Origin of the sequence: Ruegeria meonggei, assembly GCF_900172215.1 — a bacterium.
Classification (GTDB): Bacteria; Pseudomonadota; Alphaproteobacteria; order Rhodobacterales; family Rhodobacteraceae; genus Ruegeria; species Ruegeria meonggei.
The window spans coordinates 56,741-112,310 of the sequence record NZ_FWFP01000015.1; the positions used below are offsets into that span (position 1 = coordinate 56,741).

57 protein-coding genes and 1 pseudogene (2 of these 58 cut by a window edge) are annotated in these 55,570 nt (G+C 58.5%); 34 read left to right on the top strand and 24 right to left on the bottom strand.

Annotation, left to right across the window (positions count from 1 at the left end; genetic code table 11):
- Window positions 1–896 carry the 5' portion of a pyridoxal phosphate-dependent aminotransferase gene (locus RUM8411_RS20320; RefSeq protein WP_085824628.1) on the bottom strand. The gene continues 220 nt to the left of window position 1, outside the view, so the window shows 896 of its 1,116 coding nt (coding positions 1–896); the start codon lies at window positions 894–896; its stop codon lies beyond the left edge, outside the window.
- Window positions 897–988: 92 nt separating this feature from the next.
- On the opposite strand from RUM8411_RS20320, the gene RUM8411_RS20325 reads away from it, so the two are divergent.
- Window positions 989–2,059, top strand: coding sequence for an SMP-30/gluconolactonase/LRE family protein (locus tag RUM8411_RS20325; protein ID WP_085824559.1), 1,071 nt, complete (start codon window positions 989–991; stop codon window positions 2,057–2,059).
- Between the two features lie 64 nt (window positions 2,060–2,123).
- Window positions 2,124–2,906, top strand: a complete 783-nt coding sequence (locus tag RUM8411_RS20330; RefSeq protein ID WP_085824560.1) for a crotonase/enoyl-CoA hydratase family protein — start codon at window positions 2,124–2,126, stop codon at window positions 2,904–2,906.
- 104 nt (window positions 2,907–3,010) lie between these two features.
- Here RUM8411_RS20330 and RUM8411_RS20335 read toward each other — a convergent pair whose 3' ends face one another.
- Both RUM8411_RS20335 and RUM8411_RS20340 read right to left on the bottom strand, forming a co-directional pair.
- Complete coding sequence (locus RUM8411_RS20335) at window positions 3,011–4,195, bottom strand: benzoate/H(+) symporter BenE family transporter (protein WP_234995307.1); 1,185 nt, start codon at window positions 4,193–4,195, stop codon at window positions 3,011–3,013.
- Window positions 4,196–4,316: 121 nt separating this feature from the next.
- Entirely contained in the window at window positions 4,317–7,424 is a 3,108-nt protein-coding gene (locus RUM8411_RS20340) for a valine--tRNA ligase (protein WP_085824562.1), read from the bottom strand.
- Between the two features lie 148 nt (window positions 7,425–7,572).
- Between RUM8411_RS20340 and RUM8411_RS20345 the strand changes: the two genes are divergently transcribed.
- Window positions 7,573–9,864, top strand: a complete 2,292-nt coding sequence (locus tag RUM8411_RS20345) for a xanthine dehydrogenase family protein molybdopterin-binding subunit (RefSeq protein WP_085824563.1) — start codon at window positions 7,573–7,575, stop codon at window positions 9,862–9,864.
- Window positions 9,842–10,918, top strand: coding sequence for a T6SS phospholipase effector Tle1-like catalytic domain-containing protein (locus RUM8411_RS20350; RefSeq protein WP_085824564.1), 1,077 nt, complete (start codon window positions 9,842–9,844; stop codon window positions 10,916–10,918). The genes RUM8411_RS20345 and RUM8411_RS20350 overlap by 23 nt, the downstream gene beginning before the upstream one ends.
- An 11-nt stretch (window positions 10,919–10,929) precedes the next feature.
- Here the strand turns inward: RUM8411_RS20350 and RUM8411_RS20355 are convergent, their stop codons facing one another.
- Complete coding sequence (locus RUM8411_RS20355) at window positions 10,930–11,574, bottom strand: NUDIX hydrolase (RefSeq protein WP_085824565.1); 645 nt, start codon at window positions 11,572–11,574, stop codon at window positions 10,930–10,932.
- A gap of 5 nt (window positions 11,575–11,579) precedes the next feature.
- Window positions 11,580–12,155, bottom strand: a complete 576-nt coding sequence (locus tag RUM8411_RS20360) for a GcrA family cell cycle regulator (RefSeq protein WP_085824566.1) — start codon at window positions 12,153–12,155, stop codon at window positions 11,580–11,582.
- Window positions 12,156–12,280: 125 nt separating this feature from the next.
- Between RUM8411_RS20360 and RUM8411_RS20365 the strand changes: the two genes are divergently transcribed.
- Entirely contained in the window at window positions 12,281–13,084 is an 804-nt protein-coding gene (locus RUM8411_RS20365; protein ID WP_085824567.1) for an ABC transporter permease, read from the top strand.
- Here the strand turns inward: RUM8411_RS20365 and RUM8411_RS20370 are convergent.
- Window positions 13,066–13,956 carry a DMT family transporter gene (locus RUM8411_RS20370; RefSeq protein ID WP_085824629.1) on the bottom strand — a complete coding sequence of 297 codons (891 nt, stop codon included), beginning with the start codon at window positions 13,954–13,956 and terminating at the stop codon, window positions 13,066–13,068. The genes RUM8411_RS20365 and RUM8411_RS20370 overlap by 19 nt on opposite strands.
- A gap of 295 nt (window positions 13,957–14,251) precedes the next feature.
- On the opposite strand from RUM8411_RS20370, the gene RUM8411_RS20375 reads away from it, so the two are divergent.
- Both RUM8411_RS20375 and argF read left to right on the top strand, forming a co-directional pair.
- Window positions 14,252–15,439, top strand: a complete 1,188-nt coding sequence (locus RUM8411_RS20375; protein WP_085824568.1) for an aspartate aminotransferase family protein — start codon at window positions 14,252–14,254, stop codon at window positions 15,437–15,439.
- Between the two features lie 51 nt (window positions 15,440–15,490).
- On the top strand, window positions 15,491–16,417 hold the full coding sequence (argF, locus tag RUM8411_RS20380) for an ornithine carbamoyltransferase (RefSeq protein WP_085824569.1): 927 nt from the start codon (window positions 15,491–15,493) through the stop codon (window positions 16,415–16,417).
- Here the strand turns inward: argF and RUM8411_RS20385 are convergent.
- Both RUM8411_RS20385 and RUM8411_RS20390 read right to left on the bottom strand, forming a co-directional pair.
- On the bottom strand, window positions 16,414–17,010 hold the full coding sequence (locus tag RUM8411_RS20385) for a ferric reductase-like transmembrane domain-containing protein (RefSeq protein ID WP_370738047.1): 597 nt from the start codon (window positions 17,008–17,010) through the stop codon (window positions 16,414–16,416). The genes argF and RUM8411_RS20385 overlap by 4 nt on opposite strands.
- Window positions 17,011–17,018: 8 nt before the next feature.
- Entirely contained in the window at window positions 17,019–17,507 is a 489-nt protein-coding gene (locus tag RUM8411_RS20390) for a peptidase associated/transthyretin-like domain-containing protein (protein WP_085824571.1), read from the bottom strand.
- 218 nt (window positions 17,508–17,725) lie between these two features.
- Between RUM8411_RS20390 and RUM8411_RS20395 the strand changes: the two genes are divergently transcribed.
- The 3 genes from RUM8411_RS20395 to RUM8411_RS20405 all read left to right on the top strand — a co-directional run bounded on the left by RUM8411_RS20395 (window position 17,726) and on the right by RUM8411_RS20405 (window position 20,751).
- Window positions 17,726–18,580 (top strand): phytanoyl-CoA dioxygenase family protein, encoded by an 855-nt coding sequence (locus RUM8411_RS20395; protein WP_085824572.1) that lies wholly within the window; start codon window positions 17,726–17,728, stop codon window positions 18,578–18,580.
- 119 nt (window positions 18,581–18,699) lie between these two features.
- Window positions 18,700–19,662 (top strand): pirin family protein, encoded by a 963-nt coding sequence (locus RUM8411_RS20400; RefSeq protein WP_085824573.1) that lies wholly within the window; start codon window positions 18,700–18,702, stop codon window positions 19,660–19,662.
- Window positions 19,663–19,728: 66 nt separating this feature from the next.
- Complete coding sequence (locus RUM8411_RS20405; protein WP_085824574.1) at window positions 19,729–20,751, top strand: 2-dehydropantoate 2-reductase; 1,023 nt, start codon at window positions 19,729–19,731, stop codon at window positions 20,749–20,751.
- Here RUM8411_RS20405 and RUM8411_RS20410 read toward each other — a convergent pair.
- The 3 genes from RUM8411_RS20410 to hrpB form a co-directional block, all read right to left on the bottom strand.
- Window positions 20,708–22,186, bottom strand: a complete 1,479-nt coding sequence (locus RUM8411_RS20410) for an inorganic phosphate transporter (protein ID WP_085824575.1) — start codon at window positions 22,184–22,186, stop codon at window positions 20,708–20,710. The genes RUM8411_RS20405 and RUM8411_RS20410 overlap by 44 nt on opposite strands.
- 92 nt (window positions 22,187–22,278) lie before the next feature.
- Window positions 22,279–22,737 (bottom strand): NUDIX hydrolase, encoded by a 459-nt coding sequence (locus tag RUM8411_RS20415; RefSeq protein WP_085824576.1) that lies wholly within the window; start codon window positions 22,735–22,737, stop codon window positions 22,279–22,281.
- A gap of 163 nt (window positions 22,738–22,900) precedes the next feature.
- Entirely contained in the window at window positions 22,901–25,336 is a 2,436-nt protein-coding gene (gene hrpB, locus RUM8411_RS20420; RefSeq protein ID WP_085824577.1) for an ATP-dependent helicase HrpB, read from the bottom strand.
- Between the two features lie 131 nt (window positions 25,337–25,467).
- Here hrpB and meaB point away from each other — a divergent pair, with 131 nt between their 5' ends.
- The 5 genes from meaB (at window position 25,468) to RUM8411_RS20450 (ending at window position 29,426) form a co-directional block, all read left to right on the top strand.
- Complete coding sequence (meaB, locus tag RUM8411_RS20425) at window positions 25,468–26,445, top strand: methylmalonyl Co-A mutase-associated GTPase MeaB (protein ID WP_085824578.1); 978 nt, start codon at window positions 25,468–25,470, stop codon at window positions 26,443–26,445.
- Between the two features lie 110 nt (window positions 26,446–26,555).
- Window positions 26,556–27,737: a Hint domain-containing protein gene (locus RUM8411_RS20430; protein WP_085824579.1), complete on the top strand. Its 1,182-nt coding sequence runs from the start codon at window positions 26,556–26,558 to the stop codon at window positions 27,735–27,737.
- A 129-nt stretch (window positions 27,738–27,866) separates the two neighbouring features.
- Window positions 27,867–28,154: a 50S ribosomal protein L28 gene (gene rpmB, locus RUM8411_RS20435; RefSeq protein WP_085824580.1), complete on the top strand. Its 288-nt coding sequence runs from the start codon at window positions 27,867–27,869 to the stop codon at window positions 28,152–28,154.
- Window positions 28,155–28,557: 403 nt separating this feature from the next.
- Window positions 28,558–28,908, top strand: coding sequence for a hypothetical protein (locus RUM8411_RS20445; protein WP_085824582.1), 351 nt, complete (start codon window positions 28,558–28,560; stop codon window positions 28,906–28,908).
- A gap of 44 nt (window positions 28,909–28,952) precedes the next feature.
- Window positions 28,953–29,426 (top strand): copper chaperone PCu(A)C, encoded by a 474-nt coding sequence (locus tag RUM8411_RS20450; protein WP_085824583.1) that lies wholly within the window; start codon window positions 28,953–28,955, stop codon window positions 29,424–29,426.
- Between the two features lie 87 nt (window positions 29,427–29,513).
- Here the strand turns inward: RUM8411_RS20450 and RUM8411_RS20455 are convergent, their stop codons facing one another.
- Window positions 29,514–30,122, bottom strand: coding sequence for an HdeD family acid-resistance protein (locus RUM8411_RS20455; protein ID WP_085824584.1), 609 nt, complete (start codon window positions 30,120–30,122; stop codon window positions 29,514–29,516).
- 60 nt (window positions 30,123–30,182) lie between these two features.
- Window positions 30,183–30,878: an NAD-dependent deacylase gene (locus RUM8411_RS20460; RefSeq protein WP_085824585.1), complete on the bottom strand. Its 696-nt coding sequence runs from the start codon at window positions 30,876–30,878 to the stop codon at window positions 30,183–30,185.
- A gap of 28 nt (window positions 30,879–30,906) precedes the next feature.
- Between RUM8411_RS20460 and RUM8411_RS20465 the strand changes: the two genes are divergently transcribed.
- Entirely contained in the window at window positions 30,907–31,350 is a 444-nt protein-coding gene (locus tag RUM8411_RS20465; RefSeq protein ID WP_085824586.1) for a low molecular weight protein-tyrosine-phosphatase, read from the top strand.
- Here the strand turns inward: RUM8411_RS20465 and RUM8411_RS20470 are convergent.
- The 3 genes from RUM8411_RS20470 to RUM8411_RS20480 all read right to left on the bottom strand — a co-directional run bounded on the left by RUM8411_RS20470 (window position 31,347) and on the right by RUM8411_RS20480 (window position 33,904).
- Window positions 31,347–32,288 (bottom strand): LysR family transcriptional regulator, encoded by a 942-nt coding sequence (locus tag RUM8411_RS20470; protein ID WP_085824587.1) that lies wholly within the window; start codon window positions 32,286–32,288, stop codon window positions 31,347–31,349. The genes RUM8411_RS20465 and RUM8411_RS20470 overlap by 4 nt on opposite strands.
- A gap of 65 nt (window positions 32,289–32,353) precedes the next feature.
- The gene (locus tag RUM8411_RS20475; protein ID WP_085824588.1) at window positions 32,354–32,665 is read right to left on the bottom strand and encodes a hypothetical protein; all 312 of its coding nucleotides are present in this window, start codon (window positions 32,663–32,665) and stop codon (window positions 32,354–32,356) included.
- 141 nt (window positions 32,666–32,806) lie between these two features.
- Complete coding sequence (locus tag RUM8411_RS20480; protein WP_159453931.1) at window positions 32,807–33,904, bottom strand: tetratricopeptide repeat protein; 1,098 nt, start codon at window positions 33,902–33,904, stop codon at window positions 32,807–32,809.
- Window positions 33,905–34,183: 279 nt separating this feature from the next.
- On the opposite strand from RUM8411_RS20480, the gene lepA reads away from it, so the two are divergent.
- The 6 genes and pseudogenes from lepA (at window position 34,184) to RUM8411_RS20510 (ending at window position 38,594) form a co-directional block, all read left to right on the top strand.
- On the top strand, window positions 34,184–35,983 hold the full coding sequence (gene lepA, locus RUM8411_RS20485; protein WP_085824590.1) for a translation elongation factor 4: 1,800 nt from the start codon (window positions 34,184–34,186) through the stop codon (window positions 35,981–35,983).
- Window positions 35,984–36,216: 233 nt separating this feature from the next.
- Window positions 36,217–36,666: pseudogene (locus tag RUM8411_RS23300) on the top strand (DUF7946 domain-containing protein); the annotation flags it as partial.
- Between the two features lie 6 nt (window positions 36,667–36,672).
- Window positions 36,673–37,020, top strand: coding sequence for a DUF7947 five-stranded beta-barrel domain-containing protein (locus tag RUM8411_RS23305; RefSeq protein WP_442475984.1), 348 nt, complete (start codon window positions 36,673–36,675; stop codon window positions 37,018–37,020).
- A 371-nt stretch (window positions 37,021–37,391) separates the two neighbouring features.
- Window positions 37,392–37,571: a CTP synthetase gene (locus tag RUM8411_RS20500; RefSeq protein WP_085824593.1), complete on the top strand. Its 180-nt coding sequence runs from the start codon at window positions 37,392–37,394 to the stop codon at window positions 37,569–37,571.
- A gap of 143 nt (window positions 37,572–37,714) precedes the next feature.
- The gene (locus RUM8411_RS20505) at window positions 37,715–38,029 is read left to right on the top strand and encodes a hypothetical protein (protein WP_234995308.1); all 315 of its coding nucleotides are present in this window, start codon (window positions 37,715–37,717) and stop codon (window positions 38,027–38,029) included.
- A gap of 112 nt (window positions 38,030–38,141) precedes the next feature.
- Window positions 38,142–38,594 (top strand): hypothetical protein, encoded by a 453-nt coding sequence (locus RUM8411_RS20510; RefSeq protein ID WP_200818617.1) that lies wholly within the window; start codon window positions 38,142–38,144, stop codon window positions 38,592–38,594.
- 1,078 nt (window positions 38,595–39,672) lie between these two features.
- On the opposite strand, the gene RUM8411_RS20515 is transcribed toward RUM8411_RS20510, so the two are convergent.
- Window positions 39,673–39,810 (bottom strand): entericidin A/B family lipoprotein, encoded by a 138-nt coding sequence (locus tag RUM8411_RS20515; protein WP_085824632.1) that lies wholly within the window; start codon window positions 39,808–39,810, stop codon window positions 39,673–39,675.
- Between the two features lie 260 nt (window positions 39,811–40,070).
- Window positions 40,071–40,412: an ArsR/SmtB family transcription factor gene (locus RUM8411_RS20520; RefSeq protein ID WP_085824594.1), complete on the bottom strand. Its 342-nt coding sequence runs from the start codon at window positions 40,410–40,412 to the stop codon at window positions 40,071–40,073.
- Between the two features lie 339 nt (window positions 40,413–40,751).
- Between RUM8411_RS20520 and RUM8411_RS20525 the strand changes: the two genes are divergently transcribed.
- The 6 genes from RUM8411_RS20525 to RUM8411_RS20550 all read left to right on the top strand — a co-directional run bounded on the left by RUM8411_RS20525 (window position 40,752) and on the right by RUM8411_RS20550 (window position 44,513).
- Complete coding sequence (locus RUM8411_RS20525) at window positions 40,752–41,384, top strand: ATP-dependent Clp protease proteolytic subunit (RefSeq protein ID WP_085824595.1); 633 nt, start codon at window positions 40,752–40,754, stop codon at window positions 41,382–41,384.
- A 132-nt stretch (window positions 41,385–41,516) separates the two neighbouring features.
- Window positions 41,517–42,782, top strand: a complete 1,266-nt coding sequence (clpX, locus tag RUM8411_RS20530) for an ATP-dependent Clp protease ATP-binding subunit ClpX (RefSeq protein WP_085824596.1) — start codon at window positions 41,517–41,519, stop codon at window positions 42,780–42,782.
- Between the two features lie 63 nt (window positions 42,783–42,845).
- The gene (locus RUM8411_RS20535) at window positions 42,846–43,220 is read left to right on the top strand and encodes a Rid family hydrolase (protein WP_085824597.1); all 375 of its coding nucleotides are present in this window, start codon (window positions 42,846–42,848) and stop codon (window positions 43,218–43,220) included.
- A 79-nt stretch (window positions 43,221–43,299) separates the two neighbouring features.
- Complete coding sequence (locus RUM8411_RS20540) at window positions 43,300–43,683, top strand: NADH:ubiquinone oxidoreductase subunit NDUFA12 (protein ID WP_085824598.1); 384 nt, start codon at window positions 43,300–43,302, stop codon at window positions 43,681–43,683.
- A gap of 12 nt (window positions 43,684–43,695) precedes the next feature.
- Window positions 43,696–44,148: an outer membrane lipid asymmetry maintenance protein MlaD gene (mlaD, locus tag RUM8411_RS20545; RefSeq protein ID WP_085824599.1), complete on the top strand. Its 453-nt coding sequence runs from the start codon at window positions 43,696–43,698 to the stop codon at window positions 44,146–44,148.
- Window positions 44,145–44,513, top strand: a complete 369-nt coding sequence (locus tag RUM8411_RS20550; protein ID WP_085824600.1) for a DUF2155 domain-containing protein — start codon at window positions 44,145–44,147, stop codon at window positions 44,511–44,513. Before mlaD ends, RUM8411_RS20550 begins: the two co-directional genes overlap by 4 nt.
- Here the strand turns inward: RUM8411_RS20550 and aat are convergent.
- The 4 genes from aat to RUM8411_RS20570 all read right to left on the bottom strand — a co-directional run bounded on the left by aat (window position 44,468) and on the right by RUM8411_RS20570 (window position 47,701).
- On the bottom strand, window positions 44,468–45,100 hold the full coding sequence (gene aat, locus RUM8411_RS20555) for a leucyl/phenylalanyl-tRNA--protein transferase (protein ID WP_085824601.1): 633 nt from the start codon (window positions 45,098–45,100) through the stop codon (window positions 44,468–44,470). The two genes, RUM8411_RS20550 and aat, sit on opposite strands and share 46 nt — an antisense overlap.
- A 48-nt stretch (window positions 45,101–45,148) precedes the next feature.
- Window positions 45,149–46,498: an acetyl-CoA carboxylase biotin carboxylase subunit gene (gene accC / locus RUM8411_RS20560; RefSeq protein WP_085824602.1), complete on the bottom strand. Its 1,350-nt coding sequence runs from the start codon at window positions 46,496–46,498 to the stop codon at window positions 45,149–45,151.
- A 9-nt stretch (window positions 46,499–46,507) separates the two neighbouring features.
- On the bottom strand, window positions 46,508–47,014 hold the full coding sequence (accB, locus tag RUM8411_RS20565; RefSeq protein WP_085824603.1) for an acetyl-CoA carboxylase biotin carboxyl carrier protein: 507 nt from the start codon (window positions 47,012–47,014) through the stop codon (window positions 46,508–46,510).
- 150 nt (window positions 47,015–47,164) lie between these two features.
- The gene (locus RUM8411_RS20570) at window positions 47,165–47,701 is read right to left on the bottom strand and encodes a helix-turn-helix domain-containing protein (RefSeq protein ID WP_085824604.1); all 537 of its coding nucleotides are present in this window, start codon (window positions 47,699–47,701) and stop codon (window positions 47,165–47,167) included.
- A gap of 204 nt (window positions 47,702–47,905) precedes the next feature.
- Between RUM8411_RS20570 and RUM8411_RS20575 the strand changes: the two genes are divergently transcribed.
- The 5 genes from RUM8411_RS20575 (at window position 47,906) to RUM8411_RS20595 (ending at window position 53,816) form a co-directional block, all read left to right on the top strand.
- Window positions 47,906–49,201, top strand: a complete 1,296-nt coding sequence (locus RUM8411_RS20575) for a helix-turn-helix domain-containing protein (protein WP_085824605.1) — start codon at window positions 47,906–47,908, stop codon at window positions 49,199–49,201.
- Between the two features lie 78 nt (window positions 49,202–49,279).
- Window positions 49,280–49,660: a response regulator transcription factor gene (locus RUM8411_RS20580; RefSeq protein WP_085824606.1), complete on the top strand. Its 381-nt coding sequence runs from the start codon at window positions 49,280–49,282 to the stop codon at window positions 49,658–49,660.
- Window positions 49,657–49,971 carry a hypothetical protein gene (locus tag RUM8411_RS20585; protein ID WP_085824607.1) on the top strand — a complete coding sequence of 105 codons (315 nt, stop codon included), beginning with the start codon at window positions 49,657–49,659 and terminating at the stop codon, window positions 49,969–49,971. The genes RUM8411_RS20580 and RUM8411_RS20585 overlap by 4 nt, the downstream gene beginning before the upstream one ends.
- The gene (locus tag RUM8411_RS20590; RefSeq protein WP_085824608.1) at window positions 49,959–52,637 is read left to right on the top strand and encodes an ATP-binding protein; all 2,679 of its coding nucleotides are present in this window, start codon (window positions 49,959–49,961) and stop codon (window positions 52,635–52,637) included. Before RUM8411_RS20585 ends, RUM8411_RS20590 begins: the two co-directional genes overlap by 13 nt.
- 78 nt (window positions 52,638–52,715) lie before the next feature.
- The gene (locus RUM8411_RS20595; RefSeq protein ID WP_085824609.1) at window positions 52,716–53,816 is read left to right on the top strand and encodes a FliM/FliN family flagellar motor C-terminal domain-containing protein; all 1,101 of its coding nucleotides are present in this window, start codon (window positions 52,716–52,718) and stop codon (window positions 53,814–53,816) included.
- Window position 53,817: 1 nt separating this feature from the next.
- Here RUM8411_RS20595 and RUM8411_RS20600 read toward each other — a convergent pair whose 3' ends face one another.
- Window positions 53,818–54,249: a protein tyrosine phosphatase family protein gene (locus RUM8411_RS20600; protein WP_085824610.1), complete on the bottom strand. Its 432-nt coding sequence runs from the start codon at window positions 54,247–54,249 to the stop codon at window positions 53,818–53,820.
- Between the two features lie 119 nt (window positions 54,250–54,368).
- Window positions 54,369–55,232, bottom strand: coding sequence for an MBL fold metallo-hydrolase (locus RUM8411_RS20605; protein WP_085824611.1), 864 nt, complete (start codon window positions 55,230–55,232; stop codon window positions 54,369–54,371).
- Window positions 55,233–55,477: 245 nt separating this feature from the next.
- Between RUM8411_RS20605 and RUM8411_RS20610 the strand changes: the two genes are divergently transcribed.
- On the top strand, window positions 55,478–55,570 hold the beginning of the coding sequence (locus RUM8411_RS20610) for a hypothetical protein (RefSeq protein ID WP_085824612.1). The gene runs 123 nt beyond the window's last position; 93 of the gene's 216 nt are visible here — the first part of the coding sequence; it begins with the start codon at window positions 55,478–55,480; its stop codon lies beyond the right edge, outside the window.

The window sequence follows — 55,570 nt, forward strand, 5'->3', positions numbered from 1 at the left end:
GGCAAAGGCTCCAACCCATTGTCTCGGGCGATCTGACCAATCCGTTCTCTTGCCTCAGTAATTTGCGCCTGGATCTGGGCTAACCAATCGGCATCCCTCTGTGCCGCCAGTGCCCCGGCCTGTGCGGCCCGGTTCATCCCAAAGTGATTACGCACTTTGTTGAAGGCCAAGATCAACCCCGGCGCAGCGATTGCATAGCCAACCCGCGCGCCCGCCATGCCATAAACCTTGGAAAAGGTCCTCATCCGGATGATGCGCGGGTCGTCAGCGGCCACCAGTGCAGCGGTCCCTTCGGGTGCGCATTCTACATAGGCTTCATCCAGAACCAGTAAACACCCAGCGGGCAGGGCCTCCATTGCCGCCATGATGTCCGCACCTGAATGCCAGCTGCCCATCGGGTTGTCGGGGTTCGCCAGATAGACCAGCTTTGCACCCACCTCGGCGGCTTTGGCAAACAAGGCCGCAGGATCTTCATGGTCATTTCGATACGGGACCTTATGTAACGCGCCCCAAAATCCTGCGACGTGGTAATTGAAGGTCGGATAGGCTCCGTCCGAGGTCACAACGGCATCTCCGGGCCCGATCAACAGCCGCACAAGATACCCCAACAGACCGTCGATCCCTTCGCCGACCACGATGTTTTCAACCCCCACACCGTGGTGATGGGCCAGCGTACGGCGCAAGTCATGGTTTTCGGGGTCGCCATACATCCAGATTTCTCCGGCAGCCGCGCGCATCGCCTGAATCGCGTGGGGCGAGGGGCCGAAGACACTCTCATTCGCGCCCAGCCGCGCCACAAACGGCGCACCGCGTAGGCGTTCCTGCGTTTCAGGGCCAACAAACGGCACGGTTGCGGGCAGGGACAGGGCAAGCGGGGTATAGCGTGGGTCAGTCATGCGGGCAGATAAACGTAAGGTCACAACGCAGGCAACCTTGCTTTGCACAAGATTGCCGAGCAGGCTGCGCGAAAACACGCAAAGGAGCGCCAATGCGCATCGTACTTGGACTGATAATCATCGGGCTCGCTTATCTTGTATTCTGGCCGGTCGAGGTCGAGCCGGTTGCCTGGACGCCGCCGGACGCTCCTAGTTTCACGGGTGACTTTGCCGAGAACGACGCTTTGGCCGCTATTGACCTGGTTGCTCTACCAGCAGGTGAGGAAGGCCCCGAAGATATCGCCGTGTCCCCGGACGGGTCTGTTTATACGACCTCTTTGTCAGGCGCTCTTTATCGCATCGACGGGGACAGCCCGGTTAAAATCGATGAATTGGGCGGTCGTCCGCTGGGCCTCAGGACGGGTCCGGACGGGGCGCTGTATATTGCTGACAGCTTTCGGGGTTTAATGCGATGGACCGGGCCAGGGACACTGGAAACGCTGGTGTCCGAGATCGATGGAGAGCCGTTGGTTTATGCCAATCAGCTGGACGTCGGGCAGGATGGTACGGTTTATTTCTCCAATTCCTCTGACCGGTTCGACCCGGAAACGATGGGCGGCACCAAACCGACCTCGATCCTGACCATCTGGGAGCAATCGGACACCGGATATGTTGCCCGTCGCACTCCGGATGGCATGACCCAGAAAGTGGCCGAAGGGTTCGTTTTCACCAATGGCGTCGCGCTGTCGCCGGATGAGGATTACCTGTTGATTGCCGAAACCGGCCGCGCTCGGGTGCACAAACTCTGGCTGACAGGTCCAAACGCCGGACAGCGCGAAATCCTTTTGGAAAACCTGCCCGGCTATCCCGACAATATCGAGGCGCAGGGGGATGGCACCTACTGGATGGCGTTTGCCAGCCCGCGGGTTCCGACCGAAGCCCTGATGCCGTATCCATTTTTGCGTAAAGTCATCTGGCGGCTGGGTCCGATGGTACGACCCGCCCCGATCCACCGCGGCATGATGGTTCAGTTCGATGGGGACGGCACTATTCTGCGCACGCTGCAGGATCCGGACGGACGCCTCGCTGTTACCACCGGAGGTAAGGTCATTGGAGACCAGTTTTACGTGATGACACTGGATTCGCCCTGGTTTGGGCGCATGAAAACAGCGGATTTGCCCTAACGTTGAGGTGGAACTTGGCCACCCTTCCGGGCATGGTTCACGAAATTTGGATGAGGAGGTTCGCATGTCACGCGTATCCGTCGAATATAAAGACCACATTGCCCATGTCACACTGACGCGCGGCGACAAGATGAACGCGCTGGACGACGCGATGGTCAAGGCGATCCTGTCCGCCGGGCAAGAGGTCGCGGCCTCGGATGCGCGCGCCGTGGTTTTGTCGGGCGAGGGGAAAAGCTTCTGCGCCGGGCTTGATATGGCCAGCTTTGCCAAAATGGCGCAAATGGACGCCACGGAATGGCTGATGGGTCGCAGCCATGAAGATGCCAATGAAATGCAAGAACTTGCGCTGGTCTGGCGGCGTGTTCCGGTGCCGGTGATCTGCGCCATTCAGGGCGTGGCATTTGGCGGTGGTCTGCAAATTGCACTGGGTGCGGATATCCGCATCGCCCATCCTGAAAGCAAGCTGGCCGTGATGGAAATGAAGTGGGGTATTATCCCCGATATGGGCGGGATGGTTTTGTTGCCCAGGCTGGTGCGCTCTGACGTTGTGCGGCTGTTGACCTATACGGCGCAACCGATTGGCGCCCAGCAAGCGGCTGATTGGGGTCTGGTGACGAAACTGTCCGACGACCCGCTAACCGAAGCACTGGCCATCGCTGAAAACATTGCGGCACAAAGCCCCTCTGCCATCCGCACCGCCAAACGGCTGATCGAAGTGGCCGAGACCCAGCCCCGCGCCGAAGTTCTGCTAGCCGAATCCGCCGAACAGCTTGAACTGATCGGCAAGCCGGATCAGATCGAAGTCGTCACCGCACAGATGCAGGGCCGCAAACCTGAATTCAAATGACCAACGCAAAACTGCACGCGTTGATCGCGGACCATGGCCCTCGTGGCTTTTGGGCCCGTGATCCGGCAGGCGCTAATGTTTGCTGTTCTGCCTTGTCGCAGGCTTCAGTTCTTACGATTGGTCACCAGATAGGCGATCCCCCCGGCCAGCAGCCCCCAGACCGCCGCGCCCAACCCAAAGACCGTGATGCCGGATGCAGTGATGGCAAAGGTCAGGATCGCAGCTTCTCGCTCAGTCTGGTTTTCCAACGCAGCCGATGTGGCGTTTGCCAGCACGCCGATCAGAGCAACCCCGGCCAGCGTTCCCATCAGCAACGGGTCCGCATGGGCGGCAAACCCGGTGATGGCCACGGCAAAAACTCCGAACAGGCAATAGAATAGGCCGCCCATGATGGCGGACCAATAGCGCTGATCCGGGTCTGGGTGACTGTCCTCGTTTGAACACATCGCGGCGGTAATTGCGGCCAGACAGGTGGCTGGCGCGCCAAGCGGCGCAGACAGGATACTGGCGCCACCAACCCAGGAGAACAGCCGTCCTGCATCGGGCGAAAACCCAAAGCTCCGCATCACCGCGATGCCCGGGATGTTCTGGGTGGCCATGGTCACGATGAACAACGGGATGCCGATGCCGATCACCGAGGCCAGCGAGAACTCGGGGGTGATCCAGACCGGTGCGGCCATCAGCCTGTCGGGCAGAACCGTGTTGTCACCGGCATTCAATATCACAACAATCGCTGCGGCCAGAACCGCTGCAGGCACCGCGATCAGTCGATTGATCCGCCCGGCAATGAACCATGTCAGGATCACCGGAAGCGCCTGCCAAGGTAGGTCCACGGCGGCCTTGAACGGCACGATGCACAGCGGCAAGAGCACCCCGCCCAGCATCGCCTGCGCTAGTGACGTCGGGATCGCCGCCGCCAACCGTCCCAAGGGGCGCCAGGCCCCGGCCAGAACCGTCAGCGCGCCTGCGCACAAAAACGCACCAACCGCCTCGGAAAACCCACCGGCAGGTGCCGCAGAGACTGCCAACAGCGCCACACCCGGCGTGGACCATGCCACACTGATCGGCAGCCTGTACCACAGGCTCAGCGCGATCGCCGCCAGCCCCATGGCAATCGCCGCGCTCATCAACCCCGAGGCCGCCTGTGCAGGCGACGCGCCCATTGCGTGCAACCCCTGCAAGACAATCGGGAAAGAGCTGAAAAAGCCCACAACCGCGACCACCAGTCCGGTTGATACGGTTTGCATCGGGGGAAAGCTTTGCGCCATTGCGTCCTCGGGGATTGCCACCCGCAAGTGCTAGCAACCGCAAGGCCCTGCCGACAATAGAAAATTCCAGCGCGCAACGAAAAACCTCGCCGGTGTCAGCGCGGCGGGGTTCGGGATCTGAGTATCTGTTAACAGTTGACGATCAGGCGATCTCGGCCAGCCGGGCCAGAGCCTCGTCCAGTTTGGCGTCTTCCTCTTCACGGGCCGCAAGATTGGCTTTGGCCTCTGCGACAACCTCTTCCGGGGCTGAGGTCACGAATTTGGGGTTGTTCAGGCGCCCGCGCAATCCACCCAATTCCTTGGCCAGCTTGCCCTTGGCTTTCTCCAGCCGGTCCTTTTCCGCGCCGATGTCGATGATGTCTGCCAGCGGCAACCCGAATGAGGCACCAGGGGCCGCGATGGAAATCGTGCCCTTGGGCAGCTCATCCGCCGAAGTCAGGCTGTCGATCCGCGCCAGACGTTTGATCAGCGCCTCGTTGCGGTCCCAGGCGGCTTGTCCATGCGCGTCGATCTCGGTCACCAGCATCGGCACATAGAGGCCCGCAGGCACCCGCATCTGGGCGCGGGCCGAGCGGGTGTTTTCGATCACCGAGATCACCCAGTTCATCTCACGATCCGCATCCGCATCCACCAATTCGATGCCGTATGTCGGCCAGTCGGCGTGAATGATCATTTTGGCGCGGGTACCGGTCAGGCCCCACAGCTCTTCGGTGATGAAGGGCATGATCGGGTGCAGCAGAACCATGCATTGATCCAGAACCCAGCGCATGGTGGCGCGGGTCTCGGTCTGTGCCTCGGCATCGTCGCCCTGCAACAGGGGTTTCGACAGCTCCACGTACCAGTCGCAGACCTTGCCCCAGACAAAGGCATAAAGCCCGTTGGCCGCATCGTTGAAGCGATAGCTGTCCAGCGCCGCGTCGACCTCCGCCCGCACCCGGGCGGTTTCACCGATGATCCACCGGTTGACGGCGGCCTTGGGTTTCAGGTCAGCGACGTCCAATTGAGGGCCGGCATCGATGAAGACCTCGTTCATCTCGGCAAAACGGACGGCGTTCCAAAGCTTGGTGCCGAAGTTCCGGTAGCCGGTGATGCGCTCGCGGGACAGTTTCAGCACGCCGCCAATCGCCGCCATCGAGGCGTTGGTAAAGCGCAGCGCGTCGGCGCCAAACTCGTCCACGATCTCCAGCGGGTCGATGACATTGCCGGTAGTCTTGGACATCTTCTTGCCCTTCTCGTCGCGGACGAGGCTGTGCAGGTAGACGGTGTGGAACGGGATTTCGTTCACCACGGCCAGTTGCATCATCATCATCCGGGCGACCCAGAAGAACAGGATATCCGCGCCAGTGATCAGAACATCGGTCGGGAAGTAGCGTTCCAGCTCATCGGTCTGCTCGGGCCAGCCCAGTGTGCCGATTGGCCAGAGGCCGGAGGAGAACCATGTGTCGAGGACGTCCGGGTCTCTTTTGAGCAAAACGAAGTCACGACCCCCTTCAACTGCCGTTGCAAACGCTTCATCTTGCCAAGCGTTGCTGTTGACGTTCGGGTCGACCTCAGACGGATCAAGTGAAGTCGTTTGATCTTCGAAAAACTCCCGCGCACTGGAAACACCGTAGTATTCCCGAGCGACGCTTGCTGCCTCTTCGAAAGTCGCTCCACAGAAAGGAACCAGTTCACCAGACGCATAGTCAACGCCTAGAGAGTTCGAAGCATCTTTCTTTGGCCCATACCAAACCGGAATCTGATGCCCCCACCACAACTGGCGCGAGATGCACCAGGGCTCGATGTTTTCCAGCCAGTGGTAATAGGTCTTCTCGCCTGACTCGGGGATGATCTTGACCGTGCCGTCCTTTACTGCGTCCAGCGCGGGGCCGACGATCTTTTCGGCGTCCACGAACCACTGGTCGGTGAACATCGGCTCGATCACAACTTTCGAGCGGTCGCCGAAGGGTTGCATGATCGGCTTGCTCTCGACCAGCGGGACCAGAGCCGCCGGATCGTCATCTTCAGCCAGCTTGGTGCCCAGGACCGGGTTGTCGGTGCGGGTCATCACAGCCAGACCGTCGGCGGTGATCTCTTCGACCACTTTCGCGCGCGCCTCGAACCGGTCGAGGCCGCGCAGGTGATCGGGGATCAGGTTGATCGCGTCGATCTCACTCTCGGTGAAGGCACGCCCACGCGCGTATTCCTGCGCCTTGCCGGCCTCTTCGGCATAGGGCGCACCATCGGCCCGCATTGCGCCGCGCGTATCCATCAAGCGGTACATCGGAATGCCGCCGCGCTTGGCCACCATGTTATCGTTGAAATCATGCGCGCCGGTGATCTTCACCGCGCCGGATCCGAAATCTGGATCGGGGTAATCATCGGTGATGATCGGAATCTGACGGCGATGTTCCTTTGGCCCAACCGGGATTTCGCAGAGTTTCCCAATGATTGGAGCGTAACGTTCATCTGATGGGTGAACCGCAACCGCGCCGTCGCCCAGCATTGTTTCGGGCCGTGTCGTGGCGATTGAGATATAGTCGCGCTGTTCCTCAAGCACGATATTCCCGTCCTCATCCTTTTCGACATACGTATAGGTCTCACCACCCGCCAGCGGGTACTTGAAGTGCCACATATGGCCCGCGACTTCGATATTCTCGACCTCAAGATCCGAGATTGCGGTCTCAAAATGCGGGTCCCAGTTGACCAGACGCTTGCCGCGATAGATCAGGCCCTTTTCGTACATTTCTACGAAGACCTTGATGACGGCATCGTGGAAATTTGCAGAATTCTCATGCCCTGTGCGCGGGTCACCCGGTGCACCGGCCATGGTAAACGCGTTGCGCGACCAATCGCAGCTGGAGCCCAGGCGCTTGAGCTGTTCAATGATCGTGCCGCCGTATTCGCCTTTCCATTCCCAGACCTTTTCCAGGAACTTTTCACGCCCCAGTTCACGCCGCCCTTCGTTGCCCTGCGCCGCCAGCATTTTTTCAACCTGCATCTGCGTGGCGATGCCCGCGTGGTCCTGACCGGGTTGCCAAAGCGTGTCGAACCCGCGCATCCGGTGCCAGCGGGTCAGGATATCCTGCAGCGTGTTGTTGAACGCATGTCCCACATGCAGCGCCCCCGTCACGTTGGGCGGTGGGATCATGATGGTAAAGCTTTCATCGCGCGATCTGTTCGCGCCCGCCTTGAAGGCTCCGGCCTGTTCCCAGGCCTCGTAAATGCGGGCCTCGGCCTCAGCCGCGTTGAATGTCTTTTCCATCGCCATGGGTGCGTCCTGCGTCATCAATTCTGGGTCAGCGCCTGCAATAGCGAATGGATGAGGGAAGGGGAAGGGCCAAGGGGCCGCAGACGGGCTCTGGACAATGAACGGACGCAGCCTAATGTCGCCCCTAAGGCACAGATAGGGGCAAAGAATGGAAAAGTTTGGAAAAAGCCAGCCGGTCAAGCGGACCGAGGATCAGCGCTTTTTGACCGGGCATGGGCGGTACATGGATGATGATATTCCCGACAACGCGCTTTTTGCTGCCTTTTTCCGCAGTTCTGTCGCGCACGGGTGGATTACCGCGCTGGATCTGGACGCCGCGCGCGAGGCCGACGGCGTGCGCTTGGTCATAGCGTTGGACGATCTGGCCAACGCTGGGATCGACACGGTGTTGAATGCTGCCACGGTGTCGAACCGGGATGGCTCGCAAGCAGCCGCGCCGGACCGGCATATGCTGGCGAAGGACCGGGTGCGCTTTGTGGGTGAGCCGGTGGCCGTGGTGATAGCTGAAAGCCTGACTCAGGCCCGCGACGCGGTCGAACTGATCTGGATGGAGATCGACGACTTGCCCGCCAAGATGAGTGTTGATGCGGGCGGAGAGGTGCTGCACCCCGAGGCCCCGGACAATCGCGCCTTTGACTGGGGGTTGGGCGATGAGGCCGCGACCGAAGCGGCGTTTCAATGTGCCGCACATACCGTCTCGTTGAATGTGCACGACAATCGGGTGATCATCGCCTCGATCGAGCCGCGTGGCTGTCAGGCCAGTTGGAACGACGGGCGGCTGCACTTTGCCTATGGCGGGCAGGGGGTTTGGGCGATGCGCGCGCAACTGGCCCAAAAGCTGAAGTTGGAGCCTGAAACCATTCGCGTCACCACACCGGATGTGGGGGGTGGGTTTGGCATGAAGGTGATGCCGTACCCTGAGTATTTTTGTGCGGCCGTTGCTGCGATGAAACTGGGCCAGCCGGTGCACTGGATGTCTGACCGGTCGGAGGCGATGTTGTCGGATCATCATGGCCGCGATTTGACCTCGCTGGCTGAACTGGCTTTTGACGCCAATCACAAGATCACCGCCTATCGCGTCCATAGCAAGGTGAACCTTGGGGCCTATAACAGCCATTTTGGGCAGGCGATTCAAACAGACCTGTTCAGCAAGGTGTTGATGGGCGTCTATGATGTGCAGACCACCTATATGCGGGTCGAGGGGTTCTATACCAACACCACACAGGTTGACGCCTATCGCGGCGCAGGTCGGCCCGAGGCGATCTATGTTCTGGAACGCGTCATTGACCGCGCCGCACGCGAACTGGGTATCGATCCGTGGGAGCTGCGGCGCAACAACTTCATCCAGCCCCAAAACTTCCCCTATCAAACCGCCACTGATGAAACCTATGACGTGGGCGATTTCGATATGGTCCTGTCCCGTGCAGGCGAGCAGACCAAAGGATTTACCGCCCGCAAAGCCGCAGATGCGGAACGTGGTCTGATCCGGGGGCAGGGGCTGTGTTACTATATCGAAAGTATTTTGGGTGACCCTTCCGAGAACGCAAAGGTTACGTTCAGCGAGGATGGCACAGTGACGCTCTATGTCGGCACCCAATCGAACGGACAAGGCCATGAGACGGTGTATGCCCAGTTCCTGTCGGATCAGACCGGGGTTCCGATGGACCGGATCAATATCGTTCAGGGCGACAGCGATCAACTGCCCCATGGCGGCGGAACCGGCGGATCTCGGTCGGTCACGGTGCAAAGCACGGCAACTTTGGCAACGATTGATGTCATGATCGCCGCATTCACGCCCTATCTGGCCGATAAGATGGGGGTCGAGGAAAACGATGTGACATTTGACCATGAAACCTTTCGCGCGTCCGGATCGAACCTGACACCGACCCTGACCGAGGCCGCCGATATGGCGCGCGCTGATGGGCGCAGGGATTTGTTGCAGCATGAGGCACGTGCCAACCTGGATGCCCGTAGCTATCCTAACGGCGCACATGTTGCCGAAGTCGTTATCGATTATTACACCGGCGAGACATGGGTAGACCGCTATACCGTCGTTGATGATTTCGGCAACCTTATCAACCCTATGCTGGCCGAAGGGCAGGTACATGGCGGCGTAGTGCAGGGCATTGGTCAGGCTCTGTCCGAGCGGGTTGTGCATGATGCGCAGGGGCAACTGCTCACGGCTTCGTTGATGGACTACGCCTTGCCCCGTGCAGCTGAGATACCCATGATTAAGTTTACCTCGGTTCCGGTCCCGTCAACCTCCAACCCGATGGGGATGAAAGGATGTGGCGAGGCAGGCACCGTGGGCGCGCTGGCTGCTGTGGCAAATGCGGTTCAGGATGCGCTCTGGGATCACGGGGTGCGGCAGGCAGATATGCCTTTCACACCCCATAAAGTATGGGAATTGTTGAACGATGGGCCTGTCGCGGCTAAGTAGAAAGGTACTGGGATGGCTCGGGCGGCCTTTGCGGTCCGAGCATTCCGCCGAGTCGCGCCACCGCGAACCCATCAGCCATGTCATTATCCTGGACGGGACCATGTCGACGCTGGAACCGGGCCTGGAAACCCATGCAGGTAAAACTCTGCAACTGTGCAATGAAATGGGCAGTAAGGTCTCGGTCTTTTACGAATCCGGAGTGCAGTGGGAAAGCTGGAAGTCGTCGCTGGATGTGATGATGGGGCGCGGCATCAATCGGCAAATCCGTCGGGCCTATGGGTATTTGGCGTCCCGCTACAAGCCAGGCGACCGGATTTACTTTATCGGCTATTCACGCGGCGCTTACGGCGTGCGCAGCCTGGCGGGTGTGATCGACATGATCGGTTTGCTCAAGGCCGAGCATGCCACAGTCCGCAACATCAAACAGGCCTATCGCCATTATGAGTGCAACGCCAATGGTGCCGCCGCCGCCGCCTTTCGAAGCCAGTTTTGCCATGAGGGCGTCGCGATTGAGATGGTCGGCGTCTGGGACACGGTCAAGGCGCTGGGCCTGCGATTGCCACTGCTGTGGCGCTGGGCCGAAGAGCGGCACGCCTTCCACAACCACCAGCTTGGCCCGGCTACCCGCCACGGCTATCATGCCATGGCGCTGGATGAGACCCGCGAAGTGTATGACCCGGTGCTGTGGACCTGTAGGCCTGACTTCAATGGCCATGTCGAGCAGGTTTGGTTCCGTGGAACCCACGGAGATGTTGGCGGTCAGTTGAATGGGTTCGAGGAGGCGCGACCGCTCAGCAATATCTCTTTGATCTGGATGTTGGATAAGGCCGAAATGCACGGTCTGCCGTTGCCCGAGGGCTGGCGCGATCGGTTTCCCACAAGCACCTCGGCGCGCTCGGTTGGGACGTGGCGGGGGTGGGGCAAGATCTTTCTGCTGCGCAAGCATCGCAAGATCGGACGCGACCGGTCCGAGCGCCTGCATGTATCTGTGTCGCCGGATGACCTGCCGGGCTGGGTACCCCTGCCAGGATTGCCGTCACATCCAGCGCAGTAGAATTTCAGATATTAGTCAAAAACCGTGTAATCCTGATCCGCGTAGTGTGCCTTGAACGCCTCAAGGATGTCCTGCAAGATGATGCGACTGGGTGATAGCTCCGGCAGATCGTCCGAAGGGAAAAAACCGGCGCCGCTCGTTTCTAACCCTATTGTGGGGTCCGCGTTGTCGATCTGTCTGCACAGGAAGAACAGTTTGTAAAAATCTTTGGGGTCCTGCGGGTAAGGGTGGCGCGCTTTGTGGCGCACTGCAAACAGCCGTTCGGCGCGGACGTTCAGGCCGGCTTCTTCCAACACCTCGCGTTCGATGTTTTCTGCGGGTGAGCTGCCGATATCAGCAAATCCGCCCGGCATTGCCCATAGCCCGTCGCTGCGTTCACGCACCAGCAGAATGCGACCATCCCGGAAAACAGCCCCGCGAATGTCAAGGCTGGGTGTGGCGTAACCACCCTGATGGTCATGAAACAGCCCTTGGATCTGCGATACAGGTACACCGCCCAGATCGGCCAACATGGCGCGCGCTATCTCAGCGATTTCGTCATAGCGTTCGCGATCAAACGGATCTTTGGTAAAATGCTGGCCCGTCTCGGACAGGGCCAGCAGACGTTTTATCCGAGCCAGCCAGATATCCTCCTGTGCGGTCGAATCCTGGCGCATCGCTCTTACCGGCGACGGTCGCGGCGCGAGCTCATCGGTTGGAACGCGACACCTACATGCGCCTCGCAATAGGGCTTGCCTGCTTCGACCGGCAGGCCGCAGAACCAGAAATCCTCGGTCGCGGGGTCGCCAACGGGCCATTTACAGGTTTTCTCGGTCAGCTCCATCAAAGACAGCTTCTTGGCCTTCTTTTCGATCTCGTTGACCTTGGCCAGCGCCTCGGGGCTGATTTCATTGGCCGAAGGCTGCGGTGGCAGCGGTTGGCCGGCCGGGATGATCTGGCGGCGTGCGGGAATAGCAGGCTTGGCCTCGGCCGTAGGGGCAGGGGTTGGGCGTGCCGGTTCGGTCTTGGGCGCTGGCTTTGGCTTGGCCTCGGCCTTGGGCGCGGGGGCCGGTTTTTCCTTGGGTTCTGATTTTGCCGGGGATGCGCCGGTTGCCCGGTTCGACAGGCCCAGACGGTGCACTTTGCCGATCACCGCGTTGCGGGTCACGCCGCCCAGCTCTTTGGCGATCTGGCTGGCCGACTGGCCTTCGCCCCACATTTTCTTCAGCAGTTCTACGCGCTCGTCAGTCCAGGACATGATTTGCCTTTCAAAAGCGGAAAGCGGCCCCGGATTCGGGCCGCCTTGGGAATTCGTTTCAGCGCCCTATTCTAATCACTGCGGGCCGAGTTACAAGCGGTCTTCGAATCAGGTAAGAGGCAGGGATGCAGAATCTTATGGATCAGGGTGCGCGCCGTTTCGGTGCGGTCAATTGGATGGGTCTTTATACGCTGGCCCAACGCGAAACCCTTCGGTTTATGGCGGTCTGGACACAAACCCTGCTGGCCCCTCTGGCCACGGCGGGATTGTTCCTGTTGATCTTCAATATCGCCATAGGTCCAAGTCGGTCTGATGTGATGGGCGTTTCGTTTCTGACCTTTCTGGCGCCGGGCATAATGATGATGACGGTGATCCAGAACGCGTTTGCTAATACCTCGTCCTCGATCATCATCGCAAAGGTTCAGGGCAATATCGTCGACACACTTATGCCGCCGTTGTCGGCGCTGGAAATTCTGCTGGGATATCTGGCCGGAGGCGTTACGCGTGGTGTCCTGATCGCTTTCGTCGTGGCAACGGCGCTGGCGATCGTGCTGGGGATCGTGCCGCAAAACCCGCTGATCGCGCTGATCTTTGTCATCCTGGGGGGGGCATTCATGGGCGCGTTGGGGTTGTTTGCAGGGATTTATGCAAACAAGTTTGACCAGATGGCGGCGATCACCAATTTCATCGTGACGCCGCTGGCCTTTCTGTCAGGAACTTTCTATTCGGTCGAGGCGCTGCCGCCTGCGCTGAATTACCTGAGCCATGTGAACCCTGTATTCTACCTGATCGACGGATTGCGCTATGGCATGATCGGAGTGTCGGATAGCTCGCCCTGGTTGGGAATGGTGGTTTGCAGCGGAGCAACCTTGCTGGTTGGCACCGGGGCTTGGCAGATGCTGCGGACCGGCTATCGCCTCAAGGCCTGACGGTGCAGTGCCTCGCGCCAGACAAGGATCAATCCGCCCATCAGAATGATCGCTGATCCGATCTGGCTGATGACGTCCGGTGTCACGTCGAAAACGGCAAAGTCGTAAATGGCAGCAAAGATCAGCGTGGCATAACTGATCGGGGCAACGAACGACGCATCAGCCCGCGCCATACCATTGACGAAACAGGTTTGAGCGCAGGCCATCAACATTCCGATCCCGGCCAGTGCCGCCCATTGCTGGGGTGTTGGCATCTGAAACACAAAGCTGACCGCGACCGAGGCGATGGTCAGACCCATCGCGTTGTTGATCAGCAGAATCTGGATCGGAATTTCCCGACCCGAGAGTTTCTTTATGAAAATCAGCTCCATCCCGATCATGGCGGCTGCGGTCAAGGCCAGCAACGCTGCGGGCTGAAAGCTTTCGGGTGTTGGTCGCAGCAGAATCAAGGCCCCAATCAACGCCACACCTGCAGCCAACCAGCGCCACGGGCCAACGCCCTCTTTCAGCAGCGGTATCGCCAGAACCATAGCAAAAACCGGATTCAGGAATGAAATCGCCGTGGCATCCGCAATAGGGATAAAAGCCACCGAGGCGAACATCAGCGTAATTCCGACCCAGCCAAAGCTTGTTCGCCCGATATGTAGCCCCCAATGCGGGCGGCGCAGCTTTGGGCGCAAAATGCCCACCGCACTGGCGATCACCAGAAACGCAAACAGAAACCGCCCGTGGCTGATCTGCATCGGATGCAGCGCTGGGCCCAGGGTATCGGTTCCCAACGCTTTGGCCAGCAGCGTGGTGCCGGCGATAAAGGCGCTGGCGGCGACAATAAGTAGGGCCGCAAGGGGAGGGTTCTGGCGTGCAGGTGTCATGAGCCAGCGGTGCGCCTGCGCGCGGCAAATGGCAAGCGGTAAATGCATCGTTTCAGGGTGAATTTTTCCGGATTGTGATTTTCAGGGTTTTCAGGGCGTTCGCGCCCCGCTATACGGCCTCGCATGATCAAACCTGCACATATCCTGCGTCTCCGACGCCGACGCTTTATCGCGTAACCCGCCGTTTGATCCAATTGCGCTGTCCAAATCTGCGCAATCCCCCCGTAAATCAGTTGACGAACATGGCCCTAGTGTATCACTCACGGGGCTCAACCTATCTGAAAAGGATGATCCGATGATCCCGTCCGTTCTGCCGACCTACAATCGCGCGCCCCTTACCTTTGTAAAAGGTGAAGGCGCATGGCTGACCGAGGCGGATGGCCGACGTTTTCTGGATCTGGGCGCAGGCATCGCGGTAAACGCGCTGGGCCATGCGCATCCTGCACTGGTGGCGGCGCTGACAGAGCAGGCGCATGCGCTGTGGCATGTCTCGAACCTGTACCACATCCCGCAACAGCAGGCGCTGGCTGATAAGCTGGTCGAGCACACCTTTGCTGATACGGTTTTCTTTACGAACTCGGGCACGGAAACCTGCGAGCTGGCCGTGAAAATGGCACGCAAGTATTTCTATGACAAAGATCAACCCGAGCGGGTCGAGATCATCACCTTTGACGGATCCTTTCACGGGCGCTCCTCGGCGGGCATCGCGGCTGCCGGGTCCGAGAAGATGACCAAAGGCTTTGGCCCTTTGCTGCCCGGTTTCGTGCATTTGACCTTCGGAGATCTCGACGGGGTCACCAATGCCATCACCGACAAGACCGCCGCCATTCTAATCGAACCGGTTCAGGGCGAGGGCGGTATCCGCCCGGTTCCGGATGCCGAACTTAAGGCCCTGCGCCAGATCTGCGACGAGCATGGTTTGCTGTTGATCCTGGACGAAGTGCAATGCGGTGTTGGCCGGACCGGAAAGCTGTTTGCCCATGAATGGGCAGGCATTACGCCGGATATCATGATGGTCGCCAAAGGCATCGGCGGGGGCTTCCCGCTGGGTGCCGTGCTTGCCACCGAAAACGCAGCCTCGGGCATGACGGCAGGCACGCACGGGTCCACCTATGGGGGCAATCCGCTGGGTTGTGCCGTAGGCTGTGCGGTGATCGACCAGGTGGCGACGCCGGCTTTTCTGGAAAGCGTCAACCGTAAGGCAGGCCTGTTGCGCCAAAAGCTTGAAGGGTTGATCGCCGAGCATCCCGAGGTCTTTGAACAGGTGCGCGGGTCCGGCCTGATGTTGGGTTTGAAATGCAAGGCGCCCAACATCGACGTGGTCAACGCAGGGTATGATAACGAAGTCATCACCGTACCCGCCGCCGACAATGTCATCCGCCTGTTACCGCCCCTGACCCTGACCGAGGACGATATTGCGCAAGCTGTTATCCGTCTCGACAAGGCTGCGGCCCAGGTCGAAAGCACTCTGGCCACGGCCTGATCTATTCCCCGGGGTGCTGCAGATGCCCCGAATAGCCAAAAGTGAAACAAAATGAACCACTTCCTTGACATCCACAAAACCGACGCGGCCGAGCTGCGGACCATGATCGACCAAGCCAGCGCGATGAAACAGGCCCGGATGGGCCGCCCCAAGGCAGCGCTTGACGAAGATCAGGCACTGGCGGGGCGCATGGTCGCGCTGATCTTTGAAAAACCTTCGACCCGGACGCGGGTGTCCTTTGACGTGGGCGTGCGCCAAATGGGCGGGCAGACCATGGTGTTGTCGGGCAAGGACATGCAGCTGGGCCATGGTGAGACTATTGCCGACACCGCGCGCGTTCTGTCGCGCTATGTCGACATGATCATGATCCGGACTTTTGATGAAACCATCCTGACCGAGATGGCCGAGTACTCGGACGTACCTGTCATCAACGGTCTGACCGATCGCACTCACCCCTGTCAGATCATGGCCGACGTCCTGACCTTTGAAGAGCATCGCGGGCCTATTGCAGGCAAAAAGGTGGTCTGGACCGGTGACGGCAACAATGTCTGCGCCTCATTCCTGCACGCCGCGGGCCAGTTCGGGTTTGATCTGACCTTCACGGGTCCCGCTCAGTTCGACCCCGAAGAAGAGTTCATGGGGTTTGCCCGGAAAAAGGGATCAAAAATCGTGGTTGAGCGTGATCCGTATAAGGCTGTCGAGGGGGCGGATCTTGTGGTTGCGGATACCTGGGTCTCGATGCACGATTCCCAGTCAGCAAAGGAACGGCGACACAATCTGCTGCGTCCCTATCAGGTCAACCCCGAGCTGATGTCACACGCCAAACCGGACGCGCTGTTCATGCACTGCCTGCCCGCACACCGCGAGGAGGAAGCGACATCGGACGTGATGGACGGGCCAAACTCGGTCATTTTTGACGAGGCCGAGAACCGCCTGCATGCACAAAAAGCAGTGATGCGCTGGTGTCTGGGCGCCTAAGCGCGACGCCGAACATCCCATACCCGCAATTTGGCGAGCGTCCCGGCGCTCGCCAATAAGACCAACATGCACAGCGCGGTTTTGGTCATGATTTCCATCGTGCCTTCGATCAGCATCGCATGAACCACGCTGCCCAGGATCGTCACAAGCGCCAGTGTGACATGCCCCAATCGCCACACACGAAACCTCAGCGCAAGGCGGTGCCGCAGCAGGCCCAGAAAGGCAGCTGCAAACACAGCCCACATCGCAACCACGCCCCAGGCTGAAAAGGGTGTGGGGGACATGAATAACAATGCGTCGACAACATCCGGCGGGCTGGTGATCCACAGGCCTACCACGTGGACAAGTACGACCCCGATCAAGGCCATCCCACACCAACGGTGCCAGAGACGGCTTGCCATCGGTGACAACCCCGGCAGCCAACGCCCTGCCAATAGCGGTTGCATCAACAACAGGCACATGCCGACCACGCCCGCAAAGCCTGCTGCGATGTATACCGGCTGGCGCCAGGCCAATAGCGGGCTTGCTGCCGCTGCGATGATCGGCACCAGCAGGGCGGCGATCAGTGCCGCCCAAATGAAAATCGATCGGATCACGGGTGTCAGGCGGGTTGCAGTACGAAATGCGCCGTCAGCGTTTTGTCGCTGGAGCGTGACATGATCGGGCGCAGGAACACAGTTTCAAACGCGCCGCTGTCATAGGCCAGATGGCCGTGCGGTTGACCAAAGGCGGGCACGATTTGTGGCATCTCCAACCGGAACTCTCCGTTGGCATCAGTCAGCGTGGCGCCGTGGCTTTGGGGATCGCGTTCGTGGCCTTCGGTCGTGTGGGCCCATATCTGGATGCGCTGACCGGGCAGGGGGGCACCGTCACCTGCGCGCCGCACAGTTCCGGCCATCCAGAACCCGCCACCACCAATGCGGTCGACCATGGCCGCGCCGGGGCGATAATTGTTGGACCCACCGCGCATCGAAGGCGTCGGCGCAAGCCCGGCCGCGCGCGCTGGTACCATCAGGCCAGAGGCTCCGGCGGCCATAAATGCCCCACCAGTTGCCATCAGGGAACGACGGGTGAAGGGTGCTTTTGTCATGCAACGACCTCCTGCAAAGCGCAATCCACACAGGCCGCAGTGCGGCGGCCTCGACGCAAAGATAGCACGGTTTTGATTGATTCCGAGGAGGTGCGGGCACAGAAATACGCCCCCTCACAGAGCTGTGAGCAACAGGCTAAGCGTTGGGGCGTGCGAATTTCTTTGACGCTGCGCCAGGTGGGGTGCCATCCTCTGGTGACCCATCTGAGAGGTGATACATGGATCAGGCGGATAGCGTCTCAGCGGATGAAATCGCTGCGTTCAAACGGGACGGAGCGGTTGTTCTTCGGTCCAAGTTTTCTTCCGATTGGCTGACCAAGTTGCGCGACGGTATCGATACCGATCTTGCCGACCCGACGGACAATTTCACCCGTCACACAAAAGATCCAAGCGCCCCCGCCTATTTTGAGGATTTCTGGGCATGGAGCAAAATCCCTCAATTCACTGATTTCGTCCACAACTCACCGTGCGCGCCTCTGGCCGCGGGGCTGCTAGGTGCGCCATCGATCAATCTGGTCATGGATAACTGGTTCCTGCGCGAGGCCGGATCGACCTCTCGTCCACCGTTTCATCAGGACCTGTCTTACTTTGATTTCGAAGGAACGATGTGCGTGCTCTGGCTGCCACTGGAACCAGTCAGCAAGGACAACGGCATCGCTTTCGTCAAGGGCTCTCACCTATGGGACAAGCTGTTCATGCGTGTGCGCTTTGCCGACGGGCATCCAAGTTTCGAACCGACCGAGGTTGCAGGCCAAACCTATCATCCGCCACCTGACATCAACGCCGACCCCGATGCCTATGAGTTGTTGCAATGGGATATGGAGCTGGGGGACTGCATCTTTTTCGATATGCGGACCCTGCATGGCGGATTGTCGTCCACCACGCCGACCGAAACCGTGCGCCGCTTTACACTTAGGATGACCGCGCCGGATGGGGTTATCCGGTATCGCGGGGATTGGGCCAAGGATGAGCGGGCGCAATTTGAAGCCGAAGGCTATTGTGAAGGCGACCGATTGGACGGCGCTTTTTTCCCTCGGCTGTGGCCGCGCAAGGATGTTGCAGGGCAACGTTAATGAGGCAGCATATCGCAAAGCTCGCACATATTGTGTGTGGCGATGCGAATGGAATTGCGTGGGCTTGGCCTATATCCTGCAGAAGTGAACGTTAGTCGTCAGATTGCAGGAGAGCGGAAATGAGCTGGAACCCCACTCACAACCCTGAATGCGTTTCCGAAAGCTCGGCGCTAGAGACATTGATCATCCCTCGCGCTCGGGATCTGGGCGGGTTTGAGGTGCGCCGGGCGCTGCCCTCGGTCAAGCGTCAGCTTGTTGGGCCGTTCATCTTTTTCGATCAGATGGGCCCGGCCGAGTTTATCACCGATGGCGGCATTGACGTCCGACCCCACCCCCATATCGGCCTTGGCACCGTGACCTATCTGTACCAGGGAGAGTTCGAGCACCGCGACAGTCTGGGCACCCATCAGATGATTTATCCCGGCGAGGTGAACTGGATGGTCGCCGGGCGCGGCGTGACCCATTCCGAACGGACCAGCGCAGATACGCGCGGCACCAAACACAGCCTGTTCGGCATTCAGACCTGGATCGCACTGCCTGAAGCGCATGAAGACATGGCGCCGGATTTCGAACACCACAAGCAGGGCGCGCTGCCGCATATTCAGGATGCAGGCGTCAGTGCCCGCCTGATCCTCGGTTCGGCCTATGGCGAGACCAGCCCGGTGACGCTGTTGTCAGAGACCTTTTATCTGGATGTTCAGCTTGACCCCGGCGCATCTTTCCCACTGCCTGATGATCATGAAGATCGTGGCGTTTACGTCACGCAAGGCCAGGTTGAGATTGCGGGGGATATATTCCAAGAGGGGCGCATGATGGTGTTTCGCCCCAGAGACCAACTTTCGGTGACAGCGGGACCATTGGGCGCGCGACTGATGCTGCTGGGCGGCGCGACGCTGAACGAAGATCGCTATATCTGGTGGAACTTTGTATCGTCTTCGAAAGAAAAGATTGAAGCTGCCACGCGGGAGTGGAAAGCCGCAGATTGGGCCAACGGAGCCTTCCATTTACCTCCGGGGGACGATCGGGAATTCATCCCAATCTCGGAAGAGTTAGAGCGCACCCGCCCCAGACGAGCCCGCTGACCAAGCGTCACAGGACCTTGCCTGTGCCCCCGATCCCGGCAATCCTTTGGTCGCAAGGGAGATGCCATGAAGATCGTGATCGCAGGTGCAGGCAGTATCGGGTGTTATTGCGGCGCTTTGCTGGCGGATGCAGGGCATGATGTAACCCTGCTGGGTCGTGCGCGCGTCTTGGATTCGGTCCGCGCGCAGGGGCTGACGGTCACTGATTTTTCAGGCCTTCACCGCCACTTTTCGGCGGACGCTTTGACACTGGCCGAGGACCCTGCTTGCCTGAGCCAAGCCGAACTGGTCATCGTAACCGTCAAGTCGGGCGCAACGCGGGATATGGCAGACGCCATCGCCCAATTTGCGCCACCTTCCATTCCGGTGCTGTCGTGGCAGAACGGTATGGAGAACGCCCGAATTCTGCGTGCCGCATTGTCGGATCACGACGTTCGGGCGGGAATGGTGCCGTTTAACGTAGTGCCCTCGGAACCGGCCGCTTTTCACCGCGCCACGTCCGGAGAGGTTGTCATTCAGGGCGGGCCAGGTGCGCTGGGCCAGCGCCTCAGCAGCTCTGACCTGCCTGTTGTTGAAAGCGATGACATGGACGCCGTTCAATGGGGCAAGTTGGTGATCAACCTCAACAACGCGTTGAATGCGCTGTCGGGCCTGACACTGAAAGATCAGTTGCTGAACCGCGATTGGCGGCGCCTGATGGCCGATCAGATGGATGAGGCTCTGACCGTTTTGAAGGCGGCCGGACATTCTGTTGCCTCAACCACGCCGCTGCCTGCCTGGATGACGCCGCATATCCTGCGCCTGCCGACGCCTTTGTTTACCAGGATAGCGGCACGGATGCTGACCATTGATCCAAGCGCCCGTACGTCGATGGCCTATGATCTGATGGCGGGCCGTCCGACCGAGATCGACAGCCTGCAGGGCGAGATCATTCGACTGGGTGCACAGTCTGGCGTGCCGACGCCGATATGTGCCAGGGTTCGTGCACTGGTAGAAAAGGCCCCCAAAACTGCCCTATCGCCAGCCAAGATCAGGCTGCGACGGCCTACTGAAAAGCCGTCAAAATCCAGAAAATCACCGCTGACATAGTGGCAGCAGCAGGGACCGTTATGATCCAGGCCGCTACGATTGTCATGAAATGCGACCGGCGCACCAATTTGCGCCGCTGACGCTCTTCACGGGGCAGGCGGCGTTCAGCGGGGCGTTGACGGTTTGACTGTTTCCAACGGCGGTCCGAGTGCCACTCACGGTAAAACCCTACGCCAAAGACAGCGCCCACTGCTATGTGGGTCGAACTGACCGGAAGGCCCAGCCAGCTTGCGACAATCACTGTAATCGCCGCAGAAAGCGCCACGCAGAACGCGCGCATCGGGTTCAGTTTGGTGATCTGGCTGCCCACCATTCGGATCAACTTTGGCCCGAAAAGGAACAGCCCAAAGGAAATCCCAAAGGCTCCGATCACCATGACCCAGGTCGGGATCGACACTTTTGAGGCGAAGTCACCAAACTCGGCCGCATGCACAATTGCCGCCAGCGGACCAACCGCATTGGCCACGTCATTGGCGCCATGGGCAAAGCTGAGGAATGTCGCGGAAATGACCAGAGGCAGGCCGAATAGTGTTTTCAGTGATTTGGTGCGGTTCTCAAGCCCTTCGGACTTGCGACGAACCCAGGGCACCGTCGCGGACCAGACTAGCAGACCCGATGCCAGGCCGATCAACAGAGCTATCTCTAGATCAATCTTTACGATCCGCTTCAGTCCCTTAACAGAAAGATACGTCGCAAACGCGCCTGCCATTACGGCAACGAGGATCGGAACCCAGTGCCGTGCGGCGGCAATTTTGTCGTCCTGATACTGGATTTTGTGTTTGATCAGCGCCAAAAACCCGGCGGCGATCACGCCGCCCAAGAAGGGCGAGATGACCCAGCTGGCGGCAATTGCGCTCATCGTGCCCCAGCTGACGGCGCTCAACCCTGCCGCGGCGATGCCTGCGCCCATTACGCCCCCAACGACTGAATGCGTCGTGGATACCGGTGCACCGACCCATGTGGCCAGGTTGACCCACATCGCTGAGGAAATCAGCGCCGCCATCATCGCCCAGATAAATACGTTGCTGTTCTGGACCGAAGCGGGGTCGATGATCCCTTTGGATATGGTCGACACCACATCGCCACCCGCCAGCAATGCCCCTGCGCTTTCGGCGATGGCGGCAATGACGATGGCCCCGCCCATGGTCAGCGCGTTGGCCCCAACGGCCGGGCCCATGTTGTTGGCTACGTCATTGGCACCGATATTGACTGCCATATAGGCACCAAAGGCTGCTGCTGCGGCAACGATCAGCCCACCATCCGCCCGCCCAAAGAAGATCGCGGCAGACAACCCGGCCAGCACGATAAACGCCAGCGCTATTCCGGGTGCAAGCAGGGGGCGTGCCACGTGGACATTTGCGTTTTCAAGCCGCGAAATGCGGTGCAGATCGCTGTCGAGCGCTTGCCAGCGGTTTTTGGTGTTCAAGTCAGACATCAGATTACACAGGGTTCATGGATTTGACGCCCGCCGCTATCCGGTTTGCACCTAACGGGCAACCGCTCTGTCATCAAAATTTCGTAAATCTGCTACATTTGGAGCAGTAAGTCACGTAACTCGGGTTCCCGAACCTGTTTTGCCGCGTCTTTCGGCAAAAACCAATGCCGCTCGCGTTGCCCAACCTCGGGGTAGGTGTCGGCAAGTTCTTTCACGTCGATACGGAATACGCTGGTGCGCACCGGCATGGCGGACCCGTCATCGAGTATTTTGTCATAGGTGAAATATCCGACAGGCTTGCGGTTCAGATGATCTGCGTGAACGCCAGCCTCTTCCCACGCTTCTAGCCGCGCGGTTTCCGCGCCATCGGTGTTGTCCATAGGCCAGCCTTTGGGGATGATCCAACGCCCGGTGTCGCGGCTGGTAATCAGCAAAACCTCTTCGCCGCGTTCTGAATTGCGCACGCACAGAGCTGCAAACTGCACCCGTTGGGGGCGCAGGAAAAGCGGTCGGGCGACCTCTTCCCATACGTTTCGTAGCCATTTTCTCATGTCTTGTTCACTTGTGCGCGCGTTACTTCAAAGAAGACGTGACATAACAACGTAACGCAACTTGTTCAATGATCCTGTCTGTATTTGCATGTTGTGCGCTCTCCGTCGTTTTAGTTGGAGCGGACTATTTGGCCAAAATACTGAACAAAGGGTCAATGGAGGGTTAATTCCGCCGTTTGGCCCGCAGAGTCGGATCGGCCTGTGTCGGATCTTCGGGCCAAGGATGCTTGGGATATTGCGCACGCATGTCTTTGCGAACGTCGGCATAAGACCCGGCCCAGAACCCGGGCAAATCGCGTGTAATCTGGATGGGGCGCTGGGCAGGGGACAGCAGTGTAATTTTCAGTGCCTCGCCACCAATGACCGGATGGCGACTAACGCCGAACATCTCTTGCAAACGGACCGAGATTTCGGGCACCGCGCCGCTATAGTCAATCGGCACTTTGCGCCCCAGCGGGGTCACGAATGCACCGGGTGCACGGCGGTCCAACTCTTGTGTCTGGGACCAGTTCAGGCGTGCCCGAAGCGCGGGCAGCAGGTCAAAGCGTTTCCAGTCATCTGCGTTGCGCACGCCTGAGAGCATGGGCAGCAGCCAATCCTCCAGCGTCTTAGTCAAACCGTCCACCGAGAAATTCGGCAGGTCGGCGCCTTCTGCCCGGACCAGCTCGACCCGGGCCGCCAGACGTGCGGAGGCCCCGTCCAGCCGCAGGCCCAGATCGCGCACCCCGTCCAACATGGCCTGCGCAACGGCATCTTCGGGCACGTCCTTCCAGATGCGGTCTTCCAGAGTGATCGCTCCGAACCTCTCTTGACGCCGGGCCACAACGCGCCGGTCCCGTTTCGACCAGCTGCAGGTCTCGGTCCAGTTGATCTGATCTGCAAACAGATCGCGGATTTCGTGTTCAGAGATTTGCGCGGCCATCCTGACGCGCGCCTCACGCGGGTTTCCGTCTGTGTCCGTGACCACCAGAAAAGGCGCAGCGGCCAGCGTGTCGCTGCTGTCCAGAACAACCCCTTTGCCACCCGACAGAACATAACGCGGCACATCGCCCTTGCGGCGTTGACCGACGCGGTCGGGGTAGGCGAAGGCGGCCATGGCAGCAGGGCTCAGGTCATTGGTCTTGCCTTGTTTTCGCAAGCGCTTTGTTTCAGCTTTGATCCGGTCCAAGGCACTGGTATTCACCTGCCACACCCGGTTTTGCTGAAATCTGCGCAGATCGCGCAATGCTTCAAGCCGCAGCAGCACGTCCGCCGGAGCTCCCCTCAGCGGGTCACGCTCGGCCATCAGCGCCGCCAGGGGTGCCGCGTCTGGTCCGGCCTGCACCAGCATATGACCCAGACGCGGATGCAACGGCAGTGCAACCAGCGCGCGGCCATGGTCGGTCATTCTGCGATTGCTGTCCAACGCGCCGAGCATCGTCAGCAAAGACCGTGCTTCGGCCATCGTGCCCTCGGGCGGGGGGGTTAGAAACGCCAGATCACCGGGCTCGGCCCCCCAAAGTGCCAGTTCCAGCGCCAGCCCGGTCAGGTCCGCAGCCTCGATTTCCGCAGGCGGATAGGCAGCCAATGCGCCTTCTTCGCCCTTGGCCCACAATCGATAGCATATACCTTCGGCCACGCGGCCGGCGCGACCCGCGCGCTGGGTTGCCTCGGCGCGGGTGACCCGTTCGGTGACCAGCCGCGACATGCCCGAACCCGGATCGAACCGCGCCCGCCTGGCCTGCCCCATATCTACGACAACGCGAATATCGGGGATGGTCAGCGAGGTTTCGGCAATCGATGTGGCCAGAACCACTTTGCGCCCGGTATCAGCCGGCGCAATTGCGGCGCGCTGGGCGGCGAAGGGCATCGCGCCGAATAATGGGCGCACCGCACATCGGTCAGGCAGTCGTTTGGACAAAGCAGCCTCGGCGCGCCGGATCTCACCCTCACCAGGCAGGAACACCAGCATGCCACCTTGGGTATCTCGTTCAGCTTGAACCACCAGATCGATCAGCGCGTCCAGACGCCGGGCCTGCGCACCCAAAGGTCGGTCCAACCAGCGGGTTTCAACCGCAAAGCTGCGCCCTTCCGAGGTGATCAGAGGCGCGCCCATCAGGCGGCTGACCGGATCAGCATCCAGCGTTGCAGACATGGCCAGCAGGATCAGATCATCCCGGAGCGCGCCGGTGACCTCAAGACAAAGCGCCAATCCCAGATCGGCGTTCAAAGAGCGTTCGTGGAATTCGTCGAAAATCACCGCGCCAACGCCGGGCAGGTCGGGTTCTGATTGCAGCATCCGGGTCAGGATGCCCTCGGTTACAACCTCGATCCGGGTTGACTTGGACACCTTCGCCTCACCCCGCACCCGGTAACCCACGGTTTCGCCAACGTGTTGTCCCAGCGTCTGGGCCATGCGTTCGGCTGCCGCGCGCGCGGCCAGACGTCGGGGTTCCAGCACTATGATCTTGCCGTCGCACAGGCCTGCTTCGAGCATCGCCAGAGGCACCCGCGTGGTCTTACCCGCACCCGGTGGAGCCTGCAAAACGGCCCGACCCGATCCCCGAAGGGCTGCAAGCAGATCGGGAATGGCGTCGTCGATGGGTAAGTGCGTAGTCATTCAGGCTTTATCCGCCAAGACCTGACCGAGGTCCAGTTCCGACGCGCTTTGGCTTACCCTTGCGCGCTTGGGTCTGGACAAACGCCGTACCGCGCCTTCATCTAGGGCGAAATTCAGATGAGGGGCCGCGCATGAACACCGCTGAGCTGGGCGACAGGATTTTGAACGGGGACCGGCGTGCGCTGGCCCGGGCGATTACGCTGGTTGAAAGCGGTCGTTCTGATCATCGGTCGCAAGCGAGCGATCTTCTGGCCCATGTCGGCAAATCCGGGCGGCAATCGCTGCGTGTCGGCCTGTCGGGCACGCCGGGGGTGGGTAAATCCACCTTTATTGAGAGCTTTGGCATGATGCTGACTGCGCAGGGGCTGCGGGTTGCGGTTCTGGCGGTTGATCCCAGTTCAGCCAGGTCGGGCGGTTCCATTCTAGGGGACAAGACGCGGATGGAGCGGCTGAGTCGCGACAGAAACGCGTTTATCCGCCCATCCCCCAGCCAGACGCATTTGGGTGGTGTCGCCCGCCGTACCCGTGAAGCGATTGCGCTATGTGAGGCCGCCGGGTTCGACGTGGTGCTGATCGAAACCGTCGGCGTCGGGCAATCCGAAACCGTAGTGTCCGAGATGTCGGACCTGTTTCTGTTACTGCTGGCCCCGGCCGGTGGTGATGAATTGCAGGGTGTCAAACGCGGCATCATGGAAATGGCCGACATGATTCTGGTGAACAAGGCGGATGGCGATCTGAAAGCCACCGCCACGCGTACCTGCGCCGATTATGCCGGTGCGCTGCGCCTGTTGCGCAAACGCCCTCAGGATCCGGAAGGGTTTCCAAAGGCGATGACAGTCTCGGCCGTTGAAGAACACGGTTTGGAAGAGGCCTGGGGGCAAATGCAATCACTGAGCCAATCGCGCCGGGACAGTGGTTATTGGAACGCAAACCGGTCGGCACAAGCGCAATACTGGTTCGAGCAAGAGGTCCGCGCTGCGCTACTGGCCCGCCTCGCAACATCCCAGGCCCGGTCCGAGATGGAACGCTTGGGCGAAGAAGTGCGCAAGGGAAATCTGAGCCCCTCTGCCGCGGCGGACACTATGTTGGACACTCTGGTCGCCGGATAGGCAAATACACTGCGGTGTGGCGGCCCGTCATTCGGTCATCGGAAATCATGGACTGTCCGACCTTGCTTTTGATGGTATGCTGAAAAGGCAGACACGCAGGGGTTGTTCGAATGCCCAATATCAATGGGACAAATAACAACGACAACATTGATGTCACAAACAATAGCGGCACCCTTAATGGGGCGCCGCAGGGCTCACCCATCGATAACATCCGGGGCCGGGGCGGCGATGACGATATAAATGTCACCGACAGCACCGTCATTGGCAATGTGGTCGGTAATGCTGGAACGGACACTATCACCATCTCCGGCAGCACCGTCGGCGGGCGGGTAGCGAGCGGGTCAGATGCTGATGTTTTGGATATCAGCGGCTCGACCATCGGGGCCATTCGACTGGGCGGCGGCAACGACACCCTGAATTTCAGCAGCACGTCGGTCGGTCAGGATATCCGCGGCGGTGGCGGCACGGATACGCTGAACCTGCCATCCGGTACGGTCGTGAACGACAGTATTTTTGGTACCTTCACGGTTTCGGACGGGGTTGGATATTCCGTCTCCAACGGGACGTTCACCTTACCGTCTGGTATCACGGTGACCTATTCGGCATTCGAAAACGGCTCGGGCGTTCCCTGTTTTACCCGAGATACCAGCATCCTGTCGAAAATCGGAGCACGCCCTATTCAGAGCTTGCGGGCAGGTGACCTGATCGCAACCATGAGCCATGGGATGCAACCCGTACGCTGGATCGGTCGACGCCGGTTTGATCGCACTGCGCTGGAGGGCAATGCCCGGCTGTTGCCAGTGCGAATATTGGCCGGCGCGTTGGGGAGTGGAATGCCGCAGCGCGACCTTCTTGTGTCGCGGCAGCACAGGATGCTGGTGCAGTCCAGGATCGCCGAGAGGATGTTTGGTACAACTCAGGTGCTGATCCCGGCCATCAAGCTGACCGTCCTGCCCGGGATTTACGTCGACGATTCCGTGTCAGAGGTCGAGTATTTTCACCTGCTTTTTGATCGCCATCAGGTGATTTTTGCCGAGAAAGCCCCGACAGAAAGCCTGTTCACCGGCATCGAGGCGTTAAAGTCGGTGGGGCCAGAGGCGCGGCGCGAGATCTTTGAGATTTTCCCGGAACTGGCCGAGAATACGCCCGCGCATGAACCCGCAAGATTGATTCCGGCGGGGCGTCAACAGGCCCGCCTGCTTGAACGGCACCGCAGGAATAACAAGCCCTTGTTGCAGGTCCAGACCGGCAGCGTTTCAGCGCAGCATCTTTCGCACAAAGATTTCCGTTGATCCGTCTTGACCCTTCCGGTGATTCCCACTAAACGCATCCAACCAGTTTTCGGGCGCGACTTCGGGTTGTGCCCCTTGTGATTTGGCCGAGGGCGATATGCCTGGCCTCCAGAAACAAAGGAAGAAACCATGTCGCGCCGTTGCGAACTGACCGGAAAAGGCCCGATGACTGGCAACAATGTCAGCCACGCCAAAAACAGAACTCGTCGTCGGTTCCTGCCGAATCTGAACGACGTCACCCTGCAATCGGAAACCCTGGGTCGTGGCGTCAAGCTGCGCATCTCGGCGGCTGCCCTGCGCTCGGTTGATCATCGCGGTGGTCTGGACGCGTTCCTGGCAAAAGCCAAGGACGACGAACTTTCCGCTGCCGCACTGAAAGTAAAAAAAGAAATCGCCAAGGCTCAAGCCGCGGCCTAAGTCCTTACTTTCAGATTTGAATTCGACCCTGTACCCTTTGGTGCAGGGTCTTTTCATTTGTGGACTGTTCCCAGAGCGGAAATAAATTTGCGACAAAGGTGAAATTGTTCACATACGCTGCGCTTCGACTGCCATATGTTTGTTCATATTCATCTGGCGGAGTTCAGTCTCATGTCTTTCAAATCATCTGGTTTTCTCTCCCTGTTGGCTGCTTTTTTTGGCAAAACTTTTGGGGCATGCGTTCGAATGCAACGCCAGGTTAACAGGTTGCATACCAGCCTGACCAAAGGGTCCGTCAAACGTCCTGAACTGGACAGTTGACACATATCTCCTGACCCCGGGCTTCGGGCGTTTTCGATTGCGCTTGAAGCCCGCTTTATGTCCGGCCTATACCGACGCCAGGATGAAACCCGTTCTAAACAGAATTCTACCATTGGTGCTGTCTCTGCTGGTTGTTTTGACCGGACAGGGGGTGGCCGCGTCGCGCGGAATGGACCGAGCGGTGGGTCATATGGTGCTGTGCACAGGTACCGGGCCAGTGGTTGTTTACGTGGATGCCGAAGGGCAGCCGACACAGGCCCCCCATTTCTGCCCCGACTATGCGCTGACATTGCTGGGCGCGATTGCGTTGGCAGACCCGGTATTGCCCACAGCGCCAGAACACACGCATCCGGCCCCTTTACGTGGGGCAGGCAGTCTTATTGCATTGCCGCTTCCGTTCAGGCCGGCGCGGGCACCTCCGGTGATGATCTGATCCGTTTTTATACTTTTCAGACACTTGAATACAGGAGAGGTGCTATGTCCCTCACATCCAAACTGCTTGCTTCCCTTACAGCTGCAACTCTGGCCACTGCTGCTTTTGCACAGGATACAATAACCATCGAAGACGCTTATGCCCGGTCGTCCGGCAAAACTGCCAAGGCGGGGGCTGCATTCATGATGATTCAGAACTCTGGTGATGCTGACGATCGCCTGATCAGTGTCGAATCCGATGCAGCGGCCCGGGTCGAGCTTCATACCCATGTGATCGACGCCAACGGCGTGGCCAAGATGATGGAAGTTGAGGAAGGCTTTGTCATTCCTGCCGGGGACATGCACATGCTGAAACGTGGTGGAGACCATGTGATGTTCATGGGGCTGACCGGCCCGTTTGAGCAGGGCGCGACTGTTCCTGTCACGCTGGTGTTCGAGAATGCTGGTGAAGTAGTGGTGGAAGTTCCGGTTGATCTGGAGCGGAAAGACGCAGGTGGTCACGGGTCACATTCGAACTGATCTACGTCTGTTTTCGGGCCCCTTCGCGGCCGTCATCCATCCGTCAGGCCGGGCTTCGCCCGGCCTGCTTGCGTTGCGGCATGGAAATCAGCGGTTTACAACCTTCATTGCAACCCGGTCATGCGCGCGTTTAAAGCGGGCAGTCAGCCAGAACATGACCACAGCAAATGCAAGGGCCGAGAATGCGATGGCCCAGCCCAGCGCTACCATCCCGGTGCCGGGCCAGAAGATTAGTGCCAGGCCGATGATCAGGGCCAGAATTCCTGAGTTCCGCACCGTCGGCGCATCCGGACTTCGGTCGGGCATTTGACGCCATGCCATTATCGATCCGATGCCTACAATCAGAGCCCAGGCACCCAACAAGAAGAAGGTCAGCTTTGCCACACCCTCGGGCCAGACCAGCAGAACCAGCCCGATCAAAAGAGCCCCGATACCAACACCACCAATCAAGCCCCGGCGCCCAAAGCCCAGCAATGTCAGGCCACCGTCCAAGATGAGCAGCAACCCGACCAAACGCAACAGCAAGGATATGCTGCTGGTCGGCCAAAACAGAGCCGCGATCCCCAGTAAACCGGCCAGAATCCCGCGCAGCAGGAAAGTCCACCACAGGTTGGTCAGCTGATCACCCAGCGCGTCACGATCGCGCAGCACGGCGTCATCAAGGATTTCTTCGTGTGGGGGTTGGGGGTCTGTCATTGGGGTCTCCGCGATTGTCATGCCTTCAGTATAAACGACAAAAAAGGCGTGTGTCTGTGGTTAGTAACGGCCCAGCAACCCATCCACCCAGCGCGGGACGGTTTCGGTGGCTGGGCCAAGAATGACCTCGTCAAAGCTCGACACGCCGGTCGAGGGGTCGAGATTCAGTTCAACCGTTCGCGCGCCTGACATGCTGGCGTCGTGCACGAAGGCGGCGGCGGGGTAGACCTGACCCGATGTACCAATCGCAGCAAAGATCGCGGCACCGCTCAGATGATCATAAATGGCGTCCATGTGATATGGCATCTCGCCAAACCATACTACGTCGGGCCGCGCTGTAGGGGCCGCGCATGCTGGGCAGGGTTCGTCCACGGACATTTCCGGCGGGGCGGTCCAGCGATGGGCGCAGGCACCGCATAAAGCGCCGGAAAGTGTGCCGTGCATATGAATGACGTTTTCGGCTCCGCCAGCCTCGTGCAGGCTGTCCACGTTTTGGGTGACGATCACAACCTCTCTGGGCCAGTGGCGCTGCAACCGGGCCAGCGCCTTGTGCGCTGCATTTGGCTGTGCCTTAGCGGCCTGAGCGCGGCGAGCGTTGTAGAAGCCGTGCACCAGGGCGGGATCGCGGGCAAAGCCTTCGGGTGTGGCGACATCTTCGATCCTGTGCTGTGCCCACAAACCACCTTCGTCGCGGAACGTGCCCAGCCCGCTTTCGGCAGAAATCCCAGCCCCTGTCAGAATGACGATCTTTTCCATATCCTCTCCGCACGTTACACCTTGACCCATGAGCCACCGTATCTTGTTTGTCTGCCTGGGCAATATCTGCCGTTCTCCCGCCGCTGAGGGCGTCTTTCGCGCCCGCACACCGCAACACACCACCGACAGCGCCGGGACATCCGGCTGGCATATCGGTGATCCGCCCTATGGACCGATGCAAAATGCGGCTAGGGCCCGCGGGATCGTGATAGGTGATCTGCAGGCGCGGCAGTTTGTGGCCGACGATTTTGACAGGTTCGATCTGATCATCGGTATGGATGCCAACAATATCGCCGATATCGAGAGTATGCGGCCCGCGGGCAACGACACCCCGGTTCGCCTGCTAACGGACTTTGCATTCAGTTCCGATGCCGACCACGTGCCTGACCCGTACTATTCGCGCGACTTCGACGGCGCGCTGGATTTGATCGAAGCTGCGGTCGAGGGTCTGGACGCGCATCTGCGCACTTAACTCATCACCTTTAACTGGCCGTTCAACCAGGGCAGTTGCATCAATGCCGGATCGATGATCTGACTGCGCATCAGGCGGCGCATCATTTGTGCCACCTCTTGCGGAACCTGATCGGACCAATCGGTGCGGGTAAACAGGGAAATCGTCCGCGCGAATTCGCCAAACGGGGCAGGGTGCACCTCGAGGCTGTCGTGGAACCGTGTTGCGCGCATGTATCCCAGCGGCGTCGTGATCGCCCAACCCAGCCCACGTGCCACCATCGCCATCAGCGCCAGATGCGAACCGATCTCGAATCGCTCCTCGAAATCCAGTTGCTGACGGGCCAGATGGTTTTCGATCTGGCGGCTGATCAGCTGTTCGCGTGCATAGCGCAAAAAGGGCAGGTCCTGGGTGGCCTTACCGAAGCCCTTGGGTGTGACCAGAATGAACGGGTCCTGAACCAGAGGGTGCTCGACCACGCCCTCCAGTACTTCACCAGAATGGGCCGAGACCACCATATGCAGGCGTTGCGCCTCGAGCTCGGCGAACAGGTCCAGGCTGGACAGCGTGATCAATTTGAATTTCGACCGGGTCAGGCTGTCGGCCAGCAGCGTGGCAAGCCGAGGGGTCAGGTCATTGTCGAAATCGTCGATCAGCCCGATTGAGAGCGTAGCAAGATGGCCCAGATCCATCACGCTCAGCTCGCTCTGGGCGATTTGCAATTCGGCAAGAACGGCCTCGGTCCGGGCCAGAAAGCTGCGCCCGGCTTGTGTCAACCGCATTGGACGGCGCCCGTGATCCACCAGATCGGTGCCCAAGGCTTTTTCCAGGTTTCGCAATTGTTGCGACACCGAGGGCTGGCTGAGCCCGGTGATATCCGCAGCCTGTGCCACCGATCCTGTCCGCGCCAAGGCTTCGAACACCTCGAGCCCGCGCAGGGTCAGCCCTTTCATCACCATCAGACATACCTTTCGCTGCGCCTTTTTTGCGGTGCGGCGAGTGTCAGGTCAAGGATTGAAAGGGGTTAGCTGCAAACAGCTTGCGCCATCTGACCGAAGTTCTGATAGCGATCCCACAACGCATCATCACGCGCGGTTTGCGACATCTTCAGCTCTTGCGCCTGATGCGGGTCGCTGAACCATTTGGCGACGGTTTTCTGATCGCTGTTGGTCAGCGCCTGATTGGCCACCTGCTGGATACAGTTGCAGCGTGCCCGCGTCGCAGCCGACCTGTCCGATGCCAGACATGCCCGCTTGATCGCCGCCGCCTCGACCGTTGCCGGAGCGACCGCTGAAATCGACGTGGCGCAAAGTGCAATTAAAAGGAACTGTTTCATGCTCTTGCCTCGTGTTTGCCTGCCCGGACGGGTCTGATGCCCCTCTCGGTCTGCGGCGGAGTATGAATCAAAGTGGTTAACGGATCAATCATGTGGTTCGAAAAAGTGATTGAGTGCTTACGAACCGCTGCGATAAGCTGGTTATTCTGCCTTCGCTTGCATGTAATGAGCCAAATCGACCATGTTCTTCCGAATGATGCCTCCATGAAAGGTCTTCGCTTCTTCAGAGAGACCAGCGTTTTCAATCGGATTGAATAGATCGCCTTTCTCCACACAAGAAACCAACTCTTCGAACAAAAGATAGTTCTCTTCTGGCGTTTTTCCGGCTTCACCCATTTGCAGGCCAATTGCGTATGTTATGTAAGCGGCTTCTATGAGTATCATCCGAGCCTTGTTCGATTGTTTTTCAAGATTCGCGTCGTTTTTCGTAGTGTCAGGATGAAGCGACTCCCAGAAATTTAGGAATTGCTCAGCTAGTTGGTTAGCAGTTGCGTTACAGTCCCTTCCTTCGGAGACCACTGCCGAAGCTGGCAAGAGCCTAGGACATTCAGGACCAAGTTCGATGCAAGAGCGGAAGAATAGCTCTCGGCTTTTCTGATCACTTGGCTTGCTCAAAACCGCAATTTTCAAAACGTCAGCAGCGGCTTTGGGTTGATCAAGCGCAAGTCTCAACCTGCCCAGTTGCTGCGGCATCCAGAAATTTCGTTGGTTTTCAGAGGTTGGGTACTGCGCCATCAATTGGGTGTAGTAAGCATCGGCTTCGTCATACTGTTCAAGTTTGGTGAGGATGCGAAACTTCTTTCGTGCGCTGTACTTCTTTGTCGGTTCAATAGCTAAAGACATTTCGATAGCTTCCAGAGCGGCAATATCTTCATCTAGTCCGTCAAGTGCGAAGCTCTTGCCCTGCCAAGCCTGAAAGTTGTTCGGGTTCAGCTCGATAGCCCGGTCAAAGTCGACTATGGCCTCAGTCCATTTACCCATGCGATCCAACGCATATCCGCGACGCACATGCAGGGCGGCGAGCGTTTCCGAAGATGAAACTCCGGCATCAATCAACGGCGTGCAGATATCGATGATTACGTTCGGGTCTTGCTTGCGGTTCATGCACGCTTCAATGGCTCGATCGTTTTTGGCAACCAGTGCCCGCTCACGTTTGTCATGCACCACCCAGACAACCGCCGAGACCATAAAAATTAGAGCAATCGTGCGTACAAGAATCCGGGAATTGCCTAAATTCAATATTTCAACTTCCTGTTTCCACTGTCTAGTCGCCAAGCAACGAGCGCTTGCGACGGCTAAAACTGCTATCACTTTTGGGCAGAGTGCATGTCATGGATTTCTCGTCAAGGCTGATCGAGGACGATTGATGCGATCAGATCCGCGAACATTTCACTTGCAGGGGGGCTTACACGTTTCACAATGGAATGGTGCCGATTGGTGTTTGGGTCGCAACGAGAGCTAGCGCCGTGTACTTTCATCCATTGACCAAACCTCAAAATCTATACATATCCCAAAGCCATGACAGACCTCGCTCACATCCGCAATTTCTCCATCGTCGCGCATATCGACCATGGCAAATCCACCCTTGCTGACCGGCTCATCCAGGAGACCGGGACAGTCAAGGATCGCGACATGAAGGAACAGCTGCTCGACAGCATGGATATCGAGCGCGAGCGTGGCATCACCATCAAGGCCAACACGGTCCGCATCGACTATACCGCTGACAATGGCGAGCAGTACGTGCTGAACCTGATCGACACCCCGGGCCACGTGGACTTTGCCTATGAGGTCAGCCGCTCCATGCGCGCGGTCGAGGGCTCGCTGCTGGTCGTGGATAGCACCCAAGGGGTCGAGGCGCAGACGTTGGCCAACGTGTACCAAGCCATCGAAGCCGATCATGACATCGTGCCAGTGCTCAACAAGATCGACCTGCCCGCGTCCGATTGTGACCGCGTGGCCGAACAGATCGAGGATGTGATCGGCATCGACGCGTCTGAGGCGATTCAGGTCAGCGCCAAGACCGGGCAGGGCATCCACGAGACGCTGGAATCCATCATCACCCATCTGCCCGCGCCGCAGGGCAATCTCGACGCGCCGCTCAAGGCGATGCTGGTGGATTCGTGGTACGACGCCTATCTCGGCGTCATCGTTCTGGTCCGCATCATGGACGGCACGCTGAAAAAGGGCATGCGGGTCAAGTTCATGTCGAACAACACCCTGCACCATGTCGACCGCGTCGGCGTCTTCCGCCCCGAGATGGAGATGGTCGACAGCCTCGGCCCCGGTGAGATCGGCTTTCTCACCGCCTCGATCAAACAGGTTCGCGACACCCGCGTCGGCGACACCATCACCAATGACCGCAACGGCACCGAAGTGGCGCTGGACGGCTTCAAACCCGCGCAGCCGGTGGTGTTCTGTGGCCTCTTCCCCGTCGACAGTTCCGAATTCGAAGACCTGCGCGATGCGATCGACAAACTGGCGCTCAACGATGCCAGCTTCAGCTTTGAAATGGAGACCTCGGCCGCGCTTGGCTTTGGCTTCCGCTGCGGTTTTCTGGGCCTGCTGCACCTTGAGGTCATCCGCGACCGGATCGAGCGCGAATATGACATCGAGCTGATCACGACTGCTCCCTCGGTGATCTATCACGTCTATATGAAAGACGGCGAGATGATCGAGCTGCACAACCCCGCCGACATGCCTGATCCGTCGAAGGTCGACCATATCGAGGAACCGCGCATCAAGGCGACCATTCTGGTGCCGGATGAATACCTGGGCGACGTGCTGAAACTGTGCCAGGACCGCCGCGGCATCCAGCAGGACCTGACCTATGCGGGCTCGCGCGCGATGGTCGTCTATGACCTGCCACTGAATGAGATCGTCTTTGACTTCTACGACCGCCTGAAATCGGTGACCAAGGGCTATGCCTCGTTTGATTACCAGATGACCGGCTATACCGAGGACGCGCTGGTCAAGATGTCGGTGCTGGTGAATGATGAGCCGGTGGATGCGTTGTCCACCATGGTTCACCGTGACCGGGCCGAGATGCGGGGCCGGGCGATGTGCGAAAAGCTCAAGGACCTGATCCCGCGCCACATGTTCAAAATCCCGATCCAGGCCGCCATCGGAGGCAAGGTCATCGCCCGCGAGACCCTCTCGGCGCTGCGCAAGGACGTGACCGCCAAATGCTACGGAGGCGACGCCACCCGGAAACGCAAACTGCTGGACAAGCAGAAGGCGGGGAAAAAGAAGATGCGTCAGTTCGGGAAAGTGGATATTCCGCAGGAGGCGTTTATTTCGGCACTTAAAATGGATTCTTAATCCATTTTAAGTGCAAGTGCGCGAAAGCGTTTGGCAAAGCCAACTGCGTGCCCACACGGTAGAAAATCTACTTGCGGTGGTTATTGTGACGCATTGACAGCCACTGGTTGTTTCAAAAATGGTGCTCAAAACAAAGGAGTATCAATTTGAAGTCTGACTTGGAATTAGAGTTTATTTTCAAAGGTAACGACGCAGATGAAGCTAGGTTGTCATTTTAAGATGCGGCTCAAGCGCTTGTTGGATTTGAACGCACCGTAGCATTGACGAACCACTTGCTGATAAATGGTGAAGTATTAACGCAGTCGCCGTCAGCCAAGGGCTTCCACCAGTTCATCCTCCCTCCAGAAGAAGGTAGTTGGAAAGCTGGAATCGGGATTTTCTTTGGTACAGCTCTCACCATTGGTGTCGCTAGCAAAGACAGCGCTTTGGGATACTTGGCTGTCTCGGCACTCGATTATGTTTTGCAACAATCATTGGGTTTTGAAGTCGACTTTGACGAAACGTTTGGCCCGCAAATTGAACGTGCGAGGGAGCAACAGCAGATACCCCAGAAGATTGATGCTGAGAGATTTGACTCCCTGATCGAAAAAGTTGAGCCGGGTCTTAGACAATGCCATCGACCTATCGTCTTCTCTGAGACAGCAACCAATGCTCAAGTTACTTGGCGACTGCCAAGGCAAGCGGGAATATTGGATGGTTTCTTTGATAGCGAAACTTACGAATATGTTTCCCAAACACTTAGACAGGAAGATCTTGAGGATTTTCAGGGAAATATCTCCAGCTATAACGTCAATACCTTTAAAGGCCGAGTTTATATTAAATCAATGCAAAGAACTCTTCCGTTTGAAATTGCGCCAGAGGCTCGTTCGCCTAGTGCCTTACGAGCTATCGTAGGAAGCCTATATGAAAACAGCTCAAACGAACACTTGTTCTCAGCAGATGTCGTTTTACGAGGATTTAGGAACGAGAGTGTTAACGGGCGATTGAAGAGCATCTATGCTGTTCTGATAAATCCTGAGGATGCGCTGTTGGCTTGATCGCTTGGAGGCGATTGTGAACCAACCCACCCGCCCGGCGGAGCCGCCGGGCCGCGCCGACCCGCCCCTGTCAAACCAAAGGTTTGCCTCCGGCAAAACGGGCGGCGCGTTTGCGCCACCCCTCGGGTTGGCGCTGCCCTCCGTTCTGCTGATCATCCGTTACGCTGCCCGTGACGCCGCAAGACTCCGCCCGTTCGGCCCTGAGGGCTCCGCCCGTTCGAAAGCGAAACCAGCCCCCGGATGGTTTCCGGAGAGCTTTCTCACTCCACCGGACCGTTTCCAAGACGCGTCTCACTCTGACCCAGATCAAAGACCGCATGCGCTCTCACTCCTAGGATCCGCGAAAGTTGAACCCCTGAAATGAGGCCCCCATGCTTCCCCTGATGTTGATCGTCCATATCTTCCTTGGCTCCACCCTTGCCGGGTCCGCTGTCATTGCGGTTCTGTCCATGGGCTACACCACGCTGACCCCCATCCTGATCGCTGCGGGCGCAGGGTTTGTGGCGGCCTTCCCGGCCTCGTATCTGGTGGCCCGTAAAATGGCGGGCTGACCCCTAGGCGAGGTCAATGGGTTGGGTCACGCTGTGCGGCGTTCTAGACTGCCCAGCTCGAACCCCACTGTGACCAACCTCACAGCCTCCGCTTGGCCCACCTGCTATTGTTGACGTTGCGGAAACACTGGCAGGAGGCCCAAATGTCCATGATCCCCATCATCGCGCTTGGATCGGCGGGGCTGTATTCCGTTGCCATGATCTCGATGAAGTTCTGGTGGAAGATACCGGGGCTTGGGTTGGGCTTGCTGATTGTCGCGACCCTGCTGGCCGGGGCCACACTTGAGTTGGCCGCGCTGCGCGAGGAACGGTTGGGCATTATCTACACCGGCATTCTGGGGGCCGAAGTAATCCTGATCGCCATAGCCTCGTATTTCCTGTTTGGTGAAAACTTCTCGCATCGCGAGGTATTTGGCATCGGTCTTGTCCTGATCGGCACCGCATTGGCCTGGGCCTGAGCGTCAGATTAACCGATTATGAACAATCATTTAGGAAAGTTGTAACCAGCGCTCTCCCTCCCAATCTTTGTAACAGGCCAGAAACGGCCCGGACAAAAACGGAGAAGAGACCATGACCAGATATATGACTGCCGGAGCAGCCGCTCTGGCCACGACCCTCAGCTTTGGAACCGCCGCTTTGGCCGATACTACGCCCGATCTGCGTGGCATCTGGACCGGCAGCTATACCACTGTGGGGCCGAACCGCACCACAACCGGTGATGCGCCGCGGTTCAACTCAGCCGAATGGGTGCTGGACATCCAAAAGCAACAGGACAACGTGTTCTGGGGGCCCAGCAAGTGGCGTTCGAGTGGCACCTCGGACTGGCGGAAGTTGGATGCCACCGGCACCATCAGCCTGGATGATCCCAACCGGATCAGCATCGTCGAAAGCTCGGCCAACCCAGAGATCGGCGTGAATGCCCTGATCGATGCCCGTTACCAGGACGGCAAGATTTATGCAGATTTCCGTAGCCTGCGTCGTGGAACGACCTACAGCACCGTTCTGGAACGTCAGGTGAACTGAAGCGTCTCTGGCCCGATCGGTTTGTAGGGGGTACAGGCTGCGACTTGTTGCAGCGCGTAGTAGGTAATTCCCGGTCGGGTCGGAGCGCTTCTCAGAAACGGATTCAATGTCTCCTCGGGGAGGGGACGGGTCGGGCGGCACCATCGCCTGCGACAGGGCCAGATTGCACCCGCGCCAGACTGCGGCGTTCCTGGATGCGGGTCATCTGGCTTTTACGGTCCTTCAGCGTATGTCGTGAGTGGTGAATCAAGAGTCGCCCGACCCCGATTCCGGCCCAATCGATTCGTCGCGTTTGTAGCGACAACGCTACTCTATTTGGGCTCATTCTACGGATTGGGACTTTGCAGCCGCAGAAATCCGGTAGATTCTGGCAGAAGCCCGAGATTGCAACTTCTCCGCCTTTAAGCCTGCCTTCTGTCGCGTTTTCTGGACTTGTCCACAAAATTCTCCCGCCGGATATCAACATTTTTATCCCCGGCTAATTTCCATGCTGCAGTGCTAATTTCTTGTCCGGTGCGCTTGGCGATGTAACAGTCAATTCATCGCCACGGTTCTTCGGACCCAAGGCGGGACGCACAGGCCAAGGGGGTCGGCGCGATGAGGAGAGATTTTAGGATTTGTCCTGATCTGCAAAGGCTTACCGGTGTTTGGCTGGCTGAATTGGGTGTCACCATCCGGATCAGGTAGCCAGCTCTCAGAAAGTCAGTGCGTGCTGTGAGGTGCCCTCGGGTGCTGCATGGCGGCTGAGGTTCTTTCAGAGCCAGAGCCAACTGGATCGGGACGTCCCTCGGACGTGTCGGACCAGCAAGGCGTCAGGAGTGTCCGCAAGGGCACGTGCAAAGACCGCGTCTGCGCACCTGACGCCTTTTCCTTTTTCAGAAAACGCGTTCCAAAGGGCTGCCACTACCCCTTGCCAAAACAGAGACGGGGTTCTTGTGTGTGCACAAGAACCCCGTCGTCGTGTCAGAAATGCAGTACCGCGTCTATGCACCTGTACCCTCGACCATATCCCATATATGCGCAAGGTTCAACTATATGTTGAGTTTCGGTGCCTTTGCTGCGCTATATTCAGTCCAAGTCAGAGCTGTTGCTGAACATCGGTTGCTGCGCCCTGAATGGCGTCGCCTGCATTTTCGATATCTTTTCCGGCGCCCTTGGCCGTCTCGCAGGCGGTAAGGGTAAACAGGGCCAGTCCAATCAGAGTTGCGCGGATCATCGGTGTCTCCATTTGTGTCAATTTTTTTTGCCTAGCAGTTTTCGGAACGTGGAACCAGTATTTTGCGACGTCGCCTGGAGTTGCCGAATTGAGGGCTGACAATGGCCGTGGCAGTAAAGGTCTGCATCCTTTGGTCCGGGCAGGCCAGATGGCGTGTTATCCCCCAGACCAGCGTCGATACCGTGCCAAATTACCTCAAACATTTCGACCGCTTGCCGGGGTTGGCTGCCAGCTATCAAGACTGCGCCACGGCCTTCAAATCAGCTGTCTTCATCTCCGCAAAACAGCTCGTACACGACTTCGAGCATGCGGCGGGGGCGATCGTCGGCCAGGCGGTAGTAGATCGCCTTGCCCTCGCGGCGCGGCGTCACCAGACCTTCCAGACGCAGGCGTGACAACTGTTGGGACACGGCGGCCTGACGGGCAGACAGCAACTCTTCCAACTCTGTCACGGACTTTTCCCCGGAGACCAAATGGCACAGGATCATCAGACGGCCCTCGTGGCTGATGGCCTTCAGGAAATTGGACGCACGTGTCGCGTTCTCTACCATTTTGTCAAATTGCTCGGGTGTTGCGTCTTGCGAAAGCTGGGGCAATGCCATCGTTATATTCCTCGTTTGCCCGGAATCGGGCGCGTTTGCGCGTTTTCTGGTCTGTTATTCGATCTGATCGGGTACCTAAATTGAACATGTATTGCCATATGCATGGATCAAAATGATGTGATGTGAAAAGGGGAACTTCTGACAATTCGAAACCAGACCTTTTAGGGAGTAGCAGAAGCCGACGCCGACGGCGGTGTCCGCGTCGCGATCTGCCACAAATGGGTCCAGCAGCACACGAAGTATCCGGCCCCCCTTGCAGCCCCCCGGTGGCAACACTAAGACTTGGGTAACGTTTCTTCGGCTAATGTCCCGATCCATCGCAAAACAGGCAGGTTTCCAATGTTCGACCCCGTTGATACTTATATGAATACACTCGTTCCCATGGTCGTCGAACAGACCAGCCGGGGCGAGCGGGCTTACGACATTTTCTCGCGTCTTCTGAAAGAGCGGATCATTTTCATCAATGGCCCGATCCACGATGGGATGAGTCATCTGATCGTCGCCCAGCTGCTGCATCTTGAAGCGGAAAATCCGAACAAAGAGATCTCGATTTACATCAATTCGCCCGGCGGCGTGGTAACCAGCGGTTTGTCGATTTACGATACAATGCAGTATATCAAGCCGAAATGTTCAACATTGGTAATCGGTCAGGCGGCCTCGATGGGGTCGGTTTTGCTGGCCGGTGGCGAAAAGGGAATGCGGTTCTCGCTGCCCAACAGCCGGATCATGGTGCACCAGCCCAGCGGTGGCTATCAGGGTCAGGCCAGCGATATCATGATCCACGCGGCGGAAACGCAAAAGCTTAAGGATCGCTTGTATGACATCTACGTACGCCATACAGGCCAGACGAAAAAGTCGGTTGAAAAGGCGCTGGACCGCGACAATTTCATGAGCCCCGAAGAAGCAAAAGACTGGGGGCACATCGACGAAATCGTCGAAAACCGCGCAAAAATGGATGGCGAGGACGCCTGATCACACAGCCCTGCGTCACGCATGCAGGGCTTATTTTGAGATTGTAGCCGTCTCGGCGGTGGCCTAAGCTGCAGCAGACGACGGCAATCGCGGCCCGGTGGGGCCGCAGGGACGAAGCCCGAAAGGTAGAACATGGCGACGAATTCAGGCGGTGATGGCAAGAACACGCTCTACTGTAGCTTCTGCGGTAAGAGCCAGCACGAGGTGCGTAAGTTGATTGCCGGACCTACCGTTTTCATCTGTGATGAATGCGTTGAGTTGTGCATGGACATCATCCGCGAAGAAACCAAGGCAAGTGGCCTGAAATCTTCGGATGGGGTGCCGACGCCCAAAGACATTTGCGAGGTTCTGGACGACTACGTCATCGGTCAGGCCACCGCCAAGCGGGTGCTGTCAGTTGCGGTTCACAACCACTACAAACGTCTGAACCACGCACAAAAAGCGGGCGGTGATATTGAGTTGGCCAAGTCCAACATCCTGCTGATCGGCCCGACGGGTTGTGGCAAGACCTTGCTGGCGCAGACCTTGGCACGGATTTTGGATGTGCCGTTCACCATGGCAGATGCGACCACGCTGACCGAAGCGGGTTATGTGGGTGAAGATGTCGAGAACATCATCCTCAAGCTGCTGCAGTCCTCTGAATACAATGTCGAGCGTGCGCAACGCGGCATCGTTTATATCGACGAAGTCGACAAGATCACACGCAAATCCGAGAACCCGTCGATCACGCGTGACGTTTCGGGCGAGGGCGTGCAACAGGCTCTGCTGAAGCTGATGGAAGGCACTGTGGCCAGTGTGCCGCCACAAGGTGGGCGCAAACATCCGCAGCAGGAATTCCTGCAAGTGGACACGACCAACATCCTGTTCATCTGCGGCGGTGCTTTTGCCGGGCTGGACAAGATCATCGCGCAGCGCGGCAAGGGCTCGGCCATGGGTTTTGGGGCCGATGTGCGTGACAACGACGATCGCGGCGTGGGAGAGATCTTCAAGGAGCTCGAACCCGAGGATTTGTTAAAATTTGGGTTGATCCCGGAATTTGTCGGCCGTCTGCCGGTTCTGGCAACGCTGGAAGACTTGGATGAGGACGCCCTGGTTACAATCCTGACCAAGCCCAAGAACGCTTTGGTCAAGCAATACCAGCGTCTGTTCGAGCTGGAAGATTCTGAGCTGGCCTTTACCGACGATGCGCTCAAGGCGATTGCCAAGAAAGCCATCCAACGTAAAACCGGTGCACGTGGTTTGCGTTCGATCCTCGAAGATATCTTGTTGGACACGATGTTCGAACTGCCTGGATTGAAAAACGTGACCGAAGTCGTTGTGAATGAAGAGGCGGTTACATCAGAGTCGCAACCACTGATCATCTATGCGGACGCGGCTGAATCTGCTTCGGCAGGTTAAGACCAGATAGGTTTCACGAACACGGCGCGGCATTGTCCGCGCCATTTTCATGTGAGGGGTAGTATGGCAATCAGACGTATTTCATCAGGCGGCGAATACGAGGCCAAAGTGGGCTATTGCCGGGCCGTGGTTGCAAATGGGTTCGTCTTTGTCGCCGGTACCTGCGCCCAGGGTGATGACATTCCGGATGATATCGTGGGTCAGTGCAGATCAGCCCTGGATGCGATTGGAAAAGCTCTGGTTGAGGCGGGGGCGGGTTTCGCTGATGTGGTCCGGGTAAACTACTACTTGCCTGACATGAGCGAGTTCGAGCAATGTTGGCCCCTGTTGGTCGAGGCGTTTGGAGCCAATCCGCCTGCAGCGACGGTAACTGAATGCAACCTGATAACACCCAAAGATCGTATCGAGATCGAAGTCACCGCAGTGCTGCCGGAATAAGAAGTGCGGTCCTTGTGGCACTGGACCTTGGCGTGCCTTTGGTCCATATCTGCGGGAATAGAAATGCCGGAGGCAGCCGATGGGAATCCTGAACAGTCTATTGCGGGCCGTAACCTGGTGGAACGGTGCCACTTTGAACACGCAGTTCTACACTGCGCGCAAAGGGGTCAAAGTCGGTGAAGACAACGAAGGCAACGTGTTTTATCGCAACGCTGATGACAGTAAGCGCTGGGTGATTTTCAACGGCGAGGCCGAGGCCAGCAGGGTCGATCCCGACTGGCATGGCTGGCTGCACCGGACTTGGGATGAGCCGCCGACAGAAAAGCCGATGCAGCATAAATCCTGGGAAAAACCCCATCAGGAAAACCTGACAGGCACTGCGCTGGCCTATGCGCCAGCGGGATCCTTGCGCCGCCCGGAACCGGTCGAGCGTGCGGATTACGAAGCCTGGAGCCCGGAATAAACGAGGCAAACAATGTCGACCCACAATGTAACCGAAGTACTTGTCGGCGGTGCCGTTCTTGCATGCGCCATCGCGTTTGGCGTTTACGCCAGCCAATCCACGGGCCTGTCACAGGGCGGCGCGGGGTACGAGCTGAGCGCGTCTTTCCGCTCGCTCGAGGGTGTTGGCGTAGGCACGGATGTGCGGCTGGCCGGCGTCAAAATCGGCACCGTAACCGGCGTAAATTTGAACGCTGATACCTATCGTGCAGATACCACCTTTACAATTTCAGACGGCATTCTGGTGCCAGATGACAGCGCGATCATAATCTCGTCCGAGGGCCTGCTGGGCGGGAACTTTGTTGAAGTGATGCCGGGCGGTTCGCCCTTCTACTTTGAGGCCGGAGATCAGGTTGAAGACACACAAGGTGCGGTCAGTCTGATTTCGCTGCTGGTCAAATTTGTGGCCGGGGACGGCGGCGAATGAAATACCTCGCCCTGATGGCAGCGCTGCTGGCCGCGACGGGCGCAGCGGCCCAGCAAAAGGCCCAGTCCGGTCCCGGCGCAATGCTGCGGGGGCTGGACAAGGTCAACGGCCAAACGGTTGATGTCGAGATGCAGAATGGCCAGACCGGGGCGATCTTTGGTCTGGATGTCGCCTTGGGCGATTGCCGGTATCCGGTTGACAACCCGACGGGGGATGCCTTTGCTTACCTGACGATCTGGGAAAAAGGTGAGCCAGAGCAATTGTTTGATGGGTGGATGATCGCCACGTCACCCGCACTGAATGCGCTGGATCATGCCCGCTATGACGTCTGGGTGATCCGCTGTATCACGCCCTCGGGGGATTGATCCAACACCGCGGTAAAATCCGCACTGGCATCGATCGCGTCTTCTAGCGCTAGTCGGTATTGCGCACGCGGGATTTCGATCGCCCCCAAAGTAGCCAAGTGTGCTGTCAGGAACTGGGTGTCAAACAGCTGAAACCCGGTCTCGCGCAAACGGTCCACCAAGTAAGCCAAAGCGATTTTCGAGGCGTCCTTCCGGCGAGAGAACATGCTTTCACCAAAAAACGCAGCCCCCAGCGTTACACCGTAAACACCGCCGGCCAAGACATCACCGTCCCAGACCTCAAGCGAATGCGCGTGGCCCGAGCGGTGAATTTTTTGGTACAGATCGCGAAGCTCTGCATTTATCCAGGTTTCAGAACGGTCCGCACAACCCCCGACGACGCCGTCAAAATCGCGGTTGATGGTGACGGAAAACCCGCAGTTTCGAATGCGCCGAGCCAGGCTGCGGGACAGGTGAAACCCGTCCAGAGGCACAACGCCCCGAAATTTGGGATCGACCCAGAACAGCTCTGGGTCATTGCGGTGCTCTGCCATCGGGAAGATGCCGATTGAGTAGCCGTGCAGCAATAGTTCAGGGGTCAGGCTCATGTTGTGTGCGCGTTGACCAGAGGGCGTGAACCCTCTGGTCTTAAGGGCTTATTGTTCCATGTTCTCCGCAAGCCAGTGCTCCAGCCAGTGGATGTTGTAATCGCCGCTGTGGATGTCATCTTCTTGCAGCAAAGCATGGAACAAGGGAACGGTTGTGTCGATGCCATCTACGATCAATTCACCCAGGGCACGGTTCAATCGAGCAAGTGCCTCATCCCGGTCGCGGCCTTGCACGATCAACTTGCCAATAAGCGAGTCGTAATAGGGTGGGATGGAGTACCCGTCATACAGCGCCGAATCCATTCGCACACCCAGACCGCCCGGCGCGTGAAAGGCCGTGATCTTGCCCGGGCAGGGCGAGAAGTTGGGTAACTTTTCAGCGTTGATCCTGACTTCGATAGAGTGGCCGTTGATCCGTAGGTCATCCTGACCAAACGACATCTGTTCACCCGCTGCCACAAGAATCTGTTCACGCACTAGATCGACACCGAAAATGCCCTCGGTCACCGGGTGTTCCACCTGTAGGCGGGTGTTCATCTCGATGAAATAGAACTCACCGTTCTCATAAAGGAACTCGATGGTGCCTGCGCCGATATAGTTGATTTTTGCGACCGCATCCGCGCAAACCTTGCCAATTTTGGCGCGCTCTTGCGGAGTGATGGTGGGGCCGGGGGCCTCTTCAAAGACCTTCTGGTGGCGGCGCTGCAGCGAACAGTCACGCTCGCCCAGATGGACCGCCTTGCCCTTGCCGTCGCCAAAAACCTGAATCTCGATATGGCGCGGCGTGGTCAGGTATTTTTCGATATAGACTTCGTCATTGCCAAAGTTGGACTTGCCTTCGGCGCGGGCGGTCATAAAGGCGCTTTCCATTTCATCAGCGTTCATCGCGACTTTCATGCCGCGTCCGCCGCCACCGGCCGTGGCTTTGATGATGACGGGATAGCCAAACTCTTCACCGATTTTCCTGGCTGAGGCCAGATCAGGCACACCGCCATCCGATCCAGGAACGCAAGGAACACCCAGTTCTTTCATCGTATCTTTGGCGGTAATCTTGTCCCCCATGACGCGGATGTGTTCTGCAGTGGGGCCGATGAAAGTGATGCCGTGATCTTCGACGATCTGCACGAACTCGGCATTCTCGGACAGAAAACCGTAACCGGGGTGGATCGCTTGCGCGCCAGTGATTTCACAGGCCGAGATGATCGCGGGTACGGACAGATAGCTTTGCGGGCTGGGCGGGGGGCCGATACAGACCGATTCGTCAGCCATGCGCACATGCATCGCGTCACTGTCGGCGGTGGAGTGGACGGCAACCGTCTTTATCCCCATCTCGCGCGCGGCGCGGATGACGCGCAGGGCGATCTCGCCTCGGTTGGCAATCAGGATCTTGTCGAACATGGGCCCGCCTTACTCGATGATGACCAAAGGAGTGCCGAATTCCACAGCGTCGCCATCACCCACCAGAATACGTTTGATGGTGCCCGACTTGGGGGCGTGGATGTGGTTCATGGTTTTCATTGCTTCGACGATCAGCAACGTGTCGCCTTCGGACACTGTTGCGCCGACCGTAATGAACGCAGGTGCGCCAGGTTCGGCCTGCATATAGACCGAGCCAACCATGGGCGAAGTCACGGCGCCCGGATGGCTCGCCGGATCCTCACCCGCGGCGGGGGCTTCTGCGGCTGCCGGGGCGGCGGCTGGTGCAGCAAGCGGCGTAGCCATCGGGGCTGCGGCCGGAACGGCCACCTGAACCGGAGCGGGCGCGGTCTTTGACAAGCGGCTGACGCGGACGTTCAGGCTGTCCTCTTCGCCATATTCGCGTTTGACCTGCAACTCGGTTAGATCGTTTTCACGCAGCAGTTCAGCCAATGCCTTGATGAACGCCACATCCGCTTCGTGTTTGGTGTCTGTCATGAGTGTCCTCGACGGTTCCCCTTTGCCCGTCTGTGTCCTGCGGGCTTTGGTCTGATTACGCAGCGTTATAAGCTATGCGCCCGGCCATGAAAAGCGCAGTCTGGGCCTGTTATGAAAGGGTTTGTTTAGGATTTCCAAAGCCAGAGGATGTTACAGCGGCATTCCCGAGAGTTTGGCCACGAGTTCAGGCAGTTTTCGGGCCCCGAATTTGTCCAGAAGGCGGGCGCGGTAGGCCTCGATCGTGCGATAGCTCAGGCCAAGTTCCACGCCAATTTCCTTTGCGGACAAGCCGCGGCAGGACATGATGGCCACCTCGCGTTCACGGGTTGTCAGCTCAACAAGGGGGCGTTCTTCCGAGATGTCCGAAAAGCTCCAAATCCCGTGGCGGAAGGGGTCGTCCGGGGTCAGGGACCTTCCGCGTGCCCGGCACCAGAACAGGTCGCTGTTGCGCCGCCGCATGACGCGCTCGTCCGTGTAATAGCCGGTGTCGCGCATCACCTGTAGGCTGCGCGCGCCGATCCGCTCCCAGTCGGCCACAGACGGGTAGAGGTGCAAAAGGGGCATATTGCGATAATCCGCAGCCTCGCCGCCAAAGGTACGCGCAAACTGCAGATTGCAGCGCCGGATGATCCGGTTTTCCAATTCGACGAGTCCGATTGGCGCATATTCAAACGCGGGGTCGCTCATCTGCGCATGGTGCCGGGATTTCGGAGAAATGAGAAGGGGGCGCGCGCAGTTTCTGAGACACGCGGTCAACAGCGGCTGAGGCGGGGTTGTTAAATCTGTAAAGTCACTATGAAAACTGGCAGGTAACTATTAGAAATAAAATGAAAGTCCTGAAAACTAGTGTGATTTCGCAGGGCGGCAGGTTGAATTGGAAAGGGCAAAGCCATGCGTGACACGCTGACCGGCAGCCGCATTCGAGAACGGCGCCAGATCGCAGGTCTGCGACAGGCTGAGCTTGCGCGGAAGGTTGGGATTTCAGCGTCTTACCTGAATCTGATCGAGCACAATCGCCGACGTATCGGGGGCAAGCTGCTTGTGGATATTGCGGCAGTGCTGATGGTCGAGCCGTCGCTTCTGACACAAGGTATCGAAGCCACATTGATATCCGCCTTGCGCGAGGCGGCCGCGGATGCCGTCGGTCAGCAGGCCGAAGTGGACGCTCTGGAAGAATTCGCAGGTCGATTTCCCGGGTGGGCAGGTGTGCTGGCGCAAATGCACCGCCGCGTTGTGTCCCTTGAGCGAACGGTTGAGACATTGTCTGACCGCTTGACCCACGATCCGCATCTGGCCTCGTCCGTACACGAGGTTTTGTCGACGGCTGCCGCGATTCGGTCAACGGCGGCGATCCTTGCTGACACCCAAGAGATTGAGCCCGAGTGGCAGGATCGGTTCCATCGCAACCTGCATCAGGACGCCGAGCGTTTGGCGGACAGTTCCAAATCGCTGGTGGCCTATCTGGATGACAGCGACTCCGCCGAGGATCGCAGGGGTGTCCCGCTGGAGGATGTCGAAGCGTTCTTTGACGCCAGCGAGCACCATTTTCCCGAGATCGAAGACGGCAAAACTGCAGACGAGGTCGACCTTGCCGAGTTGGATTCAGCGACCGCCCGGACGCTGGCACTGAGCTTTCTGAAAACCTATACCGCAGATGCCCGCGCGATTCCTCTGACGCAGATCAAAGCGGCCGTTTCCGTGGCAGAGCCGGACCCGGCGCAACTGGCAGCGCAGTTTTCGGTCGATATGGCCACTATTCTCAGGCGGCTTGCGGCGCTTCCCAAAGAGTATCTGTCGCGACCAGCAGGACTGGTGATGTGCGACGCGTCCGGCAGTGTTTTGTTCACCAAACCCGTTCCCGGATTTGCCATGCCGCGCTTTGGGGAAACCTGCCCGCTTTGGCCAGTGTTTCAGGCATTGAACAGGCCCTTGGTGCCCATTCGCAAACGTGTCGTGCAACTGGGCCGGGCGGCGGCTGTGTTTGACTGTTATGCTTATGCCTGGCCACAGTTTGTCGGGGGTTATGACGAGGGGCCGGCCTATCGCTCGGTCATGCTGATTCAGCCTGTAGAGGACGTTCAGACGGACGATAAGGCCGTGTCCAGAGTAGGGCCAAGTTGCCGGGTGTGTCCCAACAACAGCTGCGAGGCCCGCCGCGAACCCTCGATCCTGCGGGAAGGTTTTTGACAGTTTCCTGACTGTGCGCGTAAGCTGGCCCGGACGGGTCGACCAATACATGACCCGTCACGGGGAGGACAGATAGGTATGAGCCGCAGGGTTCTGTTGATTGAGGATGAGCCGAACATAGCCGAGGCCATTCGGTTTCTGCTGACGCGCGAGGGTTGGCAGGTGGAAACGCATGCCGATGGGGCCGATGCGCTGCAAGTTATTCAGGGGGCCAGCCCGGATCTGGTCATTCTGGATGTGATGTTGCCGGGCAAAAACGGCATGGAGATTTTGCGTGAATTGCGCACTCTGGAAGACATGCAAGGGTTGCCGGTTCTGATGCTGACCGCGCGGGGCCAATCCCGTGACCGGGAAATGGCGGAAAATGCCGGGGTCAGCCGGTTCATGACCAAGCCGTTTTCAAACACTGAGATGCTGACCGCCGTGCGGGATCTGCACGCGCAGGCTACTCAGTCATGAGCAAGGGCGAAGACCGTCAGACGCAAGGCGTCCGGCCTTCGCTGTTCCTGGAGCGACAAAGCTATCGTCGACGCAGGTTGACTGATGCCGCCCGGCTGTTGCCGGTGCTGGGCGCTGCGCTGATCGCAATTCCCTTGCTGTGGCCCAGCGGCGATGCGGTGCAGGATGGAATCCCACTGTCATCGGCGATTTTGTACATTTTTTCCTGCTGGGTGGTCTTGATCGCCGCCAGCCTGATTTTTGGGTTTGCCTCCAGACACAAGACGGCAAATGACGATTCCGAACCCGAGTCGGACCGATGGCAACCCTGAACGTCCTGATCCTTGTCTGCCTTGGCTATGTGGTGCTGTTGTTTGGCGTCGCTTTTGCGGCGGACCGAATGGCCGCCGCCGGCAAGGGGGCGTGGCTGCGATCACCCCTGATCTATACGCTTTCCTTGTCCATCTACTGTACGGCCTGGACGTTCTACGGCGCGGTCGGCAATGCGGCGCGGTCAGGGCTGGAATTCGTGACGATCTATCTGGGGCCGACGCTGGTGATGATCAGCTGGTGGTGGGGCCTGCGCAAACTGGTTCGGGTCGCGCGCAGTCAGAGGGTGACGTCGATCGCCGACCTGATCTCATCCCGGTACGGCAAATCCAATACATTGGCGATTGGCGTGACCATTCTGGCCGTGCTGGGCGGGACGCCGTACATAGCGCTGCAACTTCAATCCATTACCCTGTCATTTTCCATCTTTGCCGAGGCCGACCCCTCGGGTCTTTATCGCCAGGGGGCAAGTGTGTTCTGGGTGGCTGCGGGGCTTGCAGTGTTTGCCATCCTGTTCGGGACGCGAAACCTGGACGCCAATGAACGTCACCATGGAGTGGTGACCGCCATTGCTCTGGAATCCGTGGTCAAGCTTTTTGCCTTGCTGGCGGTCGGGATCTTTGTGGTTTGGGGCGTCGCTGGCGGCATTGGTCCGATGATGGAGCGCATCGATGCGTCGGAAATTGGCCAGTGGAACGTAGATGCCGGGCGCTGGACGACATTTATTTTCCTGTCTGCCGCTGCCTTTGTCTGCCTGCCGCGCATGTTTCAGGTCATGGTCGTCGAAAACGCCGATGAAGGTCATCTGAGAACCGCCGCCTGGGCTTTTCCACTATACCTACTTTTGATGAGCCTTTTTGTGGTGCCCATCGCCGTGGTTGGTCTGGACCTGTTGCCAGAAGGATCGAACCCGGACCTCTTCGTTCTGACCGTGCCCCTGTCGCAGGGCAATGACTGGCTGGCGATGTTGTCCTTTATTGGCGGGTTCTCCTCGGCCACGTCCATGGTCATTGTGACAGCGATGGCGCTTTCTACCATGGTGTCAAACCATGTGGTCATGCCGATCTGGCTGAACACGCAAGAGGGCGCTGGCTGGGTGTCCGGTGACGTGCGCAGTGTCATTTTGATTTCACGCAGGGTGTCTATCGCGGTCGTTATGGCACTGGGGTACTACTACTACCGTTTGTCCGGTGGGGGTGCGGCCCTGGCGTCGATAGGTCTGGTCGCCTTTGCCGGGATCTCTCAGATCCTGCCCGCATTGGTTGGCGGGTTGTTCTGGCGTGGCGCAACCCGTACTGGCGCGCTGGTCGGGCTGTCGGTCGGGTTCCTTTTGTGGATCTACACGCTGTTACTACCGGGAATGGGCGGTGTGTTAATGACCGAAACTGTTCTGCAAAACGGCCCATTTGGCATCGGTTGGCTGCGACCGCAGGCGCTGTTCGGGATCGCGGGCATGGACCCGATCGTCCACACCGTCATGTGGTCACTGTCCCTGAACACGGTGGCTTTCTGTGTGGCTTCGCTGCTGAGTTTTCCCAGCCCGTTGGAGCGTCTGCAGGGCGCGCAATTTGTCCACGTCTTTGATCATTCCGTGGCCTTGCGCGGCTGGACCGGTTCCGTTGCGCAAAGCGAAGACCTGATGATCATGACCCAGCGCATAATGGGCGCGGGCCCCGCACAGGAGTTCTTTCAGGCCGAGGCTGAAAAACAAGGGGGCCGGTCCAGCCTGCCTGAACCCACACCGGCCTTTCTTGAACGTCTTGAACGGGAACTCAGCGGCTCGGTCGGGGCGGCCACGGCGCACGCAATGATCGGGCAGATTGTCGGTGGCTCATCCGTATCGGTCGAGGATTTGTTGGCCGTCGCTGACGAGTCCGCGCAGTTGCTGGAGTATTCCAGCCAGCTGGAGGCCAAATCAACCGAGCTTTCCCGAACGGCGCGGCAATTGCGCGAAGCCAACACCAAGCTGACGCAGATTTCAGAGCAAAAGGACAGTTTCCTCAGCCAGGTCAGCCACGAATTGCGCACGCCTATGACGTCGATCCGCGCGTTCTCTGAGATCATGCGCGACAGCGACGGTCTAAGCGGCGAAGAGCAGACCAGGTACGCCGCAATCATCCATGACGAAGCCCTTAGATTGACACGATTGCTGGACGATCTTCTGGACCTCAGCGTTCTGGAAAGCGGCCGCGTTAACTTGAACATGGGCGGCGATACGTTGCGCTCGGTTCTGGACCGCGCTGTGTCCAGTGCCCTGGCCGGATCAAACCAAACGCTCGCGGTCCGCCGATCAAAGGCATCCGAGCGGATTTCTCTGCACACCGATCTGGATCGTCTGGGGCAGGTGTTCATCAATCTGATCTCGAACGCCCGGAAATACTGCGACGCGGACGATCCTGTGCTGACAATCTCGGCCCATGATGTGGGTGGGCAGCTGGTCGTTGATTTTGCCGATAACGGTAGCGGCATTCCACCCGAGGCCCGGTCGATGGTGTTCGAGAAATTCGCCCGTGTGGGGGGTGACAAAGCAGGGGGTGCCGGGTTGGGGCTGGCGATTTGCCGGGAAATCATGCAGCGCCTGGGCGGTGAGATCACGTATCTGCCTGGCCAGGGTGGTGCCGCGTTTCGCGTTCGCCTGCCGCTTGCTTATCAGCAGGCAGCGCAATGAGTTGGATGTAAAGACATTCGTAACCCGCGCTGGGTTAGACCGGATATCAGACATATCAACGGATAGCGGTTTTGAGGCATGACGCAAACGGTCAGCGCAGCTTTGGCACGCAAGATTTCAGCGGGGCAGGAAGAGCAGGGCGATAAACCCCGATCGGTTCTGCGCGCCATGCGGCTGGCATTTGCCCGGGCAGCCGGGGATCGGTTGCACTTGCCCTTATCCGTAATCGGCGCAAGGCAATCCAGCCGAACGTCCGAGGCATTGACGGATACCATTGGCGGAGACTGGTTGTTGCTGCAGCTGGTTAATGCGCAAGGGCTGTCCGCCGCTGTCTGTATGGATCTGGGTGCTGTCTCGGCGATCGTTCAGGTGCAAACGATCGGAGAAGTGATGCCCGGTGCGCCTGCGCCCCGGGCGTTCACCCATACCGATGCCGCCATGGTCGCGCCTTTGGTTGAAGACGCCTTGTCGCGGGCCGTTACGCTGGTGGATGCGGTAAAGGATCAGTCCGCTTTGTCAGGGTTTGAATTTGCTTCTCGTCTCGCGGATTTGCGGACATTGTCTTTGGCGATGGTTGAAGATGCCTATCGTGTGTATGACCTGACCATCGAACTGGGCGGTGGTTTGCGGCAGGGGCAGCTGTCCGTTGTTCTGCCGGACAGCCTGGATGAGGTCGGCGAACAGGGCGAACACCCAGTAGAGACCGGCCCAAATCTGGATCAGGCATCAGGTGTGCTGCGGGCCGAACTGAATACGGTGATTTGCCGAATGACCCTGCCGCTGGCTTCTTTGTCGAGCTTTGGGGTCGGAGACCTTCTGCCCTTGAATGGCTCAAGGTTGGACCGCGCCGAGATTTTGACGATTGAGCGTACCCGCGCGGCCATTGGGCGTTTGGGGCAATGCGGGGGCATGCGCGCGGTGCGGCTGAACGAATATGCGTCGCTGCAGGTTTTGAGCCCGGCAGACGCACAGGAGTTTCTGGAGGCGCGTTCACCCGCCGCGCCGCACAACCCGACAGCGTTGACAGAAGATCCACCAGAGGTTTCGATGTATGATCCGAATGTGCTGGCCGATCAGGAGCCGTCCCTTAACTTCACCGATTCGGATCAGATGGTGGCCGAGATTTCACAACTGGCTGGTCTGACGCCGCCGGATAAAGACACGGGCGGCGTCGGATAGTTCAGTCTCGGCTGCTTCGCATCTGGTCCAGGGCCGGGCGCAGGGTGTCTAGCGCGTAGCCGGCTTTGGTCGTGGCCTGCAGAATGTCGTCGGTACTCATCCTGTCGCACTGACCCAATGCCCAAACCACGGAACAACGTGTACCAGAAGCGCAATAGGCCAATACCGGGCCGCTGCAGCTTTCGGCCAGATCACGCTGAATCGCCACGTTTTCGGGAGTCATTGTCTGGTGCGTCAGCTCCAGAACTTCATATTGCAGCCCCGCGGCGCGCACAGCCTCGCCGATTGCTTCGTACTGCATGTCTGCCGGAACCTCGGTGTTTGGGCGATTGCAGATGACTTTCACGAAACCTGCGGCAGCGATGGCTGGGACATCATCGACCGTGATTTGGGGCGAGACGGCGTAGCGGGGGGTAATTTGTCGAATCTCCATGGCAATTGCTTAGGCCGCGTTCGCAGTGCTGTCCAGTTAAGCGCACCGTATCGGTTCGATCATCCGGTTCTAACCTAAAACAATGCACCCGATTCAGTGTCGGTTACCCGACTGGCATTTCAGATTTTATTGATTGGAACCTTCAGAAAGACGTCGCCCTTTTCGTCCGCCGGAGGCATCTGACCCGCGCGCATGTTGATCTGTAAAGAGGGCAGAATCAGACGGGGCATGGACAGTGTCGCATCCCGGGCATCGCGCATTTCAACAAATTCCTGGATCGAGCACCCTTGTCCAATATGGACGTTAAGCGCCTTTTGCTCACCCACCGTTGTTTCCCAGGCGTACTCATCGCGCCCCGGTGCTTTATAGTCGTGCCCCACAAAAATACGCGTCTCATCCGGCAGCGATAGGATCTTTTGAATTGACCCGTAAAGCATCTCGGACGATCCGCCCGGAAAGTCACAGCGGGCCGTACCAAAATCGGGCATGAACAATGTGTCTCCGACAAAGGCCGCGTCCCCGATTACATAGGTCAGACAGGCCGGGGTGTGGCCGGGCGTATGCAAAACGTCGCCTCTTAACTGGCCGACATGGAAACTGTCGCCTTCGCGAAACAGCGCGTCGAACTGGCTGCCGTCGCGTTGAAATTCAGTGCCTTCATTGAAGATTTTCCCAAAGGTTTCCTGAATGCTGACAATCTGATCACCGATCCCGATTTTGCCACCTAGTTTCTGTTGCAGGTAAGGCGCCGCCGACAGGTGATCGGCATGCACATGGCTTTCCAGAATCCACTCAACCCGCAGATCGTTTTCGCGCACATAGTCCACAATCCGATCCGCTGAGTTGGTGTTCGTGCGCCCCGAGGCGTGATCGAAATCCAGAACACTATCGATGATCGCGCATGCCAGGCCTTCGGGTTCCTGTAGAACATAGGAAACCGTAAAGGTCTCTTGATCGAAAAACGCTTTGACTTGCGGTGCCATTGGGCCCTCCTCAGGTGCAATCAACTCAAATAAATGGTACAGGTTGTAAGCGACTCAGACCTGCACGATTTGATGCGGGTCAAGGCAAGTTAATCGTAAACAGTGTAAAATTTAAACAATCTGCGTCCAGCCGCTGATTTTGCGCCAAGCGCAAGCGGGTTTCCGCGAGATCGCAGGTTAATCTAAGCAGGTCTTAAAACGGTTACTTATATCTGTCTAAATTCAAGATGTCTGGGAGGATGAATATGTCAGCAGTCAATTTGTATTCCGAAGCAGAGCAGTTGGAGAGAAAGATTCAAGGTGCCTGCCTTGATACGCGACTGGCCCTGCAGCCGAGC

Bases quoted from the DNA above. Each gene is read 5' to 3' on its own strand.
- RUM8411_RS20325 (WP_085824559.1), top strand. From the start codon at position 989: ATGCGCATCGTACTTGGACTGATAATCATCGGGCTCGCTTATCTTGTA.
- RUM8411_RS20330 (WP_085824560.1), top strand. From the start codon at position 2,124: ATGTCACGCGTATCCGTCGAATATAAAGACCACATTGCCCATGTCACA.
- RUM8411_RS20340 (WP_085824562.1), bottom strand. From the start codon at position 7,424: ATGGCGATGGAAAAGACATTCAACGCGGCTGAGGCCGAGGCCCGCATT.
- RUM8411_RS20345 (WP_085824563.1), top strand. From the start codon at position 7,573: ATGGAAAAGTTTGGAAAAAGCCAGCCGGTCAAGCGGACCGAGGATCAG.
- RUM8411_RS20350 (WP_085824564.1), top strand. From the start codon at position 9,842: ATGGGCCTGTCGCGGCTAAGTAGAAAGGTACTGGGATGGCTCGGGCGG.
- RUM8411_RS20355 (WP_085824565.1), bottom strand. From the start codon at position 11,574: ATGCGCCAGGATTCGACCGCACAGGAGGATATCTGGCTGGCTCGGATA.
- RUM8411_RS20360 (WP_085824566.1), bottom strand. From the start codon at position 12,155: ATGTCCTGGACTGACGAGCGCGTAGAACTGCTGAAGAAAATGTGGGGC.
- RUM8411_RS20365 (WP_085824567.1), top strand. From the start codon at position 12,281: ATGCAGAATCTTATGGATCAGGGTGCGCGCCGTTTCGGTGCGGTCAAT.
- RUM8411_RS20370 (WP_085824629.1), bottom strand. From the start codon at position 13,956: ATGACACCTGCACGCCAGAACCCTCCCCTTGCGGCCCTACTTATTGTC.
- RUM8411_RS20375 (WP_085824568.1), top strand. From the start codon at position 14,252: ATGATCCCGTCCGTTCTGCCGACCTACAATCGCGCGCCCCTTACCTTT.
- argF (WP_085824569.1), top strand. From the start codon at position 15,491: ATGAACCACTTCCTTGACATCCACAAAACCGACGCGGCCGAGCTGCGG.
- RUM8411_RS20390 (WP_085824571.1), bottom strand. From the start codon at position 17,507: ATGACAAAAGCACCCTTCACCCGTCGTTCCCTGATGGCAACTGGTGGG.
- RUM8411_RS20395 (WP_085824572.1), top strand. From the start codon at position 17,726: ATGGATCAGGCGGATAGCGTCTCAGCGGATGAAATCGCTGCGTTCAAA.
- RUM8411_RS20400 (WP_085824573.1), top strand. From the start codon at position 18,700: ATGAGCTGGAACCCCACTCACAACCCTGAATGCGTTTCCGAAAGCTCG.
- RUM8411_RS20405 (WP_085824574.1), top strand. From the start codon at position 19,729: ATGAAGATCGTGATCGCAGGTGCAGGCAGTATCGGGTGTTATTGCGGC.
- RUM8411_RS20410 (WP_085824575.1), bottom strand. From the start codon at position 22,186: ATGTCTGACTTGAACACCAAAAACCGCTGGCAAGCGCTCGACAGCGAT.
- RUM8411_RS20415 (WP_085824576.1), bottom strand. From the start codon at position 22,737: ATGAGAAAATGGCTACGAAACGTATGGGAAGAGGTCGCCCGACCGCTT.
- hrpB (WP_085824577.1), bottom strand. From the start codon at position 25,336: ATGACTACGCACTTACCCATCGACGACGCCATTCCCGATCTGCTTGCA.
- meaB (WP_085824578.1), top strand. From the start codon at position 25,468: ATGAACACCGCTGAGCTGGGCGACAGGATTTTGAACGGGGACCGGCGT.
- RUM8411_RS20430 (WP_085824579.1), top strand. From the start codon at position 26,556: ATGCCCAATATCAATGGGACAAATAACAACGACAACATTGATGTCACA.
- rpmB (WP_085824580.1), top strand. From the start codon at position 27,867: ATGTCGCGCCGTTGCGAACTGACCGGAAAAGGCCCGATGACTGGCAAC.
- RUM8411_RS20445 (WP_085824582.1), top strand. From the start codon at position 28,558: ATGAAACCCGTTCTAAACAGAATTCTACCATTGGTGCTGTCTCTGCTG.
- RUM8411_RS20450 (WP_085824583.1), top strand. From the start codon at position 28,953: ATGTCCCTCACATCCAAACTGCTTGCTTCCCTTACAGCTGCAACTCTG.
- RUM8411_RS20455 (WP_085824584.1), bottom strand. From the start codon at position 30,122: ATGACAGACCCCCAACCCCCACACGAAGAAATCCTTGATGACGCCGTG.
- RUM8411_RS20460 (WP_085824585.1), bottom strand. From the start codon at position 30,878: ATGGAAAAGATCGTCATTCTGACAGGGGCTGGGATTTCTGCCGAAAGC.
- RUM8411_RS20465 (WP_085824586.1), top strand. From the start codon at position 30,907: ATGAGCCACCGTATCTTGTTTGTCTGCCTGGGCAATATCTGCCGTTCT.
- RUM8411_RS20470 (WP_085824587.1), bottom strand. From the start codon at position 32,288: ATGGTGATGAAAGGGCTGACCCTGCGCGGGCTCGAGGTGTTCGAAGCC.
- RUM8411_RS20475 (WP_085824588.1), bottom strand. From the start codon at position 32,665: ATGAAACAGTTCCTTTTAATTGCACTTTGCGCCACGTCGATTTCAGCG.
- lepA (WP_085824590.1), top strand. From the start codon at position 34,184: ATGACAGACCTCGCTCACATCCGCAATTTCTCCATCGTCGCGCATATC.
- RUM8411_RS20500 (WP_085824593.1), top strand. From the start codon at position 37,392: ATGCTTCCCCTGATGTTGATCGTCCATATCTTCCTTGGCTCCACCCTT.
- RUM8411_RS20505 (WP_234995308.1), top strand. From the start codon at position 37,715: ATGTCCATGATCCCCATCATCGCGCTTGGATCGGCGGGGCTGTATTCC.
- RUM8411_RS20510 (WP_200818617.1), top strand. From the start codon at position 38,142: ATGACCAGATATATGACTGCCGGAGCAGCCGCTCTGGCCACGACCCTC.
- RUM8411_RS20515 (WP_085824632.1), bottom strand. From the start codon at position 39,810: ATGATCCGCGCAACTCTGATTGGACTGGCCCTGTTTACCCTTACCGCC.
- RUM8411_RS20520 (WP_085824594.1), bottom strand. From the start codon at position 40,412: ATGGCATTGCCCCAGCTTTCGCAAGACGCAACACCCGAGCAATTTGAC.
- RUM8411_RS20525 (WP_085824595.1), top strand. From the start codon at position 40,752: ATGTTCGACCCCGTTGATACTTATATGAATACACTCGTTCCCATGGTC.
- clpX (WP_085824596.1), top strand. From the start codon at position 41,517: ATGGCGACGAATTCAGGCGGTGATGGCAAGAACACGCTCTACTGTAGC.
- RUM8411_RS20535 (WP_085824597.1), top strand. From the start codon at position 42,846: ATGGCAATCAGACGTATTTCATCAGGCGGCGAATACGAGGCCAAAGTG.
- RUM8411_RS20540 (WP_085824598.1), top strand. From the start codon at position 43,300: ATGGGAATCCTGAACAGTCTATTGCGGGCCGTAACCTGGTGGAACGGT.
- mlaD (WP_085824599.1), top strand. From the start codon at position 43,696: ATGTCGACCCACAATGTAACCGAAGTACTTGTCGGCGGTGCCGTTCTT.
- RUM8411_RS20550 (WP_085824600.1), top strand. From the start codon at position 44,145: ATGAAATACCTCGCCCTGATGGCAGCGCTGCTGGCCGCGACGGGCGCA.
- aat (WP_085824601.1), bottom strand. From the start codon at position 45,100: ATGAGCCTGACCCCTGAACTATTGCTGCACGGCTACTCAATCGGCATC.
- accC (WP_085824602.1), bottom strand. From the start codon at position 46,498: ATGTTCGACAAGATCCTGATTGCCAACCGAGGCGAGATCGCCCTGCGC.
- accB (WP_085824603.1), bottom strand. From the start codon at position 47,014: ATGACAGACACCAAACACGAAGCGGATGTGGCGTTCATCAAGGCATTG.
- RUM8411_RS20570 (WP_085824604.1), bottom strand. From the start codon at position 47,701: ATGAGCGACCCCGCGTTTGAATATGCGCCAATCGGACTCGTCGAATTG.
- RUM8411_RS20575 (WP_085824605.1), top strand. From the start codon at position 47,906: ATGCGTGACACGCTGACCGGCAGCCGCATTCGAGAACGGCGCCAGATC.
- RUM8411_RS20580 (WP_085824606.1), top strand. From the start codon at position 49,280: ATGAGCCGCAGGGTTCTGTTGATTGAGGATGAGCCGAACATAGCCGAG.
- RUM8411_RS20585 (WP_085824607.1), top strand. From the start codon at position 49,657: ATGAGCAAGGGCGAAGACCGTCAGACGCAAGGCGTCCGGCCTTCGCTG.
- RUM8411_RS20590 (WP_085824608.1), top strand. From the start codon at position 49,959: ATGGCAACCCTGAACGTCCTGATCCTTGTCTGCCTTGGCTATGTGGTG.
- RUM8411_RS20595 (WP_085824609.1), top strand. From the start codon at position 52,716: ATGACGCAAACGGTCAGCGCAGCTTTGGCACGCAAGATTTCAGCGGGG.
- RUM8411_RS20600 (WP_085824610.1), bottom strand. From the start codon at position 54,249: ATGGAGATTCGACAAATTACCCCCCGCTACGCCGTCTCGCCCCAAATC.
- RUM8411_RS20605 (WP_085824611.1), bottom strand. From the start codon at position 55,232: ATGGCACCGCAAGTCAAAGCGTTTTTCGATCAAGAGACCTTTACGGTT.